Genomic DNA, 57,093 nt, shown 5'->3' on the forward strand with positions numbered 1-57,093 from the left:
CCGCGCAGGGCGGGCCGGCGGTGGTGCGGGGGCGGTGGTGCGGGGTGGTGGTGCGGGCGGGTCAGGGCAGGGTGGACAGGTGCGGCTTGACGGTGCGGGCGAAGCCGTTGCCGTTGCTGACGTCCCAGTTGACCGACCAGGTCATCGCGCCCCGGATGCCCGGGTAGGTGCGCGGCGGGCGGAAGCTGCCGCAGTTGGTGCCCTTCGCCAGGCAGTCGAGGGCGGCGTTGACCACGCTCGGGGCGACGACGCCGCCACCGGCCGCGCCGGGGCCGGCGGGCAGGCCGAGCCCGACCTGGTCGGGGCGCAGCCCGGCCTCCAACTGGATGCAGGCGAGCGCGACGATGAAGTTCACCGTGCCCTGGCCGTACGCGGCGTTCTGGTCGCAGCCGAGCATCGCCCCGGAGTTGTAGAACTGGGTGTTGACCACGGTGAGGATGTCCCGGATGTCCAGGGCGAGCTTGAAGTAACCGCCGGCCGGGTTCTGCATGTCGATGGTCTGCGGGGCCATCGCGATGATCAGGCCGGTCCCGACCTTGGCCCGCAGGGCGCGCAGCGCCTGGGCCATGTACGTCGGGTTGAGCCCGTTCTCCAGGTCGATGTCGACGCCGTCGAAGCCGTACCGCTGGATGAGGGCGTACGTGGTGTCGGCGAAGGCGGTGGCCGAGGCCGCGTTGTTGACCGCGACCCGCCCGGTCTCGCCGCCGACGGAGAGGATGACCTTCTTGCCGCGCGAGTGCAGCGTCCGCACGTCGGCGGTGAAGTCGGCGTCGGTGTAGCCGCCGAGGGAGGCGGACAGGCCGGGATCGACGGCGAAGGTGACCGCCCCGGGGGTGGCGGTTGCCTCGGCGAAGGCGACCGCGACCAGGTCGTACTCGGCCGGGACGTCCCGCAGCCGCAGCTCGACCGCCGGGTTGTCGAAGTTGTGCCAGTAGCCGGTGAGCAGGTGCTTCGGCAGGCCGTCGGTGGGCGGGGCGGTGGTCGGGGGCGGGGTGGTCGGGGGCGGAGTCGTCGGGGGCGGGGTCGTCGGGGGCGGCGTGGTCGGGGGCGCGCTGGTCGGCGGCGCGGTCGTCGGGGTGGGGCCGCCGCCGCAGGGGACGCCGTTGAGCTGGCAGTTGGTCGGGCTGCCGGAGCCGGTGGCGAGGAAGCCGAACGACACCGACGCGCCGGGGGCGACGCCGCCGTTCCAGGAGCGGTTGGTGAAGGTGTACCGCTGGCCGGAGCTGGTCAGCAGGGCGTCCCAGTAGCTGCCGACGGTGGTTCCGGCCGGCAGGTCGAAGGTGACGGTCCACGCGGAGATGGCGGTGGCACCGCCGTTGGTGATCGTGTACTTGCCCTCCCAGCCGGACCCCCAGTCGGAGGTCTTGACGAAGTTCGCGGTGGCCCCGGCGGCGAACGCCGGCAGTGCCACCCAGGCCGCCCCGACGGTCGCGGCCACCGCCGTCACCAGGGCAAGGACAAGGGATCGGGAACGCTTCATGCAACCCTCCACGCCCGGACGGGCATTCACACTCATCAACGTTGGCGCTTATTATTAGGAGTATTAACTGTTTCTGTCCAGAGGGAGATGCGGCGTCGACCGGACCCGGTCGTCCGCCGAGGTCCGATCGGTGGTCAACGAGCCTCGACGGGTTCCGCTCGGGGGCGGCGCAACACCGCCTGCTCCACCGCCGTCCACGCCGTCGTGGTGACCAGGTAGAGCACCGCCGCCAGCGGCACCACCAACGCGACCAGCACGGTCAGGTACGGCAGCAGCGGGACCAGCCGGCCCAGGGTGGCCGCCCCCGGCCCCTCGGTCGGCGTGCCGGCCACGGTGACCCCGGCAGCCGCCGCGCGTCGCGCCCGGCGCGACGACCACCAGGCCAGCGCCACCAGCGCCGCCAGCAACACCCCGAACAGCGGGCCGGCCGCCCCGGTCAGGCCGTCGGAGAGGTGCCAGCCCAGCGGAACCCCGGCCAGCCGCTCGTCGAGCAGGCCGGTGCCGCCCTCGTCCGTGCTGAACAGCCGGTACATGATCAGGAAGAACGGGGCCTGGAGCAGGGCCGGCAGGCAGCCGGCGACCGGACTCGCCCCGGCCGACCGGTAGAGCCCGAACAGCTCGCTCCGCAACCGGGCCGGGTCGTCGGCGTACCGGCGTTGCAGGTCGCGGACCTGCGGGGCGAGGGCCGCGCGGCGCCGCTCCCCGCGCACCTGGGCCAGGGTGAGCGGCGAGACCAGCAGCCGGACGACGACGGTGAACAGAACGATGGCGACGGCCGTGGCGGCCCCGCCGGTCAGCGGGTGCAGCGTGTCGGCGAGCCAGGTGACGGCGGTGGCGGCGGTGCCGACCGCGCCGTGCAGCGGTGCGAAGGCGAGCATGGGTGACCCCTCGGTCCGGTTCCGGATGCCCCGACCGGCCCGGAAACGGACGCGCGGCGGGACGGACGACGGCGGAGGCGACCTGATGGCGGGGGGCGACGCCGACGGGGAACACCCGTCCGTCACCCCGGGGGCCGACGCCGACGGAGGCCGGCGCGGCCCGGGAAGCTACCCGGCCGCGGGGCCCGGCCCGGGCGCGCGGGGTCGGGGACGGCCGGCGGCGTCCGGGTCGACCTGCCGGGGAACACCCCGACGCCGGGCGCGTTCCCGCAGGCCGACGCCGTGCCTGGCGGCCCTGGCCGGCGGGCCTGCCGCCATCGGGAGCCGCCCGGCGAGCACCACGGCGAGCAGCACGGCGGCGGCCACGGCCGCCCCGGCCAGCAGCTCGGCCGGGCGGTCCGCGAGCACGATCAGGTGGGTGAGCGCGTACGCCCACATCCCCGTCACCGTCAGCAGCAACCCGCCCACGCGACCACCCTAGGCCTCGCCGTCCACCCCGAAGGGCGGAACGTTCCGCCCGCGACGCGGGGCCCGGCAACGGGGAGGCGGAACGCGAGCGGCGTGCCGGCGGGCGACACGCGGGCGACGGAGTTTCCCCGCACCGACACTGCGGGTACTGGCCGGTCACGTCGCGGCACGGCGCCGCGGCCGGCACGGAAAGGGACGGTGAGGACGATGAGCGGTTCAGTGGTGCAGCGGGAACCGAACGTGGCCCCGGGCGGCACCGACCTGCTCACCGTCGGCGTCGAGGAGGAGTTCCTGCTCGTCGACCCGCACACCGGCGCCGCCGTACCGGCCGTCGACCTGGTGATGGAGCAGGTTCCGGCCGAGCTGCGCGGCCAGGTCGAGCGCGAGTTCCAGACGAGCCAGATCGAGATCGGCAGCCCGCCGGGGCTGGAGCTGTCGTCGATCCGGCACTCCCTGGGGGTGCTGCGCCGGGCGCTGTCCGAGGCGGCCGAGCGGGCCGGCGTACGGGTGCTGGCCATCGGCACCGGACCGGTGGACGGCCCGGTGCCGCCGGTGGTCGACAAGCCCCGCTTCGACCGGATGATCGAGCGGTTCCGGCTGCTGGTGCCCGGCCCCGGCAACAACGGCATGCACGTTCACGTCGGGGTGCCGGACCCGGAGACCGGCGTACGGGTGCTCAACCACGTCCGGCCCTGGCTGCCGATCCTGCACGCGGTGACGGTCAACTCCCCGTTCTCGGCCGGCGTGGACACCGGCTACGCGAGCTGGCGCTCCGTGGAGTGGGAGCGGTGGCCGTCGGTGGCGCCGACGCCGTACCTGGAGTCGCACGAGCACTACGAGCGGCTGATCCGGCAGCTCATCGCCAGCGGCGTGATGCTCGACGAGGGGATGCTCTACTGGTACGCCCGGCTGTCGGCCAAGTACCCGACGGTGGAGCTGCGCATCGGCGACGTCTGCCCGTCGGTGGACGACGCCGTGCTGGTCGCCGCCCTGGTCCGAGCCCTGGTGGCCAGCGCGATGACCGACATCGCCGAGGGCCGGCCGCCGGTGCGCACCGACCACCACCTGCTGGTCGCCGCGCACTGGCGGGCCGCGCACGACGGGCTGGAGGGCGACGGGGTGGATCTGACCGACGGCGAGCTGCGCCCGGCGTGGGAGCTGCTGGACCGGCTCGTCGAGCGGCTCCGCCCCGAACTGGAGCGGCACGGCGACCTGGCCGAGGTGACCGACCTGCTCGGTGGGCTGCGCCGGCACGGCACCGGGGCGGCCCGGCAGCGGGCGGTCTTCTCCCGCACCGGGAACCTGGTCGACGTGGTGCGGGACGTGGCCCGTCAGACCCGTGGCTGAGCGCCCGACCGCACCGACGGCCGGGCGCGGGACCGCACGGACCGCCGGGCGCGGCGGGGTCGGGTGGGCGGCGCGGCGGGACGGGCTCGGCGGAAAGCGTGGCGTGACAGGATGGTCGGCGTGGCGCAACGGTTGATCGTCATCGGCGGGGACGCCGCCGGCATGGCGGCGGCCTCCCAGGCGCGTCGTCGCCGCGACCGTTCGGACCTGGAGATCGTGGCCTTCGAGCGGGGGCACCACACCTCGTACTCGGCGTGCGGCATCCCGTACTGGATCAGCGGCCTGGTCACGGATCGGGACCAGCTCGTCGCCCGCGCCCCGGCCACCTTCCGCGACGAGTTCGACATCGACGTCCGGCTGCGGCACGAGGTCACCGCGATCGACCTGGACCGCCGGGAGGTGGTCGCCCGTGACCTCGACCGCGGCGGCGAGGTCCGCGAGCGGTTCGACGACCTCATGTACGCCGCCGGAGCGGTGCCGACGACACCCGGCTGGGCCGACACGGACATGGGCGGCGTCTTCGGCGTGCAGACCCTCGACGACGCCGGGGCCCTGCGCGACTGGCTGGACGGCGACCCGACGCCCCGGCGGGCGGTGGTGGTCGGCGGCGGCTACATCGGGGTGGAGATGGCCGAGGCGCTGGTCCAGCGCGGGCTGTCGGTCACCCTGGTCGAGAAGGCCGACCAGCCGATGGCGACCGTCGACCCCGACATGGCCGCTCTCGTCGCGACGGCCATGCGCGGCATCGGCATCGACATCCGTACCGGCGTGGGGGTGACCGGGCTCGACCAGCGCGACGGCCGGGTGTCCGCGGTGGTCACCGACGACGGGCCGCTGCCGGCCGATGTCGTGGTCCTGGGCCTGGGGGTACGCCCCAACACCGCCCTCGCCGAGGCCGCCGGCCTGCCGGTCGGCCCCTCCGGCGGGATCCGGGTGGACCGGCGGATGCGGGTGGTCGGGGCGCCGGGGGTGTGGGCGGCCGGCGACTGCGTGGAGAGCCTGCACCTGGTCAGCGGCCTGCCAGTGCACGTGCCGCTGGGCACCCACGCCAACAAGCAGGGCCGGGTCGCCGGGATCAACCTCGGCGGCGGGTACGCGACCTTCCCCGGGGTGATCGGCACGGCCGTGACGAAGGTCTGCGAGCTGGAGGTGGGGCGCACCGGCCTGCGCGAGCGGGACGCCACGGCCGCAGGCTTCGAGTTCGTCTCGGTGCTGGCCGAGTCGACGAACCGGGCCGGGTACTACCCGGGGGCGCGGCCGATGACGGTGAAGCTGATCGCCGAGCGCCCCGGCGGGCGGCTGCTCGGCGCGCAGATCGTCGGCTGGTCGGAGGCCGCCAAGCGGATCGACACCCTGGCCGTGGCGCTGTGGAACGGCATGACGGTGGACGAGATGACCGCCCTCGACCTCGGCTACGCCCCGCCGTACGCGCCCGTCTGGGACCCGGTGCTGATCGCGGCCCGCAAGGCCGTCGACGCCCTCGACCGCAGCCGGGGATAGACCGTTCCTTGTCGGGGGGCACGGTTAGCGTGTGCGCTGTCGCGGTGCCGGGTCCGGCGCTCTTCCCCCCGAAAGGCGATCCCATGTCGCAGGAGACTACCTACCTCGAACTGTCCGAATCGGACGGTGCGGCGCACAAGTTCTACGAGGTGATGGTGGACGACACCGCGCTGACCGTGCGCTACGGGCGGATCGGCGACCAGGGCCAGGTGAAGACCACGGCGTACCCGGACAACCTGCGCGCCCGCGCCGCCGCCGCGAAGAAGATCGGGGAGAAGGTCCGCAAGGGGTACGCCCCGGCGGTGCCCGGCGCCCGCCAGAAGCGGCCCGTCTCCCGACGCCAGATCGTCAGCACCCGCTCGACCGCCCGGACCGCCCCGGTGCTGTGGCGGTACGCCTCGGGCGCGCCCGCGTTCGGCATCTTCGTCGACGGGCGGCACTGCATGGTCGGCAACGAGCACGGGGTGATCACCACCCTCGACCACGACGCCCGGCTGCTCAACCAGGTCCGGCTCCCCGACGGGGTGAAGTGCATCGTCGCCGACGACGCCTGGGTCTACGCGGGCTGCGACGACGGCAACGTCTACGACCTCTCCGGCAAGGTGCCCCGGGCTGCGTACGCGATCGCCCCCGACATCGACATCTACTGGCTGGACATCCACGACGGGGTGCTGGGCGTCTCCGACGCCGGCGGCGGGATCGCCGCGATCGACCACGAGGACGAGTTCCTCTGGCGGCGGCCGGGGCGCGGCCGGGGCGGGTGGATGGTCCGCTGCGATGCCGACGCGCTCTACCAGGGCCACTCCCAGGGGGTGACCGGCTACGACTGGCGCACCGGGCGGGAGCTGTGGCACACCCGCACCGGCTCGGTGCTCTTCGGCTGGCAGGAGCGCGACGCCGTGTTCGCCGGCACCGGCACCCGCGAGGTGGTGCGGCTGCGCAAGGACGGGCGCGCCGAGCGGACGTACCGCTGCGACGCCGCGGTCTTCTCCTGCGCCACCGCCGAGGACGGCCGGTACGTCTTCGCCGGCGACAACCAGTCCTCGATCTACTGCTTCGACGCCGCCGGCAACCGGCTGTGGAAGCTCGGCACCGGCTGCGGCTCGGCCTACTCGATGCAGTACCACGACGAGCGGCTCTACGTGGTCACCACCGGGGGCTACCTGGCCTGCGTCGACGCGAGCGAGCCGGCGATCCGGGCCGCCGAGGCGGGCAGTGTGCCGGAGGTGGTGGACGTCAAGGCCCCGGCCCGGCTGCCCGAGCCGGCGGCCTGGACCACGGTGGAGGTCACCACCGAGGAGCGGGACGGCGTGGTGGTGCAGTGCGTCGACGAGGGCGGCCGGCTGCGCGTCCACGTCCTCTCCGACGGCTACCACCGCGACTGGTCGGTGCAGTTCCCCAAGGGCATCCGCGAGGCCGGGGCGCGCTACCTGATCACCGAGGTCCGCCCGGCGGGCCGGGGCGGCTTCTACCGCGCGTACGGCGACATCCGCCGGCTGCGCTGAGCGGGCTCTTCCTGTTCCAGGCGGTGGCGGGCATTAACCGGTGGTGCCGACCGGCCGGTCGGGTCGAGGATGGTCCGATGGGCGGGCGGCTGGAAATCCCCGAAGGGCTGCGCTGGACCGAACGCGTCCCGGCCGGCCGGGCCTGGCTCGCGGCGCTGCCGGACCGGGTGGCGGAGTGCGTCGACGGGTGGGGGCTGCGGCTGTCCGGCCCGCCGTTCCCGTCCGCGTTCGCCTCGCTGGCGTTGCCGGTCGAGCTGCCCGACCGCACCCGGGCGGTGCTCAAGCTCCAGTACCCGGACGCCGACAGCACGCACGAGGCCACCGCCCTGTCGCACTGGGCGGGCGACGGGGCGGTCCGGCTGCTCGGGCACGACCCGGGCCGGCGGGCTCTGCTGGTGGAGCGCTGCGCCCCGGGCACGCCGCTGCACGCCCTGCCGCCGGACGAGGCGCTGGACGTGGTCGCCGGGCTGCTGCCCCGGCTATGGCAGCCGGCCGGCACGCCGTTCACCCCCCTGGCCGAGGAGGCGGCGGGCTGGATCGAGCAGATGCCGGCGGACTGGGAACGGGCCGGCCGGCCGTACGAGCGGCGGCTGCTGGACGCCGCACTCGGCCGGCTCGCCGAGCTGATCGGCACGCAGGGCGAGCAGGTGCTGGTCAACCAGGACCTGCACGCCGGCAACGTGTTGCGGGCCACCCGGGAACCGTGGCTGGTGATCGACCCGAAGCCGCTGGCCGGCGAGCGCGAGTTCGGGGCGGTGGCGATCGTCCGGGGGCAGGAGCTGGGCCACTCCCCGGCGGCGGTACGGCACCGGCTGGGCCGGCTCGCCGCCGAGCTGGGCCTGGACGCCGAGCGGGTCCGGGGCTGGGCGATCGGGCACACCCTGGCCTGGAGCGTCGCCGAGGACGCGGTGTTCGGCCACCAGATCGAGACGGCCCGCTGGCTCGCGGAACTGGGCTAGCGCTGGCAGGTGGGGCACCAGTAGAGGTTGCGGCCGGTCAGGGTGCCGCGGAGCACCTCGTCGCCGCAGACGTGGCAGGGCTGGCCGGGGCGGCGGTAGACGTACACCTCGCCGCCGTGCCGGTCCACCCGGGGCGCCCTGCCGGTGGCCTCCGGCAGGTGGGCGTCCCGGACGGTGTCGATCCGGCCCACCTCGACGGCCCTGGTCATCAGGTCCACCAGGTCCGCCCACAGCTCCCGCCAGAGCGCCGGGGTCAGCGCCCGGCCGGGCAGCAGCGGCGGCAGGCCGGCCCGGAACAGCGCCTCCGTGACGAAGATCAACCCCGTGCCGGCCACCACCGACTGGTCGAGCAGCAGCGCCGCGAGCGGGGTCGGGCTGCGGGAGATCCGGGCGTACGCGCGGGCCGGGTCGGCGTCGGCGCGCAGCGGATCGGGGCCGAGCCGGTCGCGCAGCGCCACCACCTCGTGCGGGGTGAGCAGCTCGCAGGCGGTGGGGCCGCGCAGGTCCAGCCAGTACGCGTCGCTGGTCAGCCGCAGCCGCACCTGGCCGACGGGTGGGGGCGGCTCCCCCGGCCCGTCGGTGACCCTCCCGTACAGGCCCAGGTGCACGTGCAGGGTCAACTCGTGCGCGTAGTGGTGCAGCAGGTGCTTGCCGTACGCCTCGGTGTCGTCCAGGACGGTGCCGGAGAGCCGAGCCGCGCCCTCGGCGAAGCGGCCCTGCGGGCTGGCGGCCTGCACCTTGTCGCCGGCGAACAACTCGGCGTGCCGGGCGGCGAGGCGGTGAATGGTGTGTCCCTCTGGCACGCCCGCAACGGTAGCTCCGGATGCCGGAGCCGGTTCGTGCCGGGCCCGCCCTGGACCGAGCCACCCGCCGCCTCCGACCGCCGGGCGGCCGATCCGTTGTCGACATCAGTTCCACAGGACGCACGGCGGCACCCGCCGACTGAGCGGCGTGGGTCTCAAGGGCAGGCCGGTCCGCCCCACCGGTGACGGGGGTGTCGGCGGCTCGGCGGTTGGGTACCTCGGGGGCGTACCGCGTGGCTGCCACTGGCGCTTCCCAGTCCTCCACGCATTGACCAGGAGGTGATGAGGTGAAGATTCCTTCGCTGTTGTCGCGCCGGAGCGAGCCGGCGACGACGACTTCCGACAGCAACGGCGACGGCCACGTCGACGAGTTCGAGAGGGCCGTCGCGACGGACACCGGCAGCCGCCCCGCCGGGCGGCCGGTGCTCACCGACCGCGGCGACGAGCAGGCGACGTACCGCAGCGGCACCACCGCCAGCGACGGCGAGCGGGCCTCGGACGCGGAGCGAGAGGCGGCGGAGCGGGCAGCCCGCGCCCGCGCGGCGACCGCCCGCGCGGCGACCGCCCGCACCCCGGACGGCGAGGCCCAGCGGCCGACCACCGGCCCGTCCACCGCGACGGCCGCCCCCACCACGACCGGATCCCCCGCCACGACCGGCTCCCCCACCAAGAAGCCGGACCTCGACCTCGACCTCGACCGGGACCGCACCGCCGACCGGCCGACGCCGGTTGACCGCGCCGACGGCGAGACCCGGCCCGCGCCGGTGGCGGCCGGGCCGAGGCCCCGGGCCAGCCTGCTCGCCACCCTCGGCCTGATCGTCGGCGTCGCCGGGGCGCTCGCCGTGCTGACCGGGACCCTCGCCGGGTACGGCATCGCGGTCGGCGTGCTCGGCGCGGTGCTTTCCGTGTTCGGCCTGCTCGCCACCCGGCGCCGGCACATCGCCGGCAAGACCGACGCCCTGCTCGGCATGGCCTTCGGCATCGCCGCCGTGGTCCTCGGCGTGCTGGCGATGACCGGCCAGTTCGACTGGCCGACCACGGACGGCGACTGGGTGCAGCGGCTCCGTGAGTGGCTCGACTCACAGTTTGTCGACCGGTTCTGACGGGCACTTTGATCTCAGCCGGCGGTTCGCCGGCCCAGCCCGACCAGTACTGGTGGTTCACCAGCCGGGCACATCCTCTTTCGGGGGGCGGCGGTTCGCCGCCCCCCGAAGCACGTCCGGCCCCGACTCGCCCCCACGGTGCCCCCCTCGCCCGGGCCCGCAACTGCAAGATCGGTGCGGGAGGGCGGAGTGGGGGTGCGCAAGGAATCGTCGGGCGGGTCCTCGTATACGCAATGATCAGTCGGTCGACGCAAGTTCCACCGGTGGATGTCGTCGACGCCGGACGCATACCGTTGGGCCACGGCGCCAGCCCCGTGGGCCGAAGGTGGCCGGGGCGCGCCCGACCCCTGGGAGCAGGACAATGACGATGGACGCCACCAGCCAGCGCTTGCTGATGTGCCGGCCGACGTACTTCGCCGTCGACTACGCGATCAATCCGTGGATGGACCCCACCGCGCCGGTCGACGCCGACCTGGCGATCCGGCAGTGGGAGGAGCTGCGCGGGATCTACCGCGAGCTGGGCCACACGGTCGAGGAGATCGCCCCGCTGCCCGGCCTGCCCGACATGGTCTTCGCCGCCAACGGCGGCACCGTGATCGACGGCCGGGCGATGGCCGTGCAGTTCCGCGACCCGCAGCGCGCCGACGAGGCCCCCGCCTACCGGGCCTGGTTCGAGGCCGCCGGCTTCGAGGTGTACGACCCGAAGCACGTCAACGAGGGCGAGGGCGACATCCTGCTGGCCGGCGACGTCCTGCTGGCCGGCACCGGGTTCCGCACCGCGCACGCGTCGCACGCCGAGCTGCAGGAGGTGTTCGGCTACCCGGTCGTCACCATGCAGCTCGTCGACCCGCGCTTCTACCACCTGGACACCGCGCTCACGGTGCTGGACGAGCACACCGTGGCGTACCTGCCGGAGGCGTTCTCGCCCGGCAGCCAGGCCGCGCTGCGCCGGCTCTTCCCCGACGCGGTCCACGCCACCATGGCCGACGCCGAGGTGCTGGGCCTGAACGCGGTCGGCGACGGGCGGCACGTGGTGCTGCCCGCGCAGGCCACCGACCTGGCCGCGAAGCTGCGCGACCGGGGCTACGAGACCATCGGTGTCGACCTGTCCGAGCTGCGCAAGGCCGGCGGTGGACCGAAGTGCTGCACGTTGCGGCTCCGTCAGGGAAAGGCGAGCAATTGATCGTGGATGACAGGCTGCGGACGCCGGGCGCGGTCCGGGACGCCGAGCGCTTCACCGCGCACAACTACCACCCGCTGCCGGTGGTGATCACCTCCGCCGAGGGGGTTTGGCTCACCGACGTGGACGACCGGCGCTACCTGGACTGCCTCGCCGGCTACTCGGCCCTCAACTTCGGCCACCGGCACCCTCGGCTCATCGCCGCCGCGCACGCGCAGCTCGACAAGCTGACCCTGACCAGCCGGGCGTTCGTCCACGACCAGTTCGCCGACTTCTGCCGCGAGCTGGCCGAGCTGTGCGGCAAGGACCTGGTGCTGCCGATGAACACCGGCGCCGAGGCGGTGGAGACCGGGATCAAGGTCGCCCGCAAGTGGGGGTACCAGGTCAAGGGCGTGCCGGCCGGGCAGGCGAACATCGTGGTGGCCGAGGGGAACTTCCACGGCCGCACCACCACCATCGTCAGCTTCTCCACGGACGAGGACGCGCGCGCGGACTTCGGGCCGTACACCCCGGGCTTCACGGTCGTCCCGTACGGCGACCTGGATGCGCTGGCCGCCGCCATCGACGAGAACACCGTCGCCGTGCTGCTGGAGCCGATCCAGGGCGAGCAGGGCGTGGTGGTGCCGCCGGAGGGCTACCTGCCGGGCGTGCGCCGGGTCTGCACCGAGCGGAACGTGCTCCTCGTCGCCGACGAGATCCAGTCCGGCCTGGGCCGGACGGGCACCACCTTCGCCTGCGAGCACGAGGGCGTGGTGCCCGACATGTACCTGCTCGGCAAGGCGCTCGGCGGCGGCATCGTGCCGGTCTCCGCGGTCGCCGCGAACGCCGACGTGCTGGGGGTGCTGAAGCCGGGCCAGCACGGCTCCACCTTCGGCGGCAACCCGCTGGCCTGCGCCGTCGCCACCGAGGTGGTCCGGCTGCTGGCCACCGGCGAGTTCCAGCGCCGCTCGGCGGAGCTGGGCGAGCGGCTGCACGCCGGCCTCCGGTCGCTGGTCGGCAAGGGGCTGGTCGCCGTCCGGGGCCGGGGCCTGTGGGCCGGCCTGGACATCGACCCGACGCTGATGACCGGCCGGCAGGCCTGCGAGCGGCTGATGGAACGGGGCGTGCTGGCCAAGGACACCCACGGCTCGACGCTCCGGCTGGCCCCGCCGCTGGTGATCACCGCCGAGGAGATCGACCACGCCGTGGCCCAGCTCGCCGCCGTGCTGGCCGGCTGATCCTCCCGTACGACAGCGGCGGGCGTCGGGACCACGGTCCCCGCGCCCGCCGTCGTCCGCCCGCCCGGCGGCCCGGTCAGGGCCGGGGCAGGCGCATCGCCATGGTGGGGGCCTCGGCCATCACCGAGGTGGGGGTGAACGGGGCGCCCGTCGGAAGCTCGTCGGCACGGCCGATCTGCACCCCCGGGTACAGCTCGATCATGTCGTTGGCGGAGAGCACCCGGGACTGCTGCGGCTTCAGCGGAATCCGGTCCGACTCGGCCATCGAGCCGGACGGGCGGATGCCCGAGCCGTTGGTGCTGACATCGGTGACGATCACCTCGCCGACCCGCAGCTCGAACCGGACGTGGCCGCGGCTGATCCAGCGCCGCGCCTCGTCGTTGAGCCACTGGCCGAGCACGATCCCGCCCTGCTGCTCCGGCGCGCGCCCGACCAGCACCGACTGCCCCTCGGTGAGCACGAACCGACGGCGGATCAGCCCGCCGACGCGCACGGCCAGCACCTCGGTACGCGGGCGCGGCCCGGCGTCGCCGAGCCGGGCGCCGTGCCGTGGGCAGGTCGGCACCCCGCCGCGCAGGGTGGGCGGCGGCTGCCCGGCCGGGGCCCGCTCCGCCCGGAGGTCGGCGAACGCGCCGCCCCCGCCGCCGAAGAGGGCGCAGCCCGGCTCGGGGCAGCGCCACTGCCGGGCGAGCAGCTTCGCGCCGGTCGCCGAGCGGGTGCCGGGGACGGGCACGTTCCCGCCGCCGACGTGGGCGATGAACACCGGCCCGCCCGCCCCCGGCACCGGGGCCAGCACCCGGCCCGGCTGCTCGACCGCCCAGGGGAACCGGCTGCGCACCCCGTCGAAGCGTCCCCGGCTGAGCACCGGCAGCCCGAGCAGGTCGGCGACCTCCAGCATCCGGTCGCCCGGGTTGTCGAGCACCTCCACCAGGCCGTCGTCGGCCCAGCGGCGGACCACCATCCGCTCGTTGGACGTCAGGTCGGCGTCGGAGAGCAGCGCCCGGTGCACGATCGCGTAGACCGGGACGCTGTCCTCCTCCAGGTCGCGGGCGAGCGCGTCGATCACCATGCCGAGCCGGAGCAGGTTCGCCGGCCGGCCGCCGTCGAGGTCCTGGTAGCGGATCACCTCGGCCAGGTCGAGGACGGCGCGGGCCAGCGACGGGTCGGTGCAGACCCGCCCCTCGATGGCGTCGAGCACCTTGCTGATCTCGAATCTCATCGGGCACTCCGGACGATGTCGTCGATCCGCCGCGCCAAATCCAGGTCACGCTCGGTGACCCCACCCGCCGAGTGGGTGACGCAGCGGAAGGTGAGGGTCCGCCACCGGATGTCGATGTCGGGGTGATGGTCCAGCTCCTCGGCCACCTCGGCGACCCGGTCGACCACGGCGATCGCCGCCGGGAAGCTGCCCAGCTCGGTGGTACGACTGATCCCGGTCGGGTCCCCCGTCCAGTCCGCCAGGCCGCCCAGCCCGTCTCGCACCGCCTCTGCGGTGAGCACGTCTGCCATGGCCCCGACCCTACCGGCAGGGCCGGGTGACCGGCTCTCCCACCACCTCGTCCACCCCCGTCGACCTGCGCGGACAGGCTGGGCAGGGCACGGAGGCGGGCGAGGGTGGCCCGCCGACGGGCCAAAGGCTGTCGCCCCGGCCCGCTACGCTGGCCCGCGGCCCGGCCGGGCAGCCACACACCGCCGCCCGGCCCACCCTTCACGAGGAGTGATCCACAATGAACACTCGACGGCTGGCAACCACGGGGGTTGCGCTCGTCGCCGCGTTCGGTCTCGGTCTCGGCCTCACCGGCTGCGGCAACCAGGACGGAGGGGACGCGCCGGCCGGCAACGGCAACACCGGCGCGAGCGCGGCGCCCGCCAGCAGCGCCCCGGCCGACGCGCTCGCCGAGCTCACCGCCGCCGCGCTGAAGCTGAACGAGCAGAGCGTCCGGGTGGACATCAAGTCCTCGGTCATGAACGGCGGCGGCCTGATGGACCCGCGGAGCAAGTCCGCCGACATGACGCTGGACCTGGGTGCCCAGGGCGGCAAGATCCGCATGATCACCATCGGCGACGACATGTGGCTCAAGGCGAACAGCATCTCCAAGAAGTGGCTGCACATGGACGCCACCAAGCTCGGCGCCAACGGGCAGCTGAACCTGATGCCCGACGGCGACCCGGGCGGCGCCAAGAAGATGATCGGTGGCGTGGTCGAGGTGAAGAAGACCGGCGAGGGCGCCTTCTCCGGCACGCTGGACTACACCAAGGCCAACCCCGACGACAAGGACATCAAGGCGCTCGGTGCGAAGGCCAAGGCCGTCCCCTTCACCGCGAGGACCGACGCCGAGGGGCGGCTCGTCGAGCTGGACGTTGACACCAGCGTGCTGCTTGCCGCGCTGGGCAAGATGACCACCACGTACTCGGACTTCGGGGCCACCGTGTCGCCCGAGAAGCCCGCGGCCGGCGAGACCGAAGAGGCGCCGGAGTCGCTGAAGAAGGCGTTCGGCGGCTGACCTGCGCGGAGCACCGGGACGGGGCGGCGCCGGTCGGCGCCGCCCCGTCGCGCGTCCGGGCTCAGCCGCGCAGCGGACGCCCCACCTCGTGCAGGTGGGCGAGCGCCTGCCGGTACGACTCGACCAGCCCCGTCTCCGCGTACGGCAGGTCGAGTTCGGCGCAGTACGCCCGCACCAGGGGCTGGGCCCGGCGCAGGTTCCCCCGGGGCATGTTCGGGAACAGGTGGTGCTCGATCTGGTAATTCAGCCCGCCGAGCGCCACGTCGATGAACCGGCCGCCCCGCACGTTGCGTGCGGTGAGCACCTGCTTACGCAGGAAGTCGAGGTCGTCGTCGGCGGTCGGCATCGGCATGCCCTTGTGGTTCGGGGCGAACGCGCACCCCATGTAGAGCCCCCACAGGCCCTGGTGGACGGCCACGAACGCCAGCGCCTTCCCCGGCGACAGCACCGCGAACAGCAGGCCGAGGTAGCCGACGGCGTGCGCCGCGAGCAGCACCCCCTCGACGGCCCGGTGCCGCATCGGCGTCGCGTACCGGCCGTCCGGCCCCCGGGCGATCAACGCCCGCACGCTCGCCACGTGCAGGGCCAGCCCTTCCAGCAGCAGCATCGGGAAGAACAGCCAGGCCTGCCGGCGGGCCAGCCGGCGGCCGAACCCCCGGGTCACGGCGGCCTGCTCGTACGTCCAGACCAGCGCCCCGGCGCCCACGTCCGGGTCCTCGTCCTCATGGTTCGGGTTGGCGTGGTGGCGGTTGTGCTTGTCGACCCACCAGCCGTAGCTGAGCCCGACCGCCAGGTTGCCGGCGAGCAGCCCGGTCACCTCGCTGGGGCCCCGGCGGCGGAACATCTGCCGGTGCCCGGCGTCGTGCCCGAGGAACGCCACCTGGGTGGTGGCCACCGCCAGGACGGCCGCCACCGCGAGCTGCCACCACGAGTCGCCGACCAGCGGCACCGCCACCCAGCCGGCGACGAAGGCCGCCACGGTCAGCACGATCCGAGCCGCGTACCCGCCGGGCCGGCGGTTCAGCAGGCCCGCCTGGCTGATCCGCCGGGACAACTCCGCATAGTCGCTGCCCCGCCTGGCCGGCCGGTCCACTGTCGCTGCACGCACCATCTGGGCTCCCGCGGCTCCGCACCCAGGCACGCCGGACGGCGTGCCCTACCGTCAAGTCTGCGGGCAACCGATTGCGCAGCGTAACCCGGGCCACCCCCGTCTCCGGGGTAGGGCGTGCCCTACCCCGGCCCGCCCGGGCTCCCTGCGCCCCGCCCCGCCGTGCCCCGCTTCCTCCGGCTTCGTCCTGTTCAACGCGCGTGCCCGCACGCGCGGAACGCCGACGGGTTCACCCCATCCGGCCGACCACCGCCCGGAGCCTGGCCAGATCGCGCCGGCGTCGCTCGTAGGTGGCAGCCAGGCCGATCAGGGCCAGCCCGCCGACGGCCAGGAAGATCCAGCGGGGCAGCAGGTCCCAGCTACGCACCAGCTCGTGCAGCGCGAGCAGGGCCAGGGTGATCCCGCCGAGCAGCGCCGGCGCCTGCCAGCGGCGGGCCGACCCGGCCAGGACCACGGCCAGGGCGCCGGCCCCGAGCAGCAGCCGTCGCCAGGGCTGCGGCTCCGGCGCGAACAGCACCGACACGAGGCCGGGCAGCAGCGCGGCGGCCAGCCCCGGCCCGAGCGCGAGCCAGCTGTTCAGGCCCGGGCGGGTACGCAGCGCCACCACCCCGGCGGCCAGCGCCACCCCGGCCGTCGGCAGGGTGTACGCCTCCAGCAGCACCACCCCGCCCGCGCCCAGCAGCAGCCAGGTGCCGAGCAGCTCGCTGCCCCCGGCGACGCCCGCGAACGCCCACCGCCGCCCGGTCGGCTCGCCGCGGCGCAGCAGCCGCAGCCCCACGGCGACCCCCCAGAGCACGCAGACCGCGGCGGCGTGCCGGGGCGACCCGCCGGCCAGCAGCACGGCGAGCAGGGCGACGGCCTGGGCGGCGACGTCCAGCGCCGGGCCCCGGGCCGGGTCGCGCCCGGCCGGCAGCGCGGCGGCGGCCAGGACCAGCACCGCGACCGCCAGCACCGCGAACGAGGCCGAGCGCAGCGGCAGGCTGGCCGCCAGCGCGGCGGTGACCGCGAACCCGGTCGCCGCGCCGACCGCCACCAGGGCCCCGCCCAGCCGGACCGGGCCCACCCGGCCCCCGACGGCGACCACCGTGGCGACCACGACCAGCGCGCCGAGGCCGGTGAGGGTGCCGGCGCGGGTGGCGAGCAGTCCGGCCAGCCCGGACGCGGTGGCCACCAGCCCCACCGGCACGGTGACGGGGACGAGCAGCGGCCGGGGCCCGGCGAGCGCGGCGGCCAGCAGGGCGGCCAGCCCGGTGAGCAGGAGGACGGCCGGCACCACCGGCCACGGCGTGCCTGCGGCGGCCAGCAGCACCGGCAGCGCCGCTGCGGCGAACGGCACCGCCGGCAGCCATGCACCGACCACGGCCGCCCCGCCAACCGTCGCCCCGGGTCGCTGCACGCCGTCCGGCGGCCCGACCGGCGTCCGGTTGGCCCCCGCACTCTCACGGAAAGAGGGGGCGTGGGACGCCGAATGGCCGCGTTTTCCGAGAAAGTGCGAGGGCCGGCCCGCCAACGCCGCCGCCAGGGTGAGCACGAGCAGGGCCACGCCGGCCGGGGCGGCCCCCGGGATCGTTCCGCCGATCGGCGCGCCGGACCAGGGCAGGGCCGGCCCGCCGTGCGGGGCCACCAGCGCCGCCACGATCACCGGGGCGGCGGCGAGGAGCGCGACCACGAGCAGCCCCAGGCCGGCGACCCTGGGCGCGCCCGGCCCGGCGAGCACCGTCAGCAGCACCGCCAGCGCGGCGTAGAGCGCCAACGGCTCGTCGGCCCGTACGACCAGCGGCGCCAGCCCGGCCAGCGCGGACCCGACGGCGAAGGCGGTCGAGGCGTAGCCGGTCAGCTCGGGCCACCAGCGGCGAACGGCGAGCAGGCCGCCCAGCGCCAGCCCGACGGCGGCCAGGGCGGCCCGCGCCTGCCACCAGGGCGCCGCCCCGGCCGCGAAGCACGCGACGGCCACCGCGCCCTGAAAGGCCGGCAGCGCGGCGGCCAGGGCCGCCCCGGCGACGCCCCGGCCGACGCCGGTTGCCCGGCGGCCCCGGGCGGCGACCGCCGTCCCGAGCAGCACGACCGCGCCGAGCAGCACCGCCTCCCCGGCCGGCGTGGCCAGCCCGACCAGGAGGGCGTGCCCGACCAGGGCCCCGCCGGCGACCGCCGCCACCAGCGCCTCCCACCAGGGCCGGGCCCTGGTGACCGCGTACAGCAGCAGGGCGGCTCCGACGACCAGGTCGGCGGCGGGCACCGCCGGCCACGGCACCGGCCCGACGCCCGTGAGCGCGAGGGTGCCGAACGCGACCGCGACCACCCCGGTGACCGGCCTCGTCACCCGGGGCAGCAGCGCCGCCAGCGCCACCGCCGCCAGCACCACGGCGACCGGGACCTGCCACCCCCACGACAGGTCCGGACCGGCGCCGACGCCCCGCCACGGCGGCAGCGCCCTGCCCACCGCGACCCCGCCGAGCACGACCGCGAGCAGCGCGGCGACGTGGGCGGCCCCGGTGGCCACCACCAGGGCCCCGACCCGGGGGCCGGGCCCGACCAGTCGGGGCAGCGGCCGGACCGCGCCGACCAGCACGAGGGCGATCAGCGCCGTCGCCACGGTCAGCAGGTTCGGCCGCAGCTCCGCCACCGGCCGGAGCAGCGCCAGGGCGAGCACCGGGACCACCGCCCCGGCCGTGATCGCCCGGAACAACCGCCCGCCGGCGACCAACGCCGCGCCGAGCAGCGTCAGGGCCACCAGCAGCAGCGGCCCCCCGGCCAGCAGCGGCGTGCCGGCGACCCGGCCCAGGGCGAGCGGTACCAGCGCGCACCCCGCCGCGACGGCCAGCGCGACACCGTGACCCAGCCAGGCCAGCACCCGCCCGGCAACGACGGCCGTCGTTGCCACCGCCGGCCCCGCACCCCCCGCCGGCACCGGACCGGTCGCCGCGCTCGGCACCCCCACCGGCCCGGGACCGGCCACCGCAACCTGACCGCGCCCGCGCAGGGCGGCGACCACGCCCAGGTTCAGCGCTGCGACGCCGACGGACACCAGCGTCCACCCGGCCGCCGAGGGGCGGGCCGGGGCGGCGAGCAGGGGCAGCACCGGCTGCACGGTGAGCAGCGCCGCGAACCACGGCACCGCGAGGCGGGTCAGCCGGCCGTAGCCGGCCGCCAGCGCCGCGCCGGCCCCCCCGACCAGCGCGGCGTAGCGGGCCGCCGACCAGCCGGTCACCCCGAACAGGTCCACCGACCAGGCGGCGTACCCGTCGAGCACCACCAGCAGCAGCCCCACCGCGGCGAAGGTCTCCGCGGTGCCGCGCAGCCCACGCCGCGCCAGCAGCGGCGGGACGGCCAGGGCGAGCACGGTGAAGGCGAGCAGGATCAGCGCCCTACCGACGACGCCCACGGCGGCCCACGCCACCGCCGTGAAGACCACCGCCGCGGTGCCGAGCAGCAGGCCGCCGAGGACGAAGAGCAGCCCCTGCACCGTCCGGGTGGAGGCCTCCGCCCCGCCGACCGGCGCGGCCGGCACCGACCGCTGCGGCGGCACCGGTCCGGGCGACCCGGCCGGCACCGGTCCGGCATTCCACACCGCCGGGACCGCCAGGGGACCGGCGGGACCGACCGCGGGCGCGGGAACGGGCCGGGCGGGACCGACCGCGGGCGTGGGTCCGGCGGGCGGCGGCGCGGCCTGGCGCGGGGCGCCGACCGGGGTCGCCGCCCGCACCCGGGCGGCCAGCTCCGCCCGGCGGGCCTGCGCCGACCGCACCGCCCCCACCAGTTCGAGGTACGTCCGGCGGGCCTGCTCCGCCCGCCCGGCGAGCAGGACGATCTCCCGATCGAGCCGAATCACCTCGGCGGCGGCCGGGTCGGGTGCCCGGCCGCAGCGCCGGCAGCCGACGCGCAGGTCGGCGGGGGCCCCGCACCCCGGGCAGGGGTAGCCAGTGGTGTCCACGCGGCCATCATGCCGACCGTGGTCCGCCCCGCCCAGAGTGCGGGTACTCAGGGACGGGTCTGCTCGTGCACCCAGGCCGCGTAGTCGGGGTTGCCGCTCTCGGTCCGGGTCACCAGGATCTCCGGCACCTCGTACGGGTGGGTGGCGCGGATCTGATCGACCAGCGCGTTCACCCGGTCCGGCGCGGTCTTGAACAGCACCGACCACTCCGAACTGGTCTCCACCGCGGACCGCCACCAGTAGGTGCTGTCCACCTGGCCGCCCACCTGCGCGCAGGCGGCGAGCCGGCCGGCCACCGCGGCTGCCGCAAGAACGTCCGCGACGGAGCGGCTGTCCACCACCGTCGTCACCACGCTGATCTGCTCCACGACCGCACCCTACGCGGCGTCGGCCCCGTCGTGGTGCGCCGCGATCCATTCGTCGATCCGCGCCCACCAGTCGAAGAGCCAGTCGATGCGCTCCTGTTTGCCGACGGGGACCTCCTCCGGCGGCACGGACCAGAACCGCATCACGATCCGCTTGTCCATCGGCAGCTCCCGCCAGACGTCGGTGACGGTGAGCATCCGGTCCAGCCCGGTGTGCGCGACGAAGATCACCCCGGCGTCCGGGGCGGCGTCCAGGGCTGCGAGCAGCCCGCCGGGCTGCGGCGCGAGCACGTGCTGCATCCGTTCGGCGCGCAGCGCCATCCGCTCCAGCCCCAGGGACCGCAGCCGGGCGATGGCCCGCAGCCTGCGACGCGGGGTGAAGTTGCCGCCCTCCGGGAAGATCACGAACGCGTCGTTGTCGTCCAGCCCGGTGGCGAGATGGCCGATCTGCTCGGCCACCGACCCGTCCCGGTTCCGGGCCGGGGCCAGGAACCGGGACGGCAGCCGGTTGAGCAGCACGTCGATGGCCGGGTCCCACTGGAGGCTGTCCTTGAGCACGATCCGGGGCTCCCGGTGGAACCAGTTGACCAGCGCGTGGATCAGGATGAACGAGTCGCCGGGCCCCGCGTGCCGGCAGAGCACCAGCTCGGGTCGGCCCGGCAGCGCCGTGTCCGGGTCGGTGCCGACCACGTCGATGCTCAGCCGCAGCGTCCACCGGGCCTGCCAGAAGAGCACCCGGAGGAACCACCCGGCGAGCACGTAGTGCGCCCGCTGGAACGGCGGCGTGCGCTTCCACACCCCGAAACCCGAGGCCAGCCAGAGCGCGAACAGGGCGAGCAGCGCCGCCGCGTCCCAGACCAGGTAGACGCAACCGATCCAGAGCAGCCGCAGGGGCCGGAGCCGACCCGGCACCAGCGGGGACAGCGCCAGCGCGGCGAACGCCCAGACCGGCAGGGTGGTCACGACCAGCACCGCGAGCAGCACCACACCGGGTGCCAGCAGCAATCGGCGTACCCACCGGGGTGGCAGCGGCATCAGCGTTCCAGGTGGGTGGCCAGGTAGCGGCGGGAGGCGGTGTACGCGCGGCTGATCCGCCGCCCCACCGCCGCCATGTCCCGGTACGCCCACGGGCTGTCCTCGCGGGGGCCCGGCCCCCCGGTCGGCAGCACGTGCACCTGCACCCCCTCGGGCAGCGCCGCCATCTCCCGGGCGAACCGGTGCCGGCGGGCGATCTCGAACGCCACCTGGGCGATCTCCCAGGGCCGCCGGGGCGGGGTCAGCTCCCGCTCGATCCGGCCCACCTGGAGGACGAAGATCTGCCGCGCCCCGACGGCCACCGCCTCGCCGATCGGGATGGAGTTGACGATCCCGCCGTCGATGTAGTGCTGCCCACCGATCTCGGTGGGCGGCAGCAGCCCCGGCACCGAGGCGGAGGCGAGCACGGCGGGCACCAGCGGCCCGCTGTCGAACCAGTACTCGGCGGCCCGCTCGATGTTGGCCGCGCAGCACCGGAACGGCACCCGCAGGTCGGCGAACGTGGTCTCCTCACCGAGTTCCGCCTCCAGCAGCCGGCGCAGCGGCCGGGGCGAGTGCAGGTGGGTGCGGGCGGCGAAGCGGCGAAGCTGCCGGGCCACCGAGTCGCCGTACACCTCGCTGGCCTCGGGGGAGGCCCAGAGCCGGACCAGCCGGTCGGTCACCGCCTCGGTCGGGTCGGCGGCGACCAGCGCGCCGTTAACCGCGCCGATCGAGGTGCCGAGCACCAGATCGGGCCGGACGTCGGCGCGGAACAGGGCACGCAGCATGCCCACCTCGACCGCGCCGAGGACTCCCCCGCCGCCGAGCACGAACGCCACCGGACCGCTGACCATGCCGTCCATCCTGGCACGGCCCGGCCGGTCGGCCATCCACCGCCCGAGCTGCCACCGGCCACGGGCCGGACGGGTGGAACCGGACGGCCGTTGACACGCTGGACACATTCGCGCAACCTGATACCGCCCCGACACCAGGCAGGTGCGCTCCGTGATGGCAACACTGCACGCCGGAAGGCTGCTGGCCCGTAGGTACCGGCTCATCGACCAGATCGGTGCCGGTGGCATGTCGGTCATCTGGCGTGCCCGGGACGAGGTGCTGGACCGCACGGTGGCGCTGAAGGTGCTCGCCCCCTCGCTGGCGGCGGACGCCCGGTTCCGGGACATGGTCCGCGAGGAGGCGCGCAGCGCCGCCCAGCTCGTCCACCCGCACGTGACGGCGGTGCACGACTACGGCGAGACGCTCGCCCCGGACGGCAGCATCACCTCGTTCGTGGTGATGGAGCTGCTCGCCGGGGAGGAGCTGGAGTACCGGCTGACCGAGGGCCCGCTGCCCTGGCCGAACGCGGTCGAGATCGGTGCCCAGGTGGCGGAGGCGCTGGCAGCGGCGCACCGGCTCGGCATCGTGCACCGGGACATCACCCCGGCCAACGTGATGATGACCCCGGTCGGCGCCAAGGTGCTGGACTTCGGCATCGCCACCCACATCGGCGCGCCGGACGAGGACGAGGACGGCGGCACCTTCGGCACCCCCGCGTACGTCGCCCCGGAGCGGCTGGACGGGGCACCGGCGCAGCCCGCCACCGACATCTACTCCCTCGGGGTGCTGCTGTACGAGATGCTGACCGGGCGGGTGCCGTACCCGGCGGACACCTGGGAGCAGCTCGGCGCGGCGTTGGGCACCGGCGACGCCCCACCTCCGCTGGAGGTGCCGGCGCTGCCGACCGAGGTGGCCCGTATCTGCCTGCGGTGTCTGTCCCGGGAGCCGCGGGACCGGCCCTCCGCGCACCGGGTCGCCCTCGCGCTACGCGATCAGCTCCTGCCGGCCGACCCGCAGGCCGCCACCATGCTCGCCCCGACCGTGACCCTGCCGTCGATCGTCGGCCCGCCCGAGCCGACGCCGGTCGCCGGGCCCTCCGGGCCGCCGGCCGCCGCCGTGCCGGCCGCGTCCACTCCGGACGTGGCACCGCCGGGCGGGGGCGGGCGGCGGCGCGTCCGGTCGGATCGTCGCCGCTGGCCGGTGCCGGTGCCGGTGATCGCGGTGGGGGTCGTGGTGGTCACCGGGCTGGCGCTGCTCCTGCCGACGGTGACCCGGGACGCGGACCCGCCGCCGCCCGGGGCCGCCCCGACCGGCGCCCCGACGGTGGCGGCATCGACGGCCGCGCCGGATCCGCCCCTGAGCGCCCCGACCGTCACGCCCCGGCCGCCCGGCGGGACGCGGCCCGCCCCGTCGGCGGTGACCACGCCGCCGACACCGTCCGGCGGAAGCCTGGCCGAGGCGGCCAGCCGGGTCGACCAGCTCATCGAGGCGGGGGTGGCCGACGGCGGGATCCGCACCGACGTCGGCACGGACCTGCGCAACCTGCTCGGCCACGTCACCGCCGCGGGCGGCCGGGACGACCTGGCCGGCGCGGTGCGGCGGGCCCGCGACAAGGTCGCCGACCGGCGGCGCGAGGGCAGCATCACCCCGGCGTACGCCCGCCGGCTCGACACGGCCTTCCAGCAGCTCGGCGTGACCCGGGTCTGACCCGTCGGGGTCGGTACGAGGCAGACCGACCGGGCGGCGTGCTCGGGGCGACCCGGTCAGCGGGCGGTGACGGGGACCGGCCTGCGGGTCGCTGCGCGCCCGGAGGTGCCGAGAAAGCTCCGGTACACCGCCTCGTAGCCCAGGGCCATCCGGGAGGTGGAGAAGTTCTCCGCCACGTGTGCCACGCAGGCCACCGGGTCCAGCCGTCCGGCCTGCCGCAGCGCGCCCGGCAGGTCTTCGGGGCGGTCGCAGACCAGGCCGGTCACGCCGGGGCGGACCAGCTCCGGCACGGCCCCCCGGCGCAGCGCCACCACCGGCGTGCCGGTCGCCATCGCCTCCAGGATCACCATGCCGAACGGCTCCTCCCACTGGATCGGCATGATCAGGCAGTGGGCGTCCACGAGCATCCGCAGGGTGGCGTCCCGGTCCGCGTTGAACACCACGGTCACGTCCTCGTCGAGCATCGGCTCGACCACCTGCTCGTAGTACCGGCGCTCGGCGGGCTCGTTGCACTTGCCGGCGAGCACCAGCGGCAGGCCCGCCGACCGGCAGGCCCGGATCGCCACGTCGGGGCCCTTGTCGGGGCTGAACCGGGCCAGCCAGAGCACCGGGCCGCGGCCCGGGACGGCCTTGTGCGGCACGTCCCAGGTGTCGAGCGCGTTGTGCACGGTGCCGACCCACGGCAGCCCCGGGTTCAGCCGGCGCTGGGTGTGTGAGATGGCCACCAGCCCGACCCCGTGGTCGGTGTTGCCGAGCACCGTGCCGTACTCGCCGACCGGGTTGCCGTGCACGGTGGCCACGGTGGGCACCGCCCGGCGGCCGGCGACCAGCGGCCCGATGGTGGTGTGGTCGTGCACGAGGTCGAAGTCGTCCGACCCGACGAGGCGGTCGACGTGGGCCAGGTGGGCCAGTTCCGGCAGCGACTCGCCGAGCCGGTCGTACTGGAGGTCGTCGCAGGTGGAGACGTATCCGGCCCGGGTGCCGTGCTCCGGGCCTGCCCCGAATACCGTCAGCGCGTGCCCCAGCTCGGTCAGCGCGTCCACCAGCCCGGCGACCACCTGTTCCAGGCCGCCGTAGCCGGGGGGTGGCACGGGCAGCCACGGTGGGACCACCATCGCGATCCTCAGCGGGTGCTCCCCCGAGCGGTCGGACGGCAGGTCGTTCACGGCCACGAGTCCTCCCCGTTGGTCCCAGTGCGCGTGATCGGCGGCGCTTTCCCGGCTGGAACGGTGGTCAAACCGGCCGCACGGCGGGCGGCGCCGGTCGCCCGGCCCGGTCCACCAGCCGGTGCCGGCGCCCCTAGCCGACCACCACGAGCCGGTCGTCGACGGCTCGAACCCCCGGGGTCGACCAGGCGATCCGTTCCGCCTCGTCCCGTTCCCACCAGGAGCGGACCACGCCGGTGAGGACCACGGTTTCGCCGCGCACCCGGGCCTGTACCCGCGCGGTGCCGAGGATCCGGGACACGGCCCGCTGCACGTCGTGCCGGGCGCGTTCGCCGGTCGGCCGCCTCGCGGGGCGGACCTCGACGAGGTTGGTCACCCCGCGCACGCCCCGCAGCCGGCGCAGCTCCCGTTCGGCGGTACGCCGCTGCCAGCCGAACTCCACCTCGCCCCGCAGGATCAGCCACCCGTTGGCGGCGGTGACGTCCAGCCGTTCGGCCGGCACGAAGCTGTCCCATTCCAGGGCCCGCCCGGCCGCGAGGGCCAGCTCGGTGTCGGTCTGCCCGGGGACGTCCGACGGGCGTACCTCGATGTCGTCGGCGACCGCGCGGACGCCGCGGATCCGCTGGGCGCACCGTACGGCTGCCCAGCGGTGGGCGTAGCTGTCCACCGAGCCGGTGAGGGTGACCACGCCGTGCAGCACGGCCACCCCGACCACGGTCGGCGGGACCTGGGGGTCCCAGTCCAGCTCCGCGAGGACGTCGCGGTGGATCTCCGGATCGGTCCGGACGCTCGTCGCCGTGTCCATGTGGTTCCCCCTCCCGTGCCACCCCGCGCACGGTCACCGTGCCCGGCGAGGGGGTGAGACCGGCTCACCCGGATCGGGTGGGGGACGCGCCGGAACAGGGAGAGGGCGGTGGGTGACGGAGCCAACCCCCTTGGCTCCGCCACCCACCGCCCCGGAGGAGGTAGGTCTGTTGGTGTTATGACGTCTCGGAGAGCGTTACGGTTGCCGTCGCCGCCGATCCGTTTCGCTGGTACTGCACCTCGACCCGATCGCCGACCTTGCCGGCCTGGACGGCGCCCACCAGATCGTTGGAGTCGTTGACCACCGTGTCGCCGAACTTGGTGATCACGTCGCCCCGCTGGAGGCCGGCCTTCTCGGCGGCGCTGCCCGGCGTGACGGACGCGACCACTGCGCCGCCGTCCTCGGCCGGGTTCACGCCCACCCCGAGCGAGGGATGACTGACCTTCTCGCCGCGCTGGAGCTTCCCGGCGACGTCCTTGGCCTTGTTGCTCGGGATGGCGAAGCCGACGCCGATGTTGCCGGTGCTCTGCCCGGAGGTGGCGATGGCGGTGTTGATGCCGATCACCTCGCCCCGGGTGTTGACCAGCGCGCCGCCGGAGTTGCCCGGGTTGATCGGGGCGTCGGTCTGGAGCAGCCCGGCGATCGAGCTGACGCCCTGGCTCGGGTCCTGCTGCTGGCCCTCGCCGGCCTGGATGGTGCGGTCCCGGGCGCTGACGATGCCCGAGGTGACCGAGCCCTGCAGGCCCAGCGGGCTGCCCAGGGCCAACACCTGGTCGCCGACCTGCATGCCGTCGCTGTCGCCGAACTTGGCGGCCTTGAGGTCGCTGACCCCGGTGGCCTTCACCACGGCCAGGTCGGTCTTCGGGTCGGTGCCGACGATCTTCGCCTCGGCGTTCTTGCCGTCGGCGAAGATCACCCGCAGGGTTTCGCCGCTGGCGGAGGCCACCACGTGGTTGTTCGTGAGCACGTAGCCGTCGGCGCTGAGGATGACGCCGGAGCCCTCGCCGCTGCCGGTGCTGATCGAGACCACGCTGTCCTGCACGGCGGCGGCGATCTTCGGCAGGTCGGCGCTGTTGATCACCGGCGCGGCGGAGTAGGTGCGGGTGATCCCGCCCGAGTCGCCGTCCACGGCGAGCGCGAGCGCGCCGCCGGCGACACCGGAGCCGAGCATCAGCGCGAACACCGCGACGCCCGCGCCGGCCAGCTTGGCGATCCGGCTCGGCTTGGGGGCCGGGCCCTGCGCCCACTGCGGGACCTGCTGGCCGGGGTGCTGCGGCGGCACCGGGCCGCCCGGGTACGTGGGACTCCCGGCGTGCGGGGCGTACTCGGGGGTCGCCGGCCCGTGCTGGCCCCCCGCAGCCCAGCCGGACTGCTGCCCGGGCTGCCAGGGGCTCGTCGGGTACTGCCCGGCCGGCTGCTGCTGCCCGGCGACCGGGTACGGCGCGCCGGACGGGGTGGCGGCCGGCGGGGCGTAACCGCCGTACGGGTACGGGCCGGGGCCGGAGACCGGGGCGGCGGAGCCGGGCGCGACACCCGGAGCGTGGGAGGCGGCGGGCGCGTCAACCGGGGCGGCGGGCGCGTCAACCGGGGCGGTGGAGGGGGTCGTGGGGGCGGCCGGCGTGGCCGGAGCGTCGGGCTCGACGGCCGGGGAGTCGGACTGCCCGGGCTCGCGGCGGGACAGCTCGGCGGTGGGGTACGACGGCTCGGCGTCGGAGGGCGCCGGCCGCCGCTGCGGGTCGGTCTCGTACTCGGTCATGTGTCCACCTTCTCCCCTGCCACTGCGACCAGCCTGGAACCAGCCTGGAAGTTGCCTGAAAGTCACTCGCCCGAATCGTCGATGTCCGGCAGCAGCGGCAGCCGGACCCGGAAGGTCGCGCCCCCGCCGGGGGTCTCGGCGACCTCGACGGCGCCGTGGTGGGCGGCCACCAACGCCGCCACGATGGCCAGGCCCAGCCCGGTCCCGGTGGCACCGCCGGCCCGCCGGGTGCGGGCGGCGTCGGCGCGGTAGAAGCGTTCGAAGACCCGCTCGGCCTGTTCCGGGGAGAGCCCGCGGCCGGTGTCCGCGACCTCGACCACCGCCAGGTTCCCCGGCTCGGTACGCAGCCGCAGGGTCACCGAGGCGTCCGGCGGGGTGTGGGTGAGCGCGTTGGTCATCAGGTTGCCGATCACCTGACGCAGCCGGGCGTCGTCACCGAGCACCACCAGCGGCCCGGAGCCGGGCTCGATCTCCAGCTCGACCCGCCGGTCCGGGGCCACCACCCGGGCGGCCTGCGCGGCGTCGCCGGCCAGCAGCGGCAGCTCCACCGGGGCGAGCGATAGCGGCCGCTCCCGGTCCAGCCGGGCCAGCAGCAGCAGGTCCTCCACCAGCAGCCCCATCCGGGACGCCTCGTCCTCGATCCGGCGCAGCAGGCCGGCGGTCTCCTCGGGGGCCCGGGCGGCTCCCTGCCGGTACAGCTCGGCGAAGCCCCGGATGGTGGTCAGCGGCGTACGCAGCTCGTGCGAGGCGTCGGCGACGAACTGCCGCATCCGCTCCTCGGAGCGCCGGGCCCTGGTCTCGGACGCCTGGGCGGCGGCTGCCGCGTCGCGGGCGCCGGCCTCGGCCGACCGGGCGGCGATCTCCGAGGCGGCGCGGGCGGTGAACGCGGCCTCGATCTGGGCGAGCATCGTGTTCAGCGCCCGGGACAGCCGCCCCAGCTCCGAGGTGGGGAAGGGCTGCCCCTCCTCCGGGTCGGGCACCCGCCGGGTCAGGTCGCCGCCGGCGATCGCCCCGGCGGTACGTTCGATGTCCACCAGCGGCTTGAGGCTGGTCCGCACGATCGCCGCCCCGATGGAGGCGAGCAGGATCAGCACCGCCCCGCCGACCAGGAGATCTATCCAGACCAGCCGCTTCACCGCCAGGTCCACGTCGGTCAGGTGCTGCCCGACGGCGAGCACCCGGCCATCCGGCAGCTCCCGGTAGAGCATCCGCCAGCGGTCCCCCCCGTCCTCTGCCCGGACGTTGAACGGTTCGCCCTCCTCAGCGCGGAAGCCGGCCAGGTCGGCCGGGATCGGCGGCAGGTTGTCCCGTTGCAAGCTGGGGTCGTACCCGACGATCCGGGTCTGGTTCTGGTCGGCGAGCGCGACGACGTAGTCGGTGGGTAGCGTCGCCTGCGCCCGGCGGGCCTCCAGGTCGGGAAGCACGTCACCGACCTGTCTGCTGGCCGACTGCAACTCGCCGTCCATCTGATCGATCAGGTAATTGTGCAGGAAGTACGTGGTCAGCGAGCTGATCACCACCAGTGCGGCGGCGACCAGGGCCAGCACCGCCGCGACCAGCTTGATCCGCAGAGGGACGCCGCGCAGCCTGCCCTTCGCCTCCGCTACGACGCTCACGCCGCCGGCTTGCGCAGGACGTACCCCACTCCGCGCAGGGTGTGGATCAGCCGGGGCTGGGTGTTGTCGACCTTGCGTCGCAGGTAGGAGATGTACGACTCGACGATGTTGTCGTCGCCCCGGAAGTCGTAGTTCCACACGTGGTCGAGGATCTGCGCCTTGGACAGCACCCGGTTGGCGTTGAGCATCAGGTACCGCAGCAGCTTGAACTCGGTCGGCGAGAGCTGCACCCGCTGCCCGGACCGGTGCACCTCGTGCGTCTCCTCGTCCAGTTCCAGGTCGGCGAAGGTGAGCCGGGAGGGGGCCTGCTCGCCGCTGGCCGTCCGGCGCAGCACGGCCCGGATCCGGGCGGTCAGCTCCTCCAGGCTGAACGGCTTGGTGACGTAGTCGTCGCCGCCCAGGGTCAGCCCGCGGATCTTGTCGTCGGTGGCGTCCCGGGCGGTCAGGAAGACCACCGGGGTGCGTGTGCCGCCCTCGCGGAGCATCCGGATGACCTCGAACCCGTCGAGGTCGGGCAGCATCACGTCGAGGACCACCAGGTCGGGGCGGTGGTCCTTGGCGGCGCTCAGCGCGGCGCTCCCGCTGGTCGCGGTGGCCACGTCGAAGCCGGCGAAGCGGAGGCTCGCGGAGAGCAGTTCGAGGATGTTGGGGTCGTCCTCGACGACGAGCAGTCGCGCCTCGGTCTGGGTAGCGGCCATGCCGACCATCATCCGTGACATCGCTGCGCCCACGCTGGGTGGTTGCTGGAAAAACCCTGAGAGCGCCGCCCGGGCCGGTCAGCAGGCGGCGCAGCCCGTCCAGGGCACCGTCGAGCGCCCGGATCGCATCGCGTGTCGGGAAGGCGTCCGGTGGACGCCGCCGGGCGGTCGACCCGGACCGGGATGAGAGGGTGGTCCACGTCACCGGAGACGTCAGGAGAACCATCCATGACAGTGATCATCCCGGCGCGGTTCAACGGCCCGCCCGGCTCGGGCAACGGCGGCTGGACCGCCGCCGCTCTCGCCGCCGCCACCGGGCACGACGGGCCGGTCGAGGTGACGCTGCGGCAGCCGCCGCCGCTGGAGACCCCGCTGACCGTGGCCGGCGGTGAGGTCCGCGACCCCGGTGGCCGGCTGGTCGCCGAGGTGCGGCCGGCCGGGGACGCCCCGGAGGCGGTGCCGCCGGTCGACCTCGGCACGGCGCGGGCCGCCGCGGCGGCGTACCCCGGGCTGAGAGAGCATCCCTTTCCCGGCTGCTACGTCTGCGGGCCGGACCGGGTCGACGGCCTGCGGATCTTCCCCGGCCGGCTGCCGGACGGACGGACGGCCGCGCCGTTCACCGCCCCGGCCGAGGTCACCCCCGCGACGGCCTGGGCGGCGCTGGACTGCTCCGGGGGCTGGGCCGTGATCGGCCCCGGCCGCCCGTACGTGCTCGGCCGGATCGCCGCCGTGCTGGACGCGCTGCCGGCCCCGGGCGACGAGTGCGTGGTCACCGGCGTGGCGGACGACACCCGGGGGCGCAAGGCGCTGGTCCGCACCGCCCTGTACGGCCCCGACGGCCGCCTGCTGGGCCGCGCCCGGGCCACCTGGATCGCCCTGCCCGGGGCGTGACCGGCGGGGGCGGGGCGGGCGGCCTCGTCCCTGGGGAGGATGCCCTCCTGCCTGAGACTGAGTCGGGTGTAGGTGTCGCGCCTGATTGACCTGGTTGCGCCGTCTTGCCACGCTGTGCGACGGCGCATCCGCAACAGCGCCGCACATGTCGGCGCGTCCACGCGCCACGCACGGGAGGAGAACGATGTCTGACGGGCAGCGAAGCCCCACCATCGGCAGCGGTCAGATCGTGGTGTCCGGCCTGACGAAGCAGTACAAGAACGTTCGGGCGGTCGACAATCTGTCGTTCACGGTCGCATCGGGGCGGGTGACCGGCTTCCTCGGCCCGAACGGCGCCGGCAAGACCACGACGCTGCGCATGCTGCTGAACCTGGTCACCCCGAGCAGCGGCGGCGCGACCATCGGCGGCCAGCGGTACGTCGACCTGGCCGACCCGCTGCGCCACGTCGGCGCGGTGCTGGAGGCGTCCAGCGCGCACAAGGGCCGTACCGGGATCAACCACCTTCGGGTGATCTGCGCGGCGGCCGGGCTGCCGAGTCAGCGGGCCGACGAGGTCCTCGCCCTGGTCGGGCTGACCCCGGCGGCGAAGCGCAAGTTCAAGGGCTACTCACTGGGCATGAAGCAGCGCCTCGGCATCGCCGCCGCGATGCTCGGCGACCCCCGGGTACTGATCCTCGACGAGCCGGCGAACGGGCTCGACCCCGAGGGCATCCGGTGGATGCGCGGCTTCCTCAAGGGCCTGGCCCACGAGGGCCGCACGGTGCTGGTCTCCAGCCACCTGCTGTCGGAGATGCAGCTGCTCGCCGACGACGTGGTGATCATCGCGGCCGGCAAGCTGATCCGGCAGGGGCCGGTCGAGCAGGTGCTCGGCTCGATGGCGCAGGGCGGCCAGGTGCGGGTGCGCACCCCGCAGGCCGAGGAACTGGTCGCGGTGCTGCGCGAGCAGTCCGCGACGGTGGAGACCGGCGAGCACGGCGTGCTCCTGGTCGGCGGGCTGGACGCCCCGGCCATCGGCCGGGCCGCCCTGGCCGCGAAGGTGGAGCTGCACGAACTGACCCCGGAGCGACCCGACCTGGAGCGGGTCTTCCTGGAGCTGACGGCCGGAAAGGCGGGCATCCGATGAACCTCGTCCGATCCGAGCTGCTCAAGATCCGGACCACCAGCACCTGGTGGATCTTCGGGCTCATCTCGCTACCGCTGTGGATCCTCGCCCTGCTGTTCAACTGGTTGCAGACCGACGCGCTGGCCAGCGGGGGCTTCGAGGACGTGCCGGCCGAGCAGGCCGACCAGATCCAGGCCGTGCAGTCGGCGGACAGCCTGGCCGCCAACATCTACACCAACGGCCAGTTCTTCGGGCTGCTCATCGTGATGCTGCTCGGCATCATCGTGGTGACGAGTGAGTTCTTCCACCAGACGGTGACCACCACGTTCCTCACGGTGCCGCACCGCACGGCGGTCATGGTGGCCAAGCTGATCGCCGGGGCCGTGCTCGCGATGCTGTTCTGGCTGGTCACCACCGCGCTCAACCTGGTGTTCGGCGCGCTGATCCTGAACAACGTGGACGTCGGCACCCAGTTCGGCAGCGGCGCGGTCTGGCGGGCGATCGGGCTGAACGCGCTGGCGTACCTGCTCTGGTCGGTGCTGGGGGTCGGGATCGGGGTGCTGATCCGCAGCCAGATCGGCGCGACGGTCACCGGCATCCTGCTCTACCTGGGCGGCTCGATCGGGGCCGTCGCCGTGCTGGCCCTCCTGGCCTCCAAGTACGGCGAGTGGATCAACAAGCTCCAGGTGGTGGTGCCCTCGCTGGCGTCGTCGCTGATGGTCAGCGGGGTCGAGATCCCGGGCAACCCGCCCCGCTGGGCGGGGGCTGCGGTGCTGATCGGGTACGCCGTGCTGGCCGGCGTGATCGGCGCCCTCACCATCCGGCGGCGGGACATCTCCTGACGCCCGCGGTCGACGCGGCAACCCGGCCCCGGAGCGTGATCACTGGATCACGCCCCGGGGCCGGGCCCGTTCCGGTCGGCGGTCAACTGGACACGCGGCGTCGACCGGACTTCTGCATCTTCTGTGAAACGGACCACGCGCCGGAGCCGGAAATGCCTAGCGTGTTCCTACGGCGTAGCCTGGGGGCCGTCTCCCGTCCACCCGCGTACCGGGCAACGGCTGACACCGCGTGACACACCAAACCCGCGTGAAAGAGGCGATTACCGGCCGTGTCGACCCAGCAGACTTCGCAGGAGAACCCACTGGCGGGTTTCGGCCCGAACGAGTGGATCGTCGAGGAGATGTACCAGCGCTACCTCGCCGACCCAAGCAGCGTCGATTCGGCCTGGCATGACTTCTTCGCCGACTATCGGCCGGCGCCCGGCGCCGCCACACCGCGCCCCGACGGCAAGGCCGACAAGGCGGCTGCCGCCGCGCCGGAGCCCGCCGGGCAGCAGGAGGCCGCCGCCGTCGCCCAGCCGGTCGCGAAGGCGGAGCCGGCCGCGCCGAAGGCGGAGCCGGCCGCGAAGCCCGCCGCGCAGCCGGCCCCGGCGAAGGCCGCGCCCGCAAAGCCCACCCCGGCGGCCAAGGCCGCCGCGCCCGCCAAGGCCGCCCCGGCGAAGCCGGCCGTCTCCGGCCCGCAGACCACTCCGCTGCGCGGCGTCGCCGCGAAGATCGTCCAGAACATGGACGCCTCGCTGAGCGTGCCGACCGCGACGAGCGTGCGGGCCGTCCCGGCCAAGCTGCTGGTGGACAACCGCATCGTGGTCAACAACCACCTCGCCCGCGGGCGAGGTGGCAAGGTCAGCTTCACCCACCTGATCGGTTACGCGATGGTCCGGGCGCTCGTCGAGCACCCGGAGATGAACAACTCCTTCGCCGAGGTCAACGGCAAGCCGGCGATGGTCCGCCCCGAGCACGTCAACCTGGGCATCGCGATCGACCTGGCCAAGCCCGACGGCTCCCGCAACCTCGTGGTCCCGTCGATCAAGGGCTGCGAGCGGATGGACTTCCGGCAGTTCTGGCAGGCGTACGAGGACGTGGTCCGTCGCGCCCGCCGCAACGAGCTGACCATGGACGACTACTCCGGCACCACGATCTCGCTGACCAACCCGGGCGGCATCGGCACGGTGCACTCGATCCCGCGCCTGATGGCCGGGCAGAGCGCCATCATCGGCGTCGGCGCGATGGAGTACCCGGCGCCGTACCAGGGGATGAGCGAGGCCACCCTGGCCGAGCTGGCCGTCAGCAAGATCATCACCCTGACCAGCACGTACGACCACCGGATCATCCAGGGCGCGCAGTCCGGCGAGTTCCTCAAGGTCATGCACGAGCTGCTGCTGGGCGAGCACGCCTTCTACGACCAGATCTTCACCTCGCTGCGCATCCCGTACGAGCCGGTGCGCTGGATGCGGGACGTCGCGGTCGACTCCGAGGGTCAGATCAACAAGACCGCGCGGGTGCACGAGCTGATCCACGCGTACCGGGTGCGCGGCCACCTGATGGCCGACACCGACCCGCTGGAATTCAAGATCCGCAAGCACCCGGACCTGGACGTGCTGCAGCACGGGCTGACCCTGTGGGACCTCGACCGGGTCTTCCCGGTCAACGGCTTCGCCGGCAAGCAGCGGATGAAGCTGCGGAGCATCCTCGGCGTGCTGCGCGACTCGTACTGCCGCCGGGTCGGCGTGGAGTACATGCACATCCAGGACCCGGAGGAGCGGCGCTGGATCCAGGAGCGGATCGAGCGCAAGTACGAGAAGCCCAGCACCGACGAGCAGAAGCACGTGCTCAACCGGCTCAACGCCGCCGAGGCGTTCGAGACCTTCCTGCAGACCAAGTACGTCGGCCAGAAGCGCTTCTCGCTGGAGGGCGGCGAGTCGCTGATCCCGCTGCTCGGCGAGGTGCTGGAGTCCTCCGCCGAGGCGGGGCTCGACGAGGTCGTCATCGGGATGGCCCACCGCGGCCGGCTCAACGTGCTGGCCAACATCGTCGGCAAGCCGTACGAGAAGATCTTCTCGGAGTTCGAGGGGCACCTCGACCCGCGCTCCACCCAGGGCTCGGGCGACGTGAAGTACCACCTCGGCCAGAACGGCAAGTTCACCACCCCGGACGGCGAGCACGCCGTCAAGGTGTCGGTGGTGGCGAACCCCTCGCACCTGGAGGCCGTCGACCCGGTGCTGGAGGGCATCGTCCGGGCCAAGCAGGACCGGATCGATCTCAAGCTGGAGGGGTACACGGTGCTGCCGCTGGCGGTGCACGGTGACGCCGCCTTCGCCGGCCAGGGCGTGGTCGCCGAGACGCTCAACCTGTCGCAGCTGCGCGGCTACCGCACCGGCGGCACGGTGCACGTGGTGGTCAACAACCAGGTCGGCTTCACCACCGCACCGGAGCACTCCCGGTCCAGCCTCTACAGCACCGACGTGGCCCGGATGATCGAGGCGCCGATCCTGCACGTCAACGGCGACGACCCCGAGGCCGTGGTCCGGGTCGCCCGGCTGGCGTTCGAGTACCGGCAGGCGTTCAACAAGGACGTCGTGATCGACATGGTCTGCTACCGCCGGCGCGGGCACAACGAGGGCGACGACCCGTCGATGTCCAACCCGCAGATGTACAAGATCATCGACTCGAAGCGGTCGGTCCGGAAGCTCTACACCGAGGAGCTGATCGGCCGGGGCGACATCACCGTGGAGGACGCGGAGGAGCTGCTGCGCGACTACCAGTCGCAGCTGGAGCGGGTCTTCAAGGCCACCCGGGATGCCGCCTCGGCGCCGAAGCAGCCGGCCCGGCAGCGCCGCGAGGACGAGCCGGAGCCGCAGGTGGAGACCGCCACCAGCGTCGAGGTGGTCAAGGCGGTCGGCGACGCCCACGTCAACCTGCCGGAGGGCTTCACCCCGCACAAGCGGATCCAGCAGCTGCTCGACCGGCGGGCCAAGATGTCCGTCGAGGGCAACATCGACTGGGGCTTCGGCGAGATCATCGCCCTCGGCGCGCTCCTGCACGACGGGGTCACCGTCCGGCTCGCCGGGCAGGACTCGCGCCGTGGCACGTTCGTGCAGCGGCACGCGTCCGTGGTGGACGCCAAGACCGGCGCCGACCACCTGCCGTTGCAGTCGCTCACCGCCGACGGCGAGCGGTCCCGGTTCTTCGTGCACGACTCGCTGCTCAGCGAGTACGCGGCGATGGGCTTCGAGTACGGCTACTCGGTGGAGAACATCAACGCGCTGGTCGCCTGGGAGGCCCAGTTCGGCGACTTCGTCAACGGCGCCCAGTCGGTGATCGACGAGTTCATCTCCTCCGGCGAGGTGAAGTGGGGCCAGCGCTCCGCGGTCACCCTGCTGCTGCCGCACGGCCACGAGGGCCAGGGCCCGGATCACACCTCCGGCCGCCCGGAACGGTTCCTTCAGCTCTGCGCCGAGGACAACATGCGGGTGGCCATCCCGACCACCCCGGCGAGCTACTTCCACCTGCTGCGCCGCCAGGCGCTGTCGCCCAAGCGCAAGCCGCTGGTGGTGTTCACGCCGAAGTCGCTGCTGCGGCACAAGCTCTGTGTCTCCCCGGTCGAGGACTTCACCACCGGCACCTTCCAGCCGGTGCTGCGGGACACCGCCGCTCCGGCGCCGGAGCAGGTGAAGCGGGTGCTGCTCTGCTCGGGCAAGGTCTACTACGACCTGTTCCAGGCCCGGGCCGACCGGGGCGTCACCGACACCGCGATCATCCGGATGGAGCAGCTCTACCCGCTGCCCGTCGAGGAGATCCGGGCCGCCCTGGCGCAGTACCCGAACGCCGAGGACTACGCCTGGGTGCAGGAGGAGCCGGCCAACCAGGGCGCGTGGAGCTTCGTCGCGCTCAACCTGCTGGAGCACCTGAGCGAGATCAGGCTGCGCCGGATCTCCCGCCCGGCCGCCGCCGCCCCTGCGGTCGGCTCGGCCAAGATGCACGAGGTCGAGCAGAACGCGCTGATCGAGGCGGCCCTGCCCCGCCCGTGACCTGACCGCACCGCGCGCAGCGGGGCAGCGACCGTCACCACGACGGGCCGCTGCCCCGCTCGCGTCGGCGGACCACCCGACCCGGCCGCCGGCCGGGACCAGGAATGAGGACGTACGGATGTACTTCACCGACCGCGGGATCGAGGAACTGGTCGAGCGCCGGGGCGAGGAGTCGGTCAGCATGGAGTGGCTCGGCGAGCGGCTGCGCGACTTCGTGGACCTGAACCCCGAGTTCGAGACGCCGATCGAGCGGTTCGCCACCTGGCTGGCCCGCCTGGACGACGAGGACGAGGACTGAGCCGCCGAGCGGCCGGGGCGGCCGGCGTCGCCCTGGCGCTGCTGCTCGCCGGCTGCGGCGCCGACCCCTCGCCCCGGGCCGGGCCGGACGGCGACGGCGGGGCCACCCAGACGGCCCTGCCGCCCGTCTTCTACGTCGACCCGGCGAACCCGGCCGGCGCGCAGGCGGACCGCTGGGCCGCGCAGGGGCGCACCGCCGACGCCGAGGCCCTGCGCGCGATCGCCGGTCGCCCGAGCGCGAAGTGGCTCACCGGCAACCCGGCGGTCCGCGCCGAGGTGGACGCCTTCCTGACGGCGGCGGCCGTCGCCGGGCAGACGCCGGTGCTGGTGGTGCACAACGTGCCGGACCGCGACTGCGCCCGGCGCGGGGCCGGCGGTGCCGGGGACGCGGCGGACTACCAGCGCTGGATCCGGGACCTGGCGGCCGGGGTGGCCGGCCGGCCGGTCACCGTGGTCCTCGAACCCGGCGCGGTCCCGGACGCCGTGGCCGGCTGCGTGCCCGACGTCGCCGGCCGGTTCGCGCTGCTGCGGGACGCGGTGGCCGTGCTGGGCAGCACCGGCAGCGCCCGGGTGTACCTCGACGCGGGGCATCCCGGCTGGATCACCGACGTCGACCGGCTCGCCGCGGCGCTGCGCCGGGCCGGGATCGCCGACGCGGCCGGCTTCGCCCTGAACGTGGCGAACTTCGTCGGCACCGACGAGAACGTCCGCTACGGTCACCGGCTCTCCGACGCGCTCGGCGGGGCGACCCGGTTCGTCGTCGACACCAGCCGAAACGGCAACGGCCCGCACCCGGGCCCTACCGTGGACGGCGCGCCGAGCTGGTGCAACCCGCCGGGCCGGGCGCTCGGCGAGGAGCCCACGGCCGACCCGGGCCCGGACCGGGTGGACGCCCTGCTCTGGGTCAAGTTCCCCGGCGAGTCCGACGACGCCTGCCGGCCCGGCGAGCCGGACAGCGGCGTCTGGTGGCCCGAGTACGCCCTCGACCTGGCCCGCCGCGCCCGCTGACCGTCAGCCGTTGCCGGCACGGACGGTCGGGCGCAGGCCGGTGCGGCGCAGCTTCTGCCAGCCCAGCCGGCCGCCGGTCAGCGCGGTGACCACCGACTGGATCATCACCAGGTACATCAGCTGCCGGTAGACGAACTGCTGCAACGGCAGCACCCAGAGCACGCCCAGTTTCTCCCGGTCCAGCCGGAACGCCACCACCGCGGTGAGGAACTGCACCGCCAGCATGGCCAGCCAGGCCACCACCGTCGCGGTCCGGTCGAGGAAGAACAGGCCGTACAGGGCGAGCAGGTCGATCACCGGCGCCAGCAGCGGCAGCAGCACCCCGAACAGGCTCAGGAACAGCAGGCAACGGCGGCTGAACCGGCCGGACGCGCCGGGGTCGAGCAGCGAGCGGCGGTGCTTCCACATCGCCTGCATGGTGCCGTAGCTCCACCGGTAGCGCTGCTTCCACAGCTGCCCCATCGTCGCCGGGGCCTCGGTCCACGCCCGGGCCCTCTCCTCGTACACCACCTTCCAGCCGGCCCGGCCCAGGGCCATGGTGATGTCGGTGTCCTCGGCCAGGGTGTCGTCGGTCATCCCGCCGGCGTACACGAGGGCCTGCCGGCGGAACCCGCCGATCGCGCCCGGCACCGTCGACATGCACCGCAGGGTCTCGTAGAGGCGGCGGTCGAGGTTGAACCCGATGACGTACTCGATGTGCTGCCACTTGGCGATGAGGCTGTCCCGGTTGCCCACCTTGACGTTGCCGGCGACCGCTCCCACCTGCGGGTCGGCGAACGGCTGGACCAGCCGGCGCACGGCGTCCGGCTCGAAGACGGTGTCGCCGTCGACCAGCACCAGCAACTCGTGGCGGGCCAGCGCCACGCCGGTGTTCAACGCGCTCGGCTTGCCGCCGTTCGGCTTGCGCACGACCCGGACGTTCGGCAGGCCGAGCCCCTCGGCGATGTCGGCGGTCCCGTCCGTCGAGCCGTCGTCGACCACGACGACCTCGATGCCCCCGGGGTGGTCGCCGGTGGCCAGCGACCGGACCGCCGCGGCGATCCCCTCCTTCTCGTTGTACGCGGGGACGATCACCGACACCGGCTCGGTCACCGGCGGTCCCCAGGTCCAGTCCCGGGCCCGGCGGCGCCTGGCGTGCCGCCCGGCGAGCAGGAGCAGCAGGACGGTGCGCCCGACGGTGAGCACGCCGACGAGCACGAAGAGCGCGCCGAAGAGGGTGAGCGTGCGGTCGGCGCCCTGCACCGCCCAGACCAGCATCCGGCCCTGCCACCGTTCCGCCCCGGACGCGACCGGGTTCCCGGTCACCCGGTGGTCGATCCCGGCCGCGGCCAGTGTCAGGTTCAGCCCCTCGGTCGCGGTGGTGAACCGGTAGCCGCGTTCCTTCATCAGCGGGATGAAACGGTCCAGGGCGGCGACGGTCTGGGCCCGGTCCCCGCCGGCGTCGTGCCAGAGGCTGATCGCGCCCGAATAGCCGGCCGGCGTGGCGTTGGCGATCGTGGCGTCCACCCCGGGCAGCGCCCAGTCCCGGCTGTCGGTGTCGTTGAGCACGTTGAGGTAGCCCAGCTCGCCAGCCTCGGTGATCAGCGGCCAGTCCCGGTCGTCGATCGCGTCGGCGTGCGAGGAGTACGGGAACCGCATCAGCGACGACCGGACCCCGGCCGCGCCGGCGAGCGCGAGCTGCGTCTGGCCGTACTCCATCCGGCGACGCCAGCCGGACAGCGTGGTCAGGTCGGGATGGGTGAAGGTGTGCACGCCGACCTCGTGCCCGCCGGCGACCAGTTCCCGCACCAGTTCGGGGTGCCGGGCGGCCTGCGACCCGACCACGAAGAAGGTGCCCTTCACCTGGTGGGCGTCGAGGACCCGCAGCACCTCGCGGGTCCACTTCGGGTCGGGACCGTCGTCGAAGGTGAGCGCGACGGTGCGTGCGGGCAGTCGGTAGGAGCGGTGCTGGCCGTCGGCGGCGTTGATGATCGGGCCGCCGTTGACCACCTCGGCGGGCACCCGGTCCTGGCCGTCGTCGTGCTGCGCGCGGTCGGGGACGAAGGCGGCGTTCGCGTACGCCCCGACGACGAGCACGCCGGCCAGGACGACGAGCAGGACGCCCAACAGGGCCCAGCTCGGCGGCGGCGTGGGCCGGCGGACCCGCCGGGTGCGGCGAGCGCGGCGGGCCGGCGGCGGGGGCCGACCGGTGGACGGGTTGGCGGCTGTCCGCACGCTACTCGGACTGTTCCGGAAGGGCCGGTGGGTCGACCACCGGGGGCGGGACGGCCGTCGGCGGCGCGGTGCTGGGCGGCACGGTCGTCGGCGGTGCCGTGGTGCCCGGGGGCGACGCCGCGCTCCGGCTGGGACTCGGGCTGCCGGCCGACGGGGACGCCGGCCGGGACGAGGCCGTGGCGGCGGGCGCGCTCCGGGTCGCCGTGGCACGGGTCGGGCCGGGGGCCGGCGTGGTGGGCTTCACGGTCGTCGGGGCGGGGGCCGGGGCGGCCGGCGGCGCGGGCGCCTTCCAGGGGCGCTGCGTCGAGTCGACGAAGGGCAGCACGTTCTCCGGTCGCACCGGCCCCCCGGCGAAGCTCACCCCGACCAGCGCGGTGTACGCCAACCCGGCCAGCCCGGCGACGTACGCGATCCGCCGCAGCCGGGTCCCGCGCCGCCCGCTCGGGTCGACGAAGACCGGCGGCAGGTCGGGAACCGCGGCCAGGAGGGCCGTCGGACCGTCGGTGACGGTCGGCACGACGACCGTCGGACCGTCCGTCACGGTGAGTGGGACCGTCGGACCGTCCGTCACGGGCCGCACGACGGCCGGCTGCTCGGTCGGCTGCTCGGGCAGGGGCGAGGGCGGGACGATGGTCCGACGGTCGGTCACGAGTGGCGAGTCTAGGAGCGAGGAAACCTGAAGTGCCTGGTCAGCGGCCTGAGTGAGACGAGGATCCCCCAAGGTCGGAGAGGGGACCGCGGCGCTGCGGGCGGCGATCTTGTAGCGTGGGGGCGTGGCCCGGAGCGTGTATCTGACCAGTGTGGGTTCCGGCGGAGGGAAGTCGACCATCGCGCTCGGCCTCGCCGAGCTCCTCTCCCGACAGGTCGAGCGGATCGGCGCGTTCCGACCGCTGGTCGCCGGCAGGGGCCCCGACCCGATCCTCGCCCTGCTCACCGACCGCTACCGGATCGACCTGCCGCTGGCCGACCTGCACGGTGCCACCTACCCGGAGGCCACCGAGCTGGTCGCCGACGGCCGGCGGGAGCAGCTGATCTCCCGGCTCGTCGAGCGGTACCGGGACGTCGAACGGCGCTGCCCGGCGATGGTGGTGGTGGGCAGCGACTTCGCCGACGGCGGGGACGGCGCGGGCCCCCGCGAGCTGGCCTTCAACGCCCGGCTGGCCACCGAGTTCGGCAGCGTGGTGGTGCCGGTGATCGACGGCTTCGGGCAGGAGCCGGAGGCGATCGCGGCGGCCGCGCGCGGGGCGTACCACGACCTGGAGGACCTGGGTGCGACGGTGCTGGCGGTGATCGCCAACCGGGTGCCGGGAACGATGACGCTGCCCGAGCTGCCCGTCCCCACGTACGCCATCCCGGAGGTGCCGACCGTGTCGGCGCCGACGGTGGCCGAGGTGGCGGCGGCGCTCGGCGCCACCCTGCTGGCCGGCGACGACGCCGCGCTCGGCCGCGACGTGCTCGACTACGTGGTCGGCGCGGCGCACGTGCCGACGCTGCTCGACCACCTGACCGAGGGCGCACTGGTGATCACCCCCGGTGACCGGGCCGACCTGGTGGTGGCGGCGAGCGCCGCGCACGTCGCCGGGCAGGTCTCCCTGGCCGGGGTGGTGCTCACCCTCGGCGAGCAGCCGGACCCCAGGGCGATGCGGCTGGTGGAGGGGCTGAACACCGGGTTCGCGGTGCTGTCGGTGCCCAGCGACAGCTACGACACGGTGGCCGCGTCCAGCCGGATCGAGGGACGGCCAAGCGTCGCGAACCCGCGCAAGGTGGAGGCCGCGCTCGGCGCGTTCGAGGCCAACGTCGACACCGACGACCTGGCCCGCCGGCTGCGGGTCAGCCGCTCCGAGCGGGTCACCCCGCTGATGTTCGAGTACGACCTGATCGACCGGGCCCGGGCCACCCGCCGGCACCTGGTGCTGCCCGAGGGCACGGAGGAGCGGATCCTGCGCGCGGCGGAGATCCTGCTGCGCCGGGGCGTGGCCGACCTGACCCTGCTCGGCCGCACCGACGACGTCGCCCGGCGCACCCGGGAGCTCGGCATCGACATCACCGGGGCGACCGTGGTCGACCCGGCGGCCAGCGAGTGGCGCGACGAGTTCGCCGAGGCGTACGCGAAGCTGCGCGCCCACCGGGGCATGACCGCCGAGCTGGCGCACGACGTGGTCGCCCAGCCGAACTACTTCGGCACGATGATGGTGCACACCGGGCACGCCGACGGGATGGTCTCCGGGGCCACCCACACCACCGCCGCGACCATCCGCCCCGCCTTCGAGATCATCCGCACGGTGCCCGGGCTCTCGGTGGCCTCCAGCGTCTTCTTCATGCTGCTCGCCGACCGGGTGCTGGTGTACGGCGACTGCGCGGTGAACCCCGACCCGGACGCCGCCCAGCTCGCCGACATCGCCATCTCCTCGGCCGACACCGCCGCCCGGTTCGGCATCGAGCCGCGGGTGGCGATGCTGTCGTACTCGACCGGGGACTCCGGGGCGGGGGCGGACGTGGAGAAGGTCGCGGCGGCCACCCGACTGGTCCGCGAGCGCCGCCCGGAGCTGCTGGTGGAGGGCCCGATCCAGTACGACGCGGCGATCGACCCGAAGGTCGCGGCCACCAAGCTGCCCGACAGCGCGGCCGCCGGGCGGGCCACGGTGTTCATCTTCCCGGACCTGAACACGGGCAACAACACGTACAAGGCGGTGCAGCGCTCGGCCGGAGCGGTGGCCGTCGGCCCGGTGATGCAGGGCCTGCGCCGGCCGGTCAACGACCTGTCCCGGGGCGCCACCGTCCCGGACATCGTCAACACCGTCGCGATCACCGCCATCCAGGCCGCCGCCGGGGAGTCGTCATGAGTCGGGTACTCGTCCTCAACTGCGGCTCGTCGTCGGTCAAGTACCGGCTGTACGACGGCGACGAGGTGCGCGCCTCCGGAACGGTGGAGCGGGTCGGCGAGCCGGAGGGCGGCCCGGCCGACCACGAGACGGCGGTCCGGGAGATCCTCGGCCGGCTGGACCTGACCGGGCTGGTCGCGGTCGGGCACCGGGTGGTGCACGGCGGGCGACGCTTCGCCGAGCCGGTGCTGATCGACGACGCGGTGTTCACGGCGATCGGGGAACTCGTGCCGCTCGCCCCGCTGCACAACCCGGCGAACCTGGCCGGCATCCGGGTGGCCCGCGAGGCGCTGCCCGGCGTGCCGCAGGTCGCCGTCTTCGACACCGCGTTCCACCACACCCTGCCCGAGGCCGCCGCGACCTACGCGATCGACCGGGACACCGCCCAGCGGTACGACATCCGCCGGTACGGCTTCCACGGCACCTCGCACGCGTACGTCTCCCGGCGCACCGCCGAGCTGCTGGGCCGGCCGTACGAGGAGCTGAACACCATCACCCTGCACCTGGGCAACGGGGCGAGCGCCTGCGCCGTGCAGGGCGGGCGCAGCGTGGCCACCTCGATGGGGATGTCCCCGTTGGAGGGCCTGGTGATGGGCACCCGCAGCGGCGACCTCGACCCGACGATCATCTTCCACCTGCGCCGGGAGGCCGGGATGGGGGTGGACGAGATCGACGACCTGCTCAACCACCGCAGCGGCCTGCTCGGCCTGACCGGGGTCAACGACATGCGCGAGGTGCTGTCCCGCCGCGACGCCGGCGACCCGGCCGCCGCGCTCGCCTTCGACGTCTACCGCCGCCGGATCACCGGGTACGTCGGGGCGTACTACGCCCTGCTCGGGCGGGTGGACGCGGTCACCTTCACCGCCGGGGTGGGCGAGCACGCCGCCGCGGTGCGGACCGCCGCGCTGGCCGGACTGGAGCGGCTCGGCATCGCCGTCGACCAGGGGCGCAACGCCGGCAGCGGCGACCGGGTGATCTCCCCGGACGGCGCGGAGGTCGCCGTCTGCGTGATCGGCACCGACGAGGAGCGCGAGATCGCCCGGGAGACCCGCGCGGTGGTCGGGACGACCAACTGACCCCGAGCGGCCAGGCTCGGCCGAGCCTCCGCTGAGACCGGCTCACTGCGGCCCGGCTTGTGCAGCCGGCTCACTGCCGCCGGCTTGTTGCGGCCGGCACGCTGAGGCCGGTCAGGCCAGGGCCAGCCAGGCGACCACGGCCACCAGCACCACCGCGCCGACCGCGGCGCCGACGACCAGGGACGCCCGGGACGCCGCCGGGGCGCCGGCCTCAGGCTCGTGGGCGAACGCCCGGAACTGCTCTGTGTTGCCGCTCGGGTCCAGGTACTTGTCAGACATGGGCCAGACCATAGCCAAGGCGGTCCGACCGAACCGCCCCCACGCGGGCGAAACGCCGCAGGACCGCCCGATGGGGGGAGCCGCCCCCGCCGGGTGGCTCCGCCGACCGGTCCGGACGGCGGGGCCGCGCCGGTCCCGGGCCGCCTAGCGTAGTGACGTGGGGGTTCGACGGCTGGTCGCCGTGCTGATGACGACGCTGCTGGCCGGCTGTGGCCCGGCCACCGCCGCCGCTGGAGGCGGGGAACCGCCGGCCCGGTCCGCGCCCGCCGGGGCGTACCCGGTCGGGGTGCGGACGTTCACGCTCGACCCGGGCGGCGCGCGCCCGCTGCCGGTGACCGTCTGGTATCCGGCCGGCCCCGGCGGGATCGCCCAGGGCCGGTTCCCGGTCGTCGTGTTCAGCCACGGGCTGCACAGCCTGCCCGAACTGCACGCCCCGCTGACCACCCGATGGGCCGCCGCCGGGTTCGTGGTGGCCGCTGCGGCGTACCCGCGCACCCGGCGCGGTGCGGCCCGGTTCACCCGGGCGGACGTGCGTAACCAGCCGGCCGACGGCTGGCGGCTGATCCGGCACCTGGTCCGCCTCGACGCCCGCCGGGGCGACCCGCTCGCCGGCCACCTGGACGTCGCCCGCTTCGCCGCGGCCGGGCACTCGGCGGGCGGGTTCACCACCGCCGGGATGCTCACCTCCGGGCACTCTTCCCGGCTGCGGGCGGGCATCGTGATCGCCGGGGGCGGTCTGGCCGGCGCGTTCGCCGGTCCCGCCGCGCCGGTGCTGTTCGTGCACGGCGACGCCGACCCGGTGGTGCCGGTGACCGTCGGCCGGGCCGCGTACGCCCGGACGCCCGGCCCGGCCGCGTTCCTCACCGTCACCGGCCAGGGCCACGGCGCGTACCTGACCCCCGGCCATCCCGGATTCCCCCAGGTTCTCGCCGCCACCACGGACTTCCTCCGCTGGACCCTCTACGGCGACGCCACCGCCCTCCCCCGCCTCCCCACCATCGCCCGCTCCCCCCACACCACCTGGCTCTCCCGCCTCCCCACCCACTGACCCCACCCCCTGCCCCGCCCGCAGCCCTACCCCGCCCGCGATCTTGCAGTAGGGGTTCCGACATTTAGTGCGGAGGGTGCATTTCTTGGGCCCCGTCGTTCGAAGGACGTCACCGACATCGCCCGCCTCCGCGCTGCCGCCGCCGCGCGTCCGGTGGGGGCGACCGGCCCGGCGGACCCACCCCCGTATCCCGGGTGATCGGCCGCTCGCCTGCGGTGCGATGTCGGCCGGTCGCCTCACCTTGCGAGGCACAATCGGATTCATGCCCCGTCGCCGCACCGCCGCCCTGCTGGTCGCCGCCCTGCTCGCCGCCGGGCTGAGCGGCTGCTCGGGCGACGCCGGGCCGGCCGGGCGCGGCGTTGATCCGGTGGAGCCGCCGAAGGCCACCACCCCGGCGCCGCGCGTGCCCGCCGGCACCGCGCCGAGCGGGTCCTTCGCGGTCGGCGTACGCCAGCTCAAGCTCAACCGCGGCGGCGACCGGCCGCTGCCGGTGACCATCTGGTACCCGGCCCGGGGCGCGGCCGGCGGGACGCCCGAGCGGTCCACGCCCGCCGCCGCCGGCCGGTTCCCCGTGGTGATGTTCAGCCACGGCCTGAACGGCCGGCCGGACGACTACGCCACCCTGCTCGCCCGGTGGGCGGCGGCCGGTCTCGTGGTGGCCGCGCCGGCCTTCCCGCACACCGCCCGGGGCGGCGACGGCAACGTGCTGGACGTGCTCAACCAGCCCGCCGACGTGTCGTACGCGCTGACCCGGGTGCTCGCCCTGGACGCGAAGGCGGGCGACCCGCTGCGCGGCCGGCTCGCCACCGACCGGGTGGCCGCGGCGGGGCACTCGGCCGGCGGGGTGACCACGATCGGCCTGTTCACCGCCGGGCGGGACGACCGGCTGGACGCCGGGGTGGTCTTCGCCGGCACCGCCCTGGGCGTGGGCACGGCGTTCGCCGGGGCCGCCGCGCCGCAGCTGTTCGTGCACGGCGAGGCCGACGAGGTGGTCGGCTACGCGTCGGGCCGGGCGGCGTACGACAGGGTGCCCTGGCCCAAGGCGATGCTGAGCCTGCCGAAGGGCGACCACGGCCGCGCCCTGCTCACCGACGGCGCGGCCCTGCGGGTGGTCTCGGACACCACCGTCGAGTTCCTCCGCTGGACCCTGTACGGCGACGCGGCGGCCAAGGGCCGGCTGCCGGCCGAGGCCACCCGGGGTGGCCTCGCCACCCTCGACGACCGGTTGTGAGGCCCCTCCCGCCGGGGCCCGTCCCGGCGGGAGGGCCGATCAGGCCGTGTGGTCGATGACGATCTTGCCGAAGGCGTCGCCCGAGTGCAGTCGGGCGAAGGCGTCCTCGACCCGGCTGAACGGCACCACGCTGTCCACCACCGGGCGCACGTCGTGCTCGGCGCAGAATGCCAGCAGCTCGGTCAGCTCGCCCGGGGTGCCCATCGAGGTGCCGAGGATCTCCAGTTGCATGGCGAAGACGCGGCGCAGGTTGACCTTCGGTTCGTGCCCGGCGGTCGCCCCGGAGACCACGATCCGGGCCATCGGCGCGGCCGACTTCAGCGAGTGGTCGAAGGTGGCCGCCCCGACCGTCTCGACCACCACGTCGACCCGCTCCGGGAGCCGGGCGCCGGACTCCAGCGCGGTCGCCCCCAGCTCGGTGATCCGCTCCCGCTTGCCGGGGTCGCGGCTGGTCGCGTACACCCGCTTGCCGAGCGCGACGGCGAGCGCGACGGCCGCCGTGGCGACGCCGCCGCCCGCGCCCTGGACCAGCACCGACTCGGCGTCCTCCACCCGGCCCTTGGTGGTCAGCATCCGCCAGGCGGTGAGCCACGCGGTGGGCAGGCAGGCGGCGTCCGTCGCGGACACGCCGCCCGGCAGGCGCAGCAGGTTCATCCGGGGTACGGCCACCCGCTCGGCGAGGGTCCCTTGAAAGTGCTCGGAGAGGATGGACATGCCACGCGGGTCGCCCGGGTCGGCGACCAGCGGGTAGACCACGACCTCGTTGCCGTCCGGGTCGGTGCCGACGGCGTCGCAGCCGAGGATCATCGGCAGCCGGTCCGCGCCGAGCCCCACGCCGCGCAGCGACCACAGGTCGTGGTGGTTGAGCGAGCTGGCCCGCATCTGCACGGTGACCCAGTCGTCCTCGGGGTGGATCGGCTCGGGACGCTCGCCGACAGTCAGCGCGGAGAGCGGATTGTCGGCGTCGAAGCTCGACGCGAAGGCGGCACGCATGATCCGCACCGTAGCAAGGAGCGGGGGTGTCAAGAAGGGCCCCTTCTCAGACCGGACGACAGCGAAGGGGCCCGTCGTCCGACTCAGGCGCGGGCGACGCCGTCGCGGCGGGCGGCCTCGGCGACGGCCTCGGCCACCGCGGGGGCGACCCGCGGGTCCAGCGGGGACGGCACGATCGCGTCGGCGGTCAGCGCCTCGGCGACCACGCCGGCGATCGCGTCGGCGGCGGCCACCTTCATCCCCTCGGTGATCCGGGTGGCCCGGGCGTCCAGCGCGCCCCGGAAGACCCCGGGGAAGGCCAGCACGTTGTTGATCTGGTTGGGGTAGTCGCTGCGGCCGGTCGCGACCACCGCGACGTGCCGGGCGGCCACCTCGGGGTGCACCTCGGGGGTCGGGTTGGCCAGCGCGAAGACGATGCCGCCGGGTGCCATTGCGGCCACCGCCTCCTCCGGGATCTGCCCGCCGGAGACGCCGATCAGCACGTCCGCGCCGCGCAGGGCCTCGGTGACGTCGCCCCGGCGGCCCGCGGCGTTGGTGTCGGCCGCGAGGGCGGCCTTGGTGCCGGTGAGCTCGGTCCGGTGCCGGCCGATGATCCCCTTCGAGTCGCAGACCACCACCCGCGTCGGGTCCACTCCCCCGGCGATCAGCATCCGGGTCACCGCCACCCCGGCCGCGCCCGCGCCGCTGACCGTCACCCGCAGGTCGCCCAGCTTGCGGTTGAGCAGGGCGGCGGCGTTGCGCAGCGCGGCGAGCACGACGATCGCGGTGCCGTGCTGGTCGTCGTGGAAGACCGGGATGGGCAGCGCCTCGTCGAGCCGGCGCTCCACCTCGAAGCACCGCGGCGCGCTGATGTCCTCCAGGTTGATCCCGCCGAACGAGGGGGCGAGGGCCTTCACCACCGCGACGATCTCGTCCACGTCCTGGGTGTCCAGGCAGATAGGCACCGCGTCCACGCCGCCGAACTGCTTGAACAGCACCGCCTTGCCCTCCATCACCGGCAGCGCCGCGCGCGGGCCGATGTTGCCCAGACCGAGCACGGCCGACCCGTCGGTGACGACCGCGACGGTGTGCCCCACCCAGGTGTAGTCGTCGGCCAGGGCCGGGTCGGCGGCGATCGCCTCGCACACCCGGGCCACCCCGGGGGTGTACGCGAGGGAGAGGTCCTCCCGGCTGGTCAGCGGGACGGTGGAGGCGACGGCCATCTTGCCGCCGGCGTGCAGTCGGAAGACGGGATCGGCGGGATCCACGATGGACGAAGACATGGTGACTCCAGGATCTGTCGAGCAGATGGAGCGTCCGGCTCGGGCGCTAGGTGAGGCGACGAGCGGCGGTACGCGGTGCGGGGGGTCACCCGGGCACCCGCCGAGCATAGTGTCGGCGATGCGCCCCTGATGTGAGTAGGGTCATACTCAGGAGTAGCTCAGGGACGCGGCAGGCGGCCCGGCCGGGGCCAGTACCGGGCCACCACCCGGCCCTGCACATCGGCCACGCCGTACGCCCGGGAGTCGTCGGTGATCAGGTCGTTGTCGCCACGTACCCACCAGCCGCCGTCCTGCGGACGGACCGCGCGCTTGACCACCAGCAGCTCCGGGCGACTGCGGAAAACGGCGACCACGACGTCGCCGGCGCGGACCGGGCGGCCTCCCCGGCGGACCAGCACCGCGTCGCCGTGGCGCAGGGTGGGGACCATCGACGGACCGGTCACCAGCACGGCGGCGAGCGGCCCGCGCAGCCGGTCCACGGCCCGGGGTTCGTCGGGGCGCACCCGGGTTTCACCTCCACCCCGCTGGGGAGCATGTCCAGGAGTAATGTCGTCTTGGATCATCGCAAACTTCACATGGAGGATCCCGATGCGACTTCTGCGCATCCTCACGCCGCGCGTAACCGCCAGCGCCCACTGCGACCTGCCGTGCGGCATCTACGACCCGGCCCAGGCCCGGATCGAGGCCGAATCGGTCAAGGCGATCGCCGAGAAGTACCAGGCGAACACCGACGCCGAGTTCCGCACCCGGGCGCTGATCATCAAGGAGCAGCGCGCCGAGCTGGTCAAGCACCACCTGTGGGTGCTGTGGACGGACTACTTCAAGCCGGCCCACTTCGAGAAGTACCCGAACCTGCACACCCTGTTCAACGAGGCAACCAAGCTGGCCGGCGCCAGCGGCGCCAAGGGCAGCGTGGACCCGGCCAAGGCCGACGAGCTGCTGACGAAGATCGACGAGATCTCGAAGATCTTCTGGGAGACCAAGCAGGCGTGACCGCCGGCCTCACCCCGACAGTACGGCCGGCACGTCCCGAGGACGTGCCGGCCGTCGTCGCGATGGTGCACGAGCTGGCCGAGTACGAGCGGGCACCCGACCAGTGCCACCTGAGCGCCGAGCAGCTCGACGCGGCCCTCTTCGGCCCGGCACCGGCGTTGTTCGGTCACGTGGCGGTGGACGATGCCGACCGGCCGCTCGGCTTCACGCTCTGGTTCCTCAACTTCTCCACCTGGGCCGGCGTGCACGGCATCCACCTGGAGGACCTGTACGTCCGCCCGGAGGCCCGGGGCAGCGGCGCGGGCCGGCGGCTGCTGGCCACCCTGGCCGCGATCTGCGTGGAGCGGGGCTACCGGCGGCTCGACTGGTCGATGATCGACTGGAATCCGGCCGCCCGGTTCTACGCCGCGGTCGGCGCCGCGCCGCTGGCGCAGTGGGTGCCGTACCGGCTGACCGGGCCCGCCCTGCACGCGCTCGCGGAGCAGGCCGGCGGCGGGGCCCCGGCCACGACCGGCGGCTCGGCCACGCGCCCGTCGGCCTGACGGGGTAGAGTCCCCGCCGGGGGGATGAGGCGTGACTCAACTGACCGGCCAGCCAGCGACCGACGACGATGTGGTGCACCTGACCGTGCCCGCCGACGGCGGCTACCTCGGCGTGCTCCGTACCGCCACGGCCGGCCTCGCCGCCCGTCTCCAGTTCGCCCTCGACGAGATCGAGGACCTGCGGATCGCCGTGGACGAGGCGTGCGCCATGCTGCTCGCGATCGCCACCCGGGACGCCGAGCTGGAGTGCCGGTTCGCGGTGACCGACGACGCGCTCACCGTCGAGGTGACCGTGCCGACGGTGCGCGGCGCGACGTTGCCCTCCGAGTCGTCCTTCGCCTGGAAGGTGCTGACCGCGCTGACCACGGCCGCATCGACGAACGCGGCGAACGGCCGGGCCACCATCTCCCTGCTCACCCGGCGCGCGTCCCGCTACTGACCCCCGCGGCCCGCCGCGGACCGGCTAGAAGCCGAGGGCCCGCGTGGTGGGCGGGCTGACCAGCAGGGCGGACACCCCGAGGCCGAGCGCCATCAGCGGCAGGCCCAGCCACCCCAGGCCGCCCTGAATCATGTACCAACCGACCGGCAGCAGCATGAGCTCCAGGACGATCGCCGGGGCGCGGGCCCCGGCCCGGCGCCGGCCCAGGGCGCCGCCGAGCACCCACAGCGCCGCCGTGCCGCCGAGGGCGAACGCGGTCACCAGCAGCGCCGACGGCAGGTCGGTGGTCTCGGCGGTGAGATCGGCCCAGACCAGCCAGGCGGCCACCAGTGCGAGCGCGACCGCCTCCGCCCGGAGCAGCCGCACCGCCCATTGCAGCGGGGTCGGATTCCGGTCCGAGTCGATGGTCACGCGCGACACGATACCCGTGGTGGATCGCGGTACAGTGCCGCCCATGCGGGCCGTCCTGGTCGTCAATCCGAAGGCCACCACCACCAGCGAGCGCAGCCGGGACGTCCTGGTCCGGGCGTTGCGCAGCCAAGTCGACCTGTCGGTGCGGTACACCCGCCGGCGGGGCCATGCCACCGACCTCGCCCGGGAGGCAGCCGAGGAGGGCGTCGACCTGGTGGTCACGCTCGGGGGCGACGGCACGGTCAACGAGGTGGTGAACGGCCTGATGACGGCCGACCCGCCGACCATCCGCACCGGGGGGACGCCCGCCGAGCGCCTGCCGGCGCTGGCCACCGTCCCGGGCGGCTCGACGAACGTGTTCGCCCGGGCGCTGGGCCTGCCCCGGGAGTGGCCCGAGGGCACCAGCATGATCCTTGAGGGGCTGCGGCTGGGCCGGTCCCGGACGGTCGGGCTGGGGCGGGCCGACGACCGCTACTTCACCTTCTGCGCCGGCTTCGGCATCGACGCGGCGGTCATCCACCGCGTGGAGCAGGCCCGCCGGCGGGGCCGGGTCTCCACCCCGGCGCTCTACCTGCGGTCGACGGTGAACCAGTACTTCCTCCGCTCGGACCGGCGCCACCCCGCGATCACGCTGGAGCGGCCCGGGGAGCCCGCCGAGGGCGAGTTGGCCACCGTCATCATCCAGAACACCGCGCCGTGGACGTACCTGGGCGAGCGGGAGATCAACCCGAACCCGGAGGCGTCCTTCGATCTCGGGCTGGACGTGCTGGCGATGCGTCAGCTCCGCGTGGCGAGCACCGCACGCACGGTGACGCAGGCGCTCTCGCGAGCCCCGGATCCTCGGGGCCGACAGGTGCTGCGGCTGCACGACGTGAACGAGTTCACCCTGTTCACGAGCCGCCCGCAGGCCTTCCAGCTGGACGGGGACTACCTCGGCGAACGAGAGAAAGTTAGATTTGCATCCGTTCCGGCCGCACTGAGAGTAATCTGTTAGGCCTCGGGTACAGCCCTTGGTCAGGCGGTCCCCCACACCGTGCCGAGACGGTGGCCGCACACCGAGGGCGAGGTGCCGGAAATGTCAGCAATGTCACGCGGACTGTACTATATTGATCCTCGACTGTGGTACGGCGGGTAGCTGGATCACTCTAGAACCCGGACAAAAGGGTCGTGAGCTTGCTCACCGCTCGGAGTTTTTCCGAGCGTCACCCTTGACATCGCGTAAGTTCGTGAAAGTATTCACAAGCGAACTTGAGCTATCGGAACATTGCCTGGATACGCTCGCCGTGTTGAGCTGTTCCAGCAGGTCCCAAGGGCAACAAGAGCCTGCTCACGCAGCGCCGAATTGATGGACGCGAACCGTAACCATTCGGCGTGCGGACGCATATAGGAAAAGCACCAAAAGCAAATCTGCCACCCATCCAGAATGAGGAGTGTTGCCGCCATGGACTGGCGTCACCATGCTGTCTGCCGCGATGAGGACCCGGAGCTGTTCTTCCCGATCGGGACGTCCGGTCCGGCTCTCCTGCAGGTCGAGCAGGCCAAGGCCGTCTGCCAGCGCTGCTCCGTGACCGACCAGTGCCTGCAGTGGGCGCTCGAGTCCGGTCAGGACGCTGGCGTCTGGGGCGGAATGAGCGAGGAGGAACGGCGAGCCGTCAAGCGTCGCGGTGGCCTCCGGGTGCTGCGCGCTCACTCCGCCTGACCACACCGAATCAAAGGCTCCACGCCCCGGCAGGGCAACCCCTGCCGGGGCGTTCTGCTGTCCGGGCAGCGTCAGCGGTGGGCGTCGGGGCCGGCTGTCACCGCGGCGCGGCGTCCACCCGGCGCAGCACCAGCGCGGCCAGTTCCGGGGCGTCGGCGAGCGGCCCGGACACCGTCACGGCACCGGCCGACCGGGCCCCCGCCAGCACGGCGTCGTGGAAGAGGCCGGGGGCCAGGAAGTACGCCGACACGGCCACCCGGCGGGCGCCCGCCGCGCGCAGCCGGGCCACCGCCGCGCCCGTGAGCGGCGGGGCCGCCGAGGCGTACGACACCCGGCAGGGCACCCCGAGTTCGGCGCCGAGTGCCGCCGCGACCCGCCCCACCGACCCGCGTGCCCGGGGATCCCGGGTGCCCGCCGCAGCCAGCACCAGCGCGTCGAACCGCCCGGGCTCCGCCTCGGCCAGCCGGCGCCGCAGCCCGGCCAGCAGCGCGGCGTCGACCACGCCGTCGGCGGGGCCCAGCACGTCGGAGACGCGTACGTCGATCGGCGGGCCCGAGTCCCGGGCCGCCGCGACCGCCGCCGGGATGTCGACCCGCCGGTGGTACGCGGCGGTGAGCAGCAGCGGCACCAGCACCGCCCGGGGATGACCGGCCGCCGCCAGCGACCGCAGCACGGCCGCCGGCCCCGGTTCGGTGTGGTCCAGCCAGCTCGTCGACACAGTCACGCCGGGACGGGCGGCGGCGACCGCCCGGGCCAGTGCCCGGGTCGCCTCTGCCGCCCGGGGATCCCGGCTGCCGTGCGCGACCAGGACGACCGGGGCCGGGGCCAGCAGGGCCGGGCCCAACGGCACCGGGCCCAACGGCACCGGGGCCGCCAGGATCGGGGGCCCGGGCGACAGCCCCGCGATCCCGCCGACGGTCAGCCGTGCAGCCCGCACTCGGTCTTCTCGAACATCGCCCACCGGCCCGCCCGGGGGTCCTCCCCCGCCGTGGTCCGGCGGGTGCAGGGCCAGCAGCCGACCGAGCCGTAGCCCCGCTTGAACAGCTCGTTGACCGGGATGTCGTGGCGGGCGACATAGGCGTCCACGTCCGCCTGGGTCCAGGCGGCGATCGGGTTGACCTTCACCTTGCCGCGCCGGGCGTCGAAGGTCACCACCGGCGTGTTGGCCCGGGTCGGCGACTCGTCGCGGCGCAGCCCGGCGGCCCAGGCGTCGTACCCGCTCAGCGCGCGCTCCAGCGGCTCGACCTTACGGAGCTGGCAGCAGTCGTCCGGGGACCGGTTGAACAGCCGGGGACCGTACTCGCCGTCCTGCTGGCCCACGGTGAGCCGCGGACGGATCGAGCGGACGTTGACGGGCAGCCGTCGGGCCACCTCGTCGCGGACCCGCAGCGTCTCCGGGAAGTGCAGGCCGGTGTCGAGGAAGACCACGTCGACCCCGGGGGCGACGCGGGAGACCAGGTGGGCCAGGACGGCGTCGGCCATCGAGCTGGTGACGCAGAGCCGCTCGCCGAACGTATCGGCCGCCCAGCGGGCGATCTCCAGCGCCGGCGCGCCCTCCAGCTCCCGCCCGGCCCGCCCGGCCAGGGCGCGCAGCTCGTCCGGGCCGCGCCGGGCCGGGTCGGCGGGTGCCGCGCCGCCGAGCCCGACCAGCCCGAGGCCCGCCGCCGACACGACGCTCACCGGGTCACCGCCCGAGTGAGCAGCCCGGTGAACTTCACCGCGAAGACCCGGGCACAGGCGTGGCACTCCCAGGCGCCGTGGCCGGCCTCGCTCGGCCGCAGGTTCTCCTCGCCGCAGTACGGGCAGTACAGGGGCGCCGATCGGGTCTCGCTCATCGCGACACCTCGCTACGCCCGGCATCGCGACGAGGCTCGACCGCACTGAGCCTGCCGGTTCGCTCGCTGTGCTCGCTCATCGCAGTTCCTCCTCGTCTGTCCTGATCACCCAGTTGGCGAACGTCTCGCCCTGGGTCCGGCCGGCCAGGTAGCGGCGGGCCAGTCGCTCCACGTACTCGGGAAGCTCGTCGGCGGTGGTCTTCAGGCCACGCAGCTTGCGGCCGAAGCCGGCGGTCTGCCCCTGAGCCATGCCCAGGCCGCCGCCCAGGTGCACCTGGAAGCCCTCCACCTGGCGGCCGTCCGGGCCGACCACGAGCTGGCCCTTGAGCCCGATGTCGGCGACCTGGGTGCGGGCGCAGGCGTTCGGGCAGCCGTTGATGTGGATGGAGATGTCCGCGTCGAAGTCGCGCAGCCGCTCCTCCAGCCGGGCCACCAGCGCCTCGCCGCGCGCCTTGGTCTCGACGATGGCGAGCTTGCAGTACTCGATCCCGGTGCACGCCATGGTGCCGCGCCGCCAGGCCGACGGCCGGGCCGCCAGGCCGATCCCGCCCAGCTGCGCCACCAGCGATTCGGTCCGCTCCGCCGCCACGTCCAGCACCAGCAGTTTCTGGTACGGAGTGAGCCGCACCCGGTCGCTGCCGTGCGCCTCGACCACGTCGGCCAGCCGGGCGAGCTGAGGACCGGAGACCCGGCCGACCACCGGGGCGGCCCCGACGTAGTTTCGGCCGTCGCGCTGCGGGTGCACCCCGATGTGGTCGACCGGCCGCTCGGGCAGCTCGGGGGCGGGACCGTCGAGCAGCGTACGACCCAGGTACTCCTTCTCCAGCACCTCGCGGAAGCGCTCCACGCCCCAGTCGGCGACCAGGAACTTCAGCCGGGCCCGGTTGCGCAGCCGGCGGTAGCCGTAGTCGCGGAAGATGCCCACCACGCCGGCCCAGACGTCCGGGATCTCGCCCAGCGGCACCCAGACGCCGAGCCGCTTGGCCAGCATCGGGTTGGTGGACAGGCCGCCACCGACCCAGACGTCGAAGCCGGGGCCGTGCTCGGGGTGGTCGACGCCGAGCAACGCGATGTCGTTCGTCTCGTACGGGGTGTCCACCAGCCAGGAGATCGACGTCTTGAACTTGCGCGGCAGGTTGGAGTACTGCTTGTCGCCGACGTACCGCCGGACGATCTCGTCGATCGCCGGGGTCGGGTCGAGCAGCTCGGCCTCGGCCACCCCGGCGACCGGGCTGCCGAGCACGATCCGTGGGCAGTCGCCACACGCCTCGGTGGTCTGCAGGCCGACAGCCTCCAGCCGACGCCAGATCTCCGGCATGTCCTCGACCCGGATCCAGTGGAACTGGATGTTCTGCCGGTCGGTGATGTCGGCGGTGTCCCGGGCGAACTCCCGGGAGATGTCGGCGATGACCCGCAGCTGGGCCAGGTTGAGCTGCCCGCCGTCGATCCGGACCCGGAGCATGAAGAACTCGTCCTCCAGCTCGTGCGGCTCCAGCACGGCGGTGCGCCCGCCGTCGATGCCCGCCTTGCGCTGGGTGTAGAGCCCCCACCAGCGGAACCGGCCGCGCAGGTCCAGGGGGTCGATCGAGGCGAAGCCCCGGTGGGCGTAGATGTTCTCGATCCGGGCCCGGACGTTCAGCGGGTCGTCGTCCTTCTTGATCCGCTCGTTGGGGTTGAGCGGCTCGCGGTGGCCGAGCGCCCACTGCCCCTCCCCACGCGGACGGCGGGGGGCCCGGGCGGCGGGTGCCGCGGGAGCGTCGGGCCGGGCGGGGGTGCTGCTGACCGCCATCGCGGCGTCCTCCGTTGTCTGCTGTGCCTCGGTGCGCGGGCGCGCGGCCGGCCCGTGGGACGGACCATGACAGCGGTGTCGGACAACGGTGTCGGACGGCCGGCGCGGGAACGCGCGCCCGAGACGAGTGGTCGGGCGTCGTCAGTAGGCCGGACAGATGGCGCTGCGAACGCGGCCGTAGTCGACGTGGCGACGGGCCACGAAGCGACGGACGACAGCGGCAAGCATGAAGCCATGCTCCCACATGCTCAGGGGCCCTACCAACGACAGCGTGGGGGATCCCACATC

At 74.4% G+C, this 57,093-nt stretch carries 50 protein-coding genes and 2 pseudogenes; 24 read left to right on the top strand and 28 right to left on the bottom strand.

The window, feature by feature from the left end; genetic code table 11:
• Window positions 1-61: 61 nt before the first annotated feature.
• The 3 genes from ABT023_RS18140 to ABT023_RS18150 all read right to left on the bottom strand — a co-directional run bounded on the left by ABT023_RS18140 (window position 62) and on the right by ABT023_RS18150 (window position 2,826).
• Entirely contained in the window at window positions 62-1,480 is a 1,419-nt protein-coding gene (locus tag ABT023_RS18140; protein ID WP_350886868.1) for a chitinase, read from the bottom strand.
• 134 nt (window positions 1,481-1,614) lie between these two features.
• A complete protein-coding gene (locus tag ABT023_RS18145) occupies window positions 1,615-2,358 on the bottom strand; it encodes a YidC/Oxa1 family membrane protein insertase (RefSeq protein WP_350886871.1) in 744 nt (247 codons plus the stop codon).
• Window positions 2,359-2,526: 168 nt separating this feature from the next.
• Window positions 2,527-2,826 (bottom strand): DUF6412 domain-containing protein, encoded by a 300-nt coding sequence (locus ABT023_RS18150; RefSeq protein WP_350886874.1) that lies wholly within the window; start codon window positions 2,824-2,826, stop codon window positions 2,527-2,529.
• A 198-nt stretch (window positions 2,827-3,024) separates the two neighbouring features.
• Here ABT023_RS18150 and ABT023_RS18155 point away from each other — a divergent pair, with 198 nt between their 5' ends.
• From ABT023_RS18155 to ABT023_RS18170, 4 genes are all read left to right on the top strand, one after another.
• Entirely contained in the window at window positions 3,025-4,173 is a 1,149-nt protein-coding gene (locus ABT023_RS18155) for a carboxylate-amine ligase (RefSeq protein WP_350886876.1), read from the top strand.
• A gap of 120 nt (window positions 4,174-4,293) precedes the next feature.
• Complete coding sequence (locus ABT023_RS18160; RefSeq protein ID WP_350886879.1) at window positions 4,294-5,673, top strand: FAD-dependent oxidoreductase; 1,380 nt, start codon at window positions 4,294-4,296, stop codon at window positions 5,671-5,673.
• An 83-nt stretch (window positions 5,674-5,756) separates the two neighbouring features.
• Entirely contained in the window at window positions 5,757-7,178 is a 1,422-nt protein-coding gene (locus ABT023_RS18165) for a WGR domain-containing protein (RefSeq protein WP_350886882.1), read from the top strand.
• A 77-nt stretch (window positions 7,179-7,255) separates the two neighbouring features.
• Window positions 7,256-8,137 carry an aminoglycoside phosphotransferase family protein gene (locus ABT023_RS18170; RefSeq protein WP_350886885.1) on the top strand — a complete coding sequence of 294 codons (882 nt, stop codon included), beginning with the start codon at window positions 7,256-7,258 and terminating at the stop codon, window positions 8,135-8,137.
• On the opposite strand, the gene ABT023_RS18175 is transcribed toward ABT023_RS18170, so the two are convergent.
• Window positions 8,134-8,940, bottom strand: a complete 807-nt coding sequence (locus ABT023_RS18175) for an Fpg/Nei family DNA glycosylase (RefSeq protein WP_350886887.1) — start codon at window positions 8,938-8,940, stop codon at window positions 8,134-8,136. The two genes, ABT023_RS18170 and ABT023_RS18175, sit on opposite strands and share 4 nt — an antisense overlap.
• Window positions 8,941-9,227: 287 nt before the next feature.
• On the opposite strand from ABT023_RS18175, the gene ABT023_RS18180 reads away from it, so the two are divergent.
• From ABT023_RS18180 to rocD, 3 genes are all read left to right on the top strand, one after another.
• Complete coding sequence (locus ABT023_RS18180) at window positions 9,228-10,043, top strand: DMT family transporter (protein WP_350886890.1); 816 nt, start codon at window positions 9,228-9,230, stop codon at window positions 10,041-10,043.
• A gap of 367 nt (window positions 10,044-10,410) precedes the next feature.
• Complete coding sequence (gene ddaH / locus ABT023_RS18185) at window positions 10,411-11,226, top strand: dimethylargininase (RefSeq protein WP_350887057.1); 816 nt, start codon at window positions 10,411-10,413, stop codon at window positions 11,224-11,226.
• Window positions 11,226-12,440: an ornithine--oxo-acid transaminase gene (gene rocD / locus ABT023_RS18190; protein ID WP_350887060.1), complete on the top strand. Its 1,215-nt coding sequence runs from the start codon at window positions 11,226-11,228 to the stop codon at window positions 12,438-12,440. Before ddaH ends, rocD begins: the two co-directional genes overlap by 1 nt.
• Before the next feature lie 76 nt (window positions 12,441-12,516).
• Here the strand turns inward: rocD and ABT023_RS18195 are convergent, their stop codons facing one another.
• Together ABT023_RS18195 and ABT023_RS18200 are read right to left on the bottom strand one after the other, a co-directional pair.
• Window positions 12,517-13,659 (bottom strand): FHA domain-containing protein, encoded by a 1,143-nt coding sequence (locus tag ABT023_RS18195; protein ID WP_350886893.1) that lies wholly within the window; start codon window positions 13,657-13,659, stop codon window positions 12,517-12,519.
• Window positions 13,656-13,949 carry a 4a-hydroxytetrahydrobiopterin dehydratase gene (locus ABT023_RS18200; RefSeq protein WP_350886896.1) on the bottom strand — a complete coding sequence of 98 codons (294 nt, stop codon included), beginning with the start codon at window positions 13,947-13,949 and terminating at the stop codon, window positions 13,656-13,658. The genes ABT023_RS18195 and ABT023_RS18200 overlap by 4 nt, the downstream gene beginning before the upstream one ends.
• A 218-nt stretch (window positions 13,950-14,167) precedes the next feature.
• Between ABT023_RS18200 and ABT023_RS18205 the strand changes: the two genes are divergently transcribed.
• Window positions 14,168-14,944: a hypothetical protein gene (locus ABT023_RS18205; RefSeq protein ID WP_350886899.1), complete on the top strand. Its 777-nt coding sequence runs from the start codon at window positions 14,168-14,170 to the stop codon at window positions 14,942-14,944.
• 61 nt (window positions 14,945-15,005) lie between these two features.
• Here the strand turns inward: ABT023_RS18205 and ABT023_RS18210 are convergent, their stop codons facing one another.
• The 5 genes from ABT023_RS18210 to ABT023_RS18230 form a co-directional block, all read right to left on the bottom strand.
• On the bottom strand, window positions 15,006-16,055 hold the full coding sequence (locus ABT023_RS18210) for a fatty acid desaturase family protein (RefSeq protein ID WP_350886902.1): 1,050 nt from the start codon (window positions 16,053-16,055) through the stop codon (window positions 15,006-15,008).
• A gap of 226 nt (window positions 16,056-16,281) precedes the next feature.
• Window positions 16,282-19,983 (bottom strand): SCO7613 C-terminal domain-containing membrane protein, encoded by a 3,702-nt coding sequence (locus ABT023_RS18215; RefSeq protein WP_350886903.1) that lies wholly within the window; start codon window positions 19,981-19,983, stop codon window positions 16,282-16,284.
• Between the two features lie 47 nt (window positions 19,984-20,030).
• Window positions 20,031-20,351, bottom strand: a complete 321-nt coding sequence (gene cutA, locus ABT023_RS18220; protein ID WP_350886905.1) for a divalent-cation tolerance protein CutA — start codon at window positions 20,349-20,351, stop codon at window positions 20,031-20,033.
• A gap of 9 nt (window positions 20,352-20,360) precedes the next feature.
• Window positions 20,361-21,383 (bottom strand): 1-acyl-sn-glycerol-3-phosphate acyltransferase, encoded by a 1,023-nt coding sequence (locus ABT023_RS18225; RefSeq protein ID WP_350886907.1) that lies wholly within the window; start codon window positions 21,381-21,383, stop codon window positions 20,361-20,363.
• Window positions 21,383-22,216 (bottom strand): patatin-like phospholipase family protein, encoded by an 834-nt coding sequence (locus tag ABT023_RS18230; RefSeq protein WP_350886909.1) that lies wholly within the window; start codon window positions 22,214-22,216, stop codon window positions 21,383-21,385. Before ABT023_RS18230 ends, ABT023_RS18225 begins: the two co-directional genes overlap by 1 nt.
• Before the next feature lie 154 nt (window positions 22,217-22,370).
• Here ABT023_RS18230 and ABT023_RS18235 point away from each other — a divergent pair, with 154 nt between their 5' ends.
• Entirely contained in the window at window positions 22,371-23,903 is a 1,533-nt protein-coding gene (locus ABT023_RS18235) for a serine/threonine-protein kinase (protein WP_350886910.1), read from the top strand.
• Between the two features lie 56 nt (window positions 23,904-23,959).
• Here the strand turns inward: ABT023_RS18235 and ABT023_RS18240 are convergent, their stop codons facing one another.
• From ABT023_RS18240 to ABT023_RS18260, 6 genes and pseudogenes are all read right to left on the bottom strand, one after another.
• Window positions 23,960-25,018 (bottom strand): glycosyltransferase, encoded by a 1,059-nt coding sequence (locus ABT023_RS18240; RefSeq protein WP_350887063.1) that lies wholly within the window; start codon window positions 25,016-25,018, stop codon window positions 23,960-23,962.
• 184 nt (window positions 25,019-25,202) lie between these two features.
• Window positions 25,203-25,874 carry a BON domain-containing protein gene (locus tag ABT023_RS18245; protein ID WP_350886912.1) on the bottom strand — a complete coding sequence of 224 codons (672 nt, stop codon included), beginning with the start codon at window positions 25,872-25,874 and terminating at the stop codon, window positions 25,203-25,205.
• A 175-nt stretch (window positions 25,875-26,049) separates the two neighbouring features.
• A complete protein-coding gene (locus tag ABT023_RS18250) occupies window positions 26,050-27,630 on the bottom strand; it encodes a trypsin-like peptidase domain-containing protein (protein WP_350886914.1) in 1,581 nt (526 codons plus the stop codon).
• 62 nt (window positions 27,631-27,692) lie between these two features.
• Window positions 27,693-28,940: pseudogene (locus tag ABT023_RS18255) on the bottom strand (sensor histidine kinase); the annotation flags it as partial.
• 137 nt (window positions 28,941-29,077) lie between these two features.
• Window positions 29,078-29,246 (bottom strand): annotated as a pseudogene (locus tag ABT023_RS29145) (two-component sensor histidine kinase); the annotation flags it as partial.
• Entirely contained in the window at window positions 29,243-29,944 is a 702-nt protein-coding gene (locus ABT023_RS18260) for a response regulator transcription factor (RefSeq protein WP_117665530.1), read from the bottom strand. The pseudogene ABT023_RS29145 and the gene ABT023_RS18260, both read right to left, overlap by 4 nt.
• Window positions 29,945-30,178: 234 nt before the next feature.
• Here ABT023_RS18260 and ABT023_RS18265 point away from each other — a divergent pair, with 234 nt between their 5' ends.
• From ABT023_RS18265 to ABT023_RS18290, 6 genes are all read left to right on the top strand, one after another.
• On the top strand, window positions 30,179-30,835 hold the full coding sequence (locus tag ABT023_RS18265; protein ID WP_350887065.1) for a hotdog fold domain-containing protein: 657 nt from the start codon (window positions 30,179-30,181) through the stop codon (window positions 30,833-30,835).
• Between the two features lie 184 nt (window positions 30,836-31,019).
• Entirely contained in the window at window positions 31,020-31,958 is a 939-nt protein-coding gene (locus tag ABT023_RS18270) for an ABC transporter ATP-binding protein (RefSeq protein WP_350886918.1), read from the top strand.
• A complete protein-coding gene (locus tag ABT023_RS18275) occupies window positions 31,955-32,779 on the top strand; it encodes a DUF2705 family protein (protein ID WP_350886920.1) in 825 nt (274 codons plus the stop codon). Before ABT023_RS18270 ends, ABT023_RS18275 begins: the two co-directional genes overlap by 4 nt.
• A gap of 269 nt (window positions 32,780-33,048) precedes the next feature.
• Window positions 33,049-36,807 (top strand): multifunctional oxoglutarate decarboxylase/oxoglutarate dehydrogenase thiamine pyrophosphate-binding subunit/dihydrolipoyllysine-residue succinyltransferase subunit, encoded by a 3,759-nt coding sequence (locus ABT023_RS18280; RefSeq protein ID WP_350886922.1) that lies wholly within the window; start codon window positions 33,049-33,051, stop codon window positions 36,805-36,807.
• A 118-nt stretch (window positions 36,808-36,925) separates the two neighbouring features.
• A complete protein-coding gene (locus ABT023_RS18285; protein WP_350886925.1) occupies window positions 36,926-37,105 on the top strand; it encodes a DUF6104 family protein in 180 nt (59 codons plus the stop codon).
• A gap of 116 nt (window positions 37,106-37,221) precedes the next feature.
• On the top strand, window positions 37,222-38,112 hold the full coding sequence (locus ABT023_RS18290; protein WP_350887067.1) for a glycoside hydrolase family 6 protein: 891 nt from the start codon (window positions 37,222-37,224) through the stop codon (window positions 38,110-38,112).
• Window positions 38,113-38,115: 3 nt separating this feature from the next.
• Here the strand turns inward: ABT023_RS18290 and ABT023_RS18295 are convergent, their stop codons facing one another.
• Together ABT023_RS18295 and ABT023_RS18300 are read right to left on the bottom strand one after the other, a co-directional pair.
• Window positions 38,116-40,326, bottom strand: a complete 2,211-nt coding sequence (locus tag ABT023_RS18295; protein WP_350886927.1) for a bifunctional polysaccharide deacetylase/glycosyltransferase family 2 protein — start codon at window positions 40,324-40,326, stop codon at window positions 38,116-38,118.
• 1 nt (window position 40,327) lies between these two features.
• A complete protein-coding gene (locus tag ABT023_RS18300; protein WP_350886930.1) occupies window positions 40,328-40,975 on the bottom strand; it encodes a hypothetical protein in 648 nt (215 codons plus the stop codon).
• Between the two features lie 124 nt (window positions 40,976-41,099).
• Here ABT023_RS18300 and pta point away from each other — a divergent pair, with 124 nt between their 5' ends.
• Entirely contained in the window at window positions 41,100-43,169 is a 2,070-nt protein-coding gene (gene pta, locus ABT023_RS18305; RefSeq protein WP_350886932.1) for a phosphate acetyltransferase, read from the top strand.
• Window positions 43,166-44,284, top strand: a complete 1,119-nt coding sequence (locus ABT023_RS18310; protein WP_350886935.1) for an acetate/propionate family kinase — start codon at window positions 43,166-43,168, stop codon at window positions 44,282-44,284. Before pta ends, ABT023_RS18310 begins: the two co-directional genes overlap by 4 nt.
• A 111-nt stretch (window positions 44,285-44,395) precedes the next feature.
• Here the strand turns inward: ABT023_RS18310 and ABT023_RS18315 are convergent, their stop codons facing one another.
• Window positions 44,396-44,563 carry a hypothetical protein gene (locus ABT023_RS18315; RefSeq protein WP_350886938.1) on the bottom strand — a complete coding sequence of 56 codons (168 nt, stop codon included), beginning with the start codon at window positions 44,561-44,563 and terminating at the stop codon, window positions 44,396-44,398.
• Window positions 44,564-44,750: 187 nt separating this feature from the next.
• On the opposite strand from ABT023_RS18315, the gene ABT023_RS18320 reads away from it, so the two are divergent.
• Together ABT023_RS18320 and ABT023_RS18325 are read left to right on the top strand one after the other, a co-directional pair.
• Window positions 44,751-45,611, top strand: coding sequence for an alpha/beta hydrolase family protein (locus ABT023_RS18320; RefSeq protein WP_502890711.1), 861 nt, complete (start codon window positions 44,751-44,753; stop codon window positions 45,609-45,611).
• 262 nt (window positions 45,612-45,873) lie between these two features.
• Window positions 45,874-46,842, top strand: a complete 969-nt coding sequence (locus ABT023_RS18325) for an alpha/beta hydrolase family protein (RefSeq protein WP_350886944.1) — start codon at window positions 45,874-45,876, stop codon at window positions 46,840-46,842.
• 39 nt (window positions 46,843-46,881) lie between these two features.
• Here the strand turns inward: ABT023_RS18325 and ABT023_RS18330 are convergent, their stop codons facing one another.
• The 3 genes from ABT023_RS18330 to ABT023_RS18340 all read right to left on the bottom strand — a co-directional run bounded on the left by ABT023_RS18330 (window position 46,882) and on the right by ABT023_RS18340 (window position 49,660).
• Complete coding sequence (locus ABT023_RS18330; protein WP_350887069.1) at window positions 46,882-47,844, bottom strand: zinc-binding dehydrogenase; 963 nt, start codon at window positions 47,842-47,844, stop codon at window positions 46,882-46,884.
• A gap of 74 nt (window positions 47,845-47,918) precedes the next feature.
• Complete coding sequence (locus tag ABT023_RS18335) at window positions 47,919-49,097, bottom strand: NAD(P)-dependent malic enzyme (RefSeq protein ID WP_350886947.1); 1,179 nt, start codon at window positions 49,095-49,097, stop codon at window positions 47,919-47,921.
• Window positions 49,098-49,255: 158 nt separating this feature from the next.
• Window positions 49,256-49,660, bottom strand: coding sequence for a S24/S26 family peptidase (locus ABT023_RS18340; protein WP_502890707.1), 405 nt, complete (start codon window positions 49,658-49,660; stop codon window positions 49,256-49,258).
• A 25-nt stretch (window positions 49,661-49,685) separates the two neighbouring features.
• Between ABT023_RS18340 and sodN the strand changes: the two genes are divergently transcribed.
• From sodN to ABT023_RS18355, 3 genes are read left to right on the top strand one after another with little or no spacing between them, the layout of a single operon-like run.
• On the top strand, window positions 49,686-50,090 hold the full coding sequence (sodN, locus tag ABT023_RS18345) for a superoxide dismutase, Ni (protein WP_350886952.1): 405 nt from the start codon (window positions 49,686-49,688) through the stop codon (window positions 50,088-50,090).
• Complete coding sequence (locus ABT023_RS18350) at window positions 50,087-50,632, top strand: GNAT family N-acetyltransferase (protein ID WP_350886955.1); 546 nt, start codon at window positions 50,087-50,089, stop codon at window positions 50,630-50,632. The genes sodN and ABT023_RS18350 overlap by 4 nt, the downstream gene beginning before the upstream one ends.
• Window positions 50,633-50,663: 31 nt before the next feature.
• Complete coding sequence (locus ABT023_RS18355) at window positions 50,664-51,071, top strand: ATP-binding protein (RefSeq protein ID WP_350886958.1); 408 nt, start codon at window positions 50,664-50,666, stop codon at window positions 51,069-51,071.
• A gap of 24 nt (window positions 51,072-51,095) precedes the next feature.
• Here ABT023_RS18355 and ABT023_RS18360 read toward each other — a convergent pair whose 3' ends face one another.
• The gene (locus ABT023_RS18360; RefSeq protein WP_350886960.1) at window positions 51,096-51,482 is read right to left on the bottom strand and encodes a hypothetical protein; all 387 of its coding nucleotides are present in this window, start codon (window positions 51,480-51,482) and stop codon (window positions 51,096-51,098) included.
• Window positions 51,483-51,525: 43 nt separating this feature from the next.
• On the opposite strand from ABT023_RS18360, the gene ABT023_RS18365 reads away from it, so the two are divergent.
• A complete protein-coding gene (locus ABT023_RS18365; RefSeq protein ID WP_350886963.1) occupies window positions 51,526-52,476 on the top strand; it encodes a diacylglycerol/lipid kinase family protein in 951 nt (316 codons plus the stop codon).
• A 447-nt stretch (window positions 52,477-52,923) separates the two neighbouring features.
• Window positions 52,924-53,181 carry a WhiB family transcriptional regulator gene (locus ABT023_RS18370; RefSeq protein WP_161685375.1) on the top strand — a complete coding sequence of 86 codons (258 nt, stop codon included), beginning with the start codon at window positions 52,924-52,926 and terminating at the stop codon, window positions 53,179-53,181.
• Window positions 53,182-53,278: 97 nt separating this feature from the next.
• Here ABT023_RS18370 and ABT023_RS18375 read toward each other — a convergent pair whose 3' ends face one another.
• The 4 genes from ABT023_RS18375 to ABT023_RS18390 form a co-directional block, all read right to left on the bottom strand.
• On the bottom strand, window positions 53,279-54,025 hold the full coding sequence (locus tag ABT023_RS18375) for a sirohydrochlorin chelatase (protein WP_502890712.1): 747 nt from the start codon (window positions 54,023-54,025) through the stop codon (window positions 53,279-53,281).
• A 74-nt stretch (window positions 54,026-54,099) separates the two neighbouring features.
• Entirely contained in the window at window positions 54,100-54,861 is a 762-nt protein-coding gene (locus ABT023_RS18380) for a phosphoadenylyl-sulfate reductase (RefSeq protein ID WP_350886966.1), read from the bottom strand.
• On the bottom strand, window positions 54,858-55,016 hold the full coding sequence (locus ABT023_RS18385) for a hypothetical protein (RefSeq protein WP_350886968.1): 159 nt from the start codon (window positions 55,014-55,016) through the stop codon (window positions 54,858-54,860). Before ABT023_RS18385 ends, ABT023_RS18380 begins: the two co-directional genes overlap by 4 nt.
• 76 nt (window positions 55,017-55,092) lie before the next feature.
• Complete coding sequence (locus tag ABT023_RS18390; protein WP_350886971.1) at window positions 55,093-56,805, bottom strand: nitrite/sulfite reductase; 1,713 nt, start codon at window positions 56,803-56,805, stop codon at window positions 55,093-55,095.
• Window positions 56,806-57,093 lie beyond the last annotated feature (288 nt).

The organism is Micromonospora sp. NPDC002296, assembly GCF_040296145.1.
Lineage (GTDB): Bacteria > Actinomycetota > Actinomycetes > Mycobacteriales > Micromonosporaceae > Micromonospora.

Coding starts and splice junctions, on each gene's coding strand:
- ABT023_RS18140 (WP_350886868.1), bottom strand. CDS start 1,480: ATGAAGCGTTCCCGATCCCTTGTCCTTGCCCTGGTGACGGCGGTGGCC.
- ABT023_RS18145 (WP_350886871.1), bottom strand. CDS start 2,358: ATGCTCGCCTTCGCACCGCTGCACGGCGCGGTCGGCACCGCCGCCACC.
- ABT023_RS18165 (WP_350886882.1), top strand. CDS start 5,757: ATGTCGCAGGAGACTACCTACCTCGAACTGTCCGAATCGGACGGTGCG.
- ABT023_RS18170 (WP_350886885.1), top strand. CDS start 7,256: ATGGGCGGGCGGCTGGAAATCCCCGAAGGGCTGCGCTGGACCGAACGC.
- ddaH (WP_350887057.1), top strand. CDS start 10,411: ATGGACGCCACCAGCCAGCGCTTGCTGATGTGCCGGCCGACGTACTTC.
- ABT023_RS18195 (WP_350886893.1), bottom strand. CDS start 13,659: ATGAGATTCGAGATCAGCAAGGTGCTCGACGCCATCGAGGGGCGGGTC.
- ABT023_RS18200 (WP_350886896.1), bottom strand. CDS start 13,949: ATGGCAGACGTGCTCACCGCAGAGGCGGTGCGAGACGGGCTGGGCGGC.
- ABT023_RS18205 (WP_350886899.1), top strand. CDS start 14,168: ATGAACACTCGACGGCTGGCAACCACGGGGGTTGCGCTCGTCGCCGCG.
- ABT023_RS18210 (WP_350886902.1), bottom strand. CDS start 16,055: ATGGTGCGTGCAGCGACAGTGGACCGGCCGGCCAGGCGGGGCAGCGAC.
- ABT023_RS18225 (WP_350886907.1), bottom strand. CDS start 21,383: ATGCCGCTGCCACCCCGGTGGGTACGCCGATTGCTGCTGGCACCCGGT.
- ABT023_RS18230 (WP_350886909.1), bottom strand. CDS start 22,216: ATGGTCAGCGGTCCGGTGGCGTTCGTGCTCGGCGGCGGGGGAGTCCTC.
- ABT023_RS18235 (WP_350886910.1), top strand. CDS start 22,371: ATGGCAACACTGCACGCCGGAAGGCTGCTGGCCCGTAGGTACCGGCTC.
- ABT023_RS18240 (WP_350887063.1), bottom strand. CDS start 25,018: ATGGTGGTCCCACCGTGGCTGCCCGTGCCACCCCCCGGCTACGGCGGC.
- ABT023_RS18245 (WP_350886912.1), bottom strand. CDS start 25,874: ATGGACACGGCGACGAGCGTCCGGACCGATCCGGAGATCCACCGCGAC.
- ABT023_RS18250 (WP_350886914.1), bottom strand. CDS start 27,630: ATGACCGAGTACGAGACCGACCCGCAGCGGCGGCCGGCGCCCTCCGAC.
- ABT023_RS18260 (WP_117665530.1), bottom strand. CDS start 29,944: ATGGCCGCTACCCAGACCGAGGCGCGACTGCTCGTCGTCGAGGACGAC.
- ABT023_RS18270 (WP_350886918.1), top strand. CDS start 31,020: ATGTCTGACGGGCAGCGAAGCCCCACCATCGGCAGCGGTCAGATCGTG.
- ABT023_RS18275 (WP_350886920.1), top strand. CDS start 31,955: ATGAACCTCGTCCGATCCGAGCTGCTCAAGATCCGGACCACCAGCACC.
- ABT023_RS18285 (WP_350886925.1), top strand. CDS start 36,926: ATGTACTTCACCGACCGCGGGATCGAGGAACTGGTCGAGCGCCGGGGC.
- ABT023_RS18310 (WP_350886935.1), top strand. CDS start 43,166: ATGAGTCGGGTACTCGTCCTCAACTGCGGCTCGTCGTCGGTCAAGTAC.
- ABT023_RS18315 (WP_350886938.1), bottom strand. CDS start 44,563: ATGTCTGACAAGTACCTGGACCCGAGCGGCAACACAGAGCAGTTCCGG.
- ABT023_RS18320 (WP_502890711.1), top strand. CDS start 44,751: ATGACGACGCTGCTGGCCGGCTGTGGCCCGGCCACCGCCGCCGCTGGA.
- ABT023_RS18325 (WP_350886944.1), top strand. CDS start 45,874: ATGCCCCGTCGCCGCACCGCCGCCCTGCTGGTCGCCGCCCTGCTCGCC.
- ABT023_RS18335 (WP_350886947.1), bottom strand. CDS start 49,097: ATGTCTTCGTCCATCGTGGATCCCGCCGATCCCGTCTTCCGACTGCAC.
- ABT023_RS18340 (WP_502890707.1), bottom strand. CDS start 49,660: ATGATCCAAGACGACATTACTCCTGGACATGCTCCCCAGCGGGGTGGA.
- sodN (WP_350886952.1), top strand. CDS start 49,686: ATGCGACTTCTGCGCATCCTCACGCCGCGCGTAACCGCCAGCGCCCAC.
- ABT023_RS18365 (WP_350886963.1), top strand. CDS start 51,526: ATGCGGGCCGTCCTGGTCGTCAATCCGAAGGCCACCACCACCAGCGAG.
- ABT023_RS18370 (WP_161685375.1), top strand. CDS start 52,924: ATGGACTGGCGTCACCATGCTGTCTGCCGCGATGAGGACCCGGAGCTG.
- ABT023_RS18385 (WP_350886968.1), bottom strand. CDS start 55,016: ATGAGCGAGACCCGATCGGCGCCCCTGTACTGCCCGTACTGCGGCGAG.
- ABT023_RS18390 (WP_350886971.1), bottom strand. CDS start 56,805: ATGGCGGTCAGCAGCACCCCCGCCCGGCCCGACGCTCCCGCGGCACCC.